At 59.9% G+C, this 57671-nt stretch carries 43 protein-coding genes (1 of these 43 running past the window's edge); 23 read left to right on the forward strand and 20 right to left on the reverse strand.

Features of this window, described 5'->3' with window-relative positions; translation table 11 throughout:
- Positions 1 to 57: 57 nt before the first annotated feature.
- A complete protein-coding gene (gene thrH, locus AABM55_RS09660) occupies positions 58 to 675 on the forward strand; it encodes a bifunctional phosphoserine phosphatase/homoserine phosphotransferase ThrH (RefSeq protein WP_347929418.1) in 618 nt (205 codons plus the stop codon).
- Positions 676 to 838: 163 nt separating this feature from the next.
- Here thrH and pabB read toward each other — a convergent pair whose 3' ends face one another.
- From pabB to AABM55_RS09680, 4 genes are all read right to left on the reverse strand, one after another.
- The gene (gene pabB / locus AABM55_RS09665) at positions 839 to 2182 is read right to left on the reverse strand and encodes an aminodeoxychorismate synthase component I (protein ID WP_347929419.1); all 1344 of its coding nucleotides are present in this window, start codon (positions 2180 to 2182) and stop codon (positions 839 to 841) included.
- A gap of 262 nt (positions 2183 to 2444) precedes the next feature.
- Positions 2445 to 3431 carry an alpha-L-glutamate ligase-like protein gene (locus AABM55_RS09670; RefSeq protein WP_347929420.1) on the reverse strand — a complete coding sequence of 329 codons (987 nt, stop codon included), beginning with the start codon at positions 3429 to 3431 and terminating at the stop codon, positions 2445 to 2447.
- The gene (locus AABM55_RS09675) at positions 3431 to 4963 is read right to left on the reverse strand and encodes an inactive transglutaminase family protein (protein ID WP_054593264.1); all 1533 of its coding nucleotides are present in this window, start codon (positions 4961 to 4963) and stop codon (positions 3431 to 3433) included. The genes AABM55_RS09670 and AABM55_RS09675 overlap by 1 nt, the downstream gene beginning before the upstream one ends.
- 5 nt (positions 4964 to 4968) lie before the next feature.
- A complete protein-coding gene (locus tag AABM55_RS09680; protein WP_054593263.1) occupies positions 4969 to 5508 on the reverse strand; it encodes an ATP-dependent zinc protease in 540 nt (179 codons plus the stop codon).
- Positions 5509 to 5781: 273 nt separating this feature from the next.
- Here AABM55_RS09680 and AABM55_RS09685 point away from each other — a divergent pair, with 273 nt between their 5' ends.
- The 6 genes from AABM55_RS09685 to prpD all read left to right on the forward strand — a co-directional run bounded on the left by AABM55_RS09685 (position 5782) and on the right by prpD (position 14215).
- Complete coding sequence (locus AABM55_RS09685; protein ID WP_173859961.1) at positions 5782 to 6501, forward strand: GntR family transcriptional regulator; 720 nt, start codon at positions 5782 to 5784, stop codon at positions 6499 to 6501.
- Entirely contained in the window at positions 6498 to 7391 is an 894-nt protein-coding gene (prpB, locus tag AABM55_RS09690) for a methylisocitrate lyase (RefSeq protein WP_054593262.1), read from the forward strand. The genes AABM55_RS09685 and prpB overlap by 4 nt, the downstream gene beginning before the upstream one ends.
- 67 nt (positions 7392 to 7458) lie before the next feature.
- Positions 7459 to 8586 (forward strand): 2-methylcitrate synthase, encoded by a 1128-nt coding sequence (gene prpC / locus AABM55_RS09695; protein WP_347929421.1) that lies wholly within the window; start codon positions 7459 to 7461, stop codon positions 8584 to 8586.
- Positions 8587 to 8786: 200 nt separating this feature from the next.
- Positions 8787 to 11381, forward strand: a complete 2595-nt coding sequence (acnD, locus tag AABM55_RS09700; RefSeq protein WP_145015362.1) for a Fe/S-dependent 2-methylisocitrate dehydratase AcnD — start codon at positions 8787 to 8789, stop codon at positions 11379 to 11381.
- A 54-nt stretch (positions 11382 to 11435) separates the two neighbouring features.
- Positions 11436 to 12626: a 2-methylaconitate cis-trans isomerase PrpF gene (gene prpF / locus AABM55_RS09705; RefSeq protein WP_347929422.1), complete on the forward strand. Its 1191-nt coding sequence runs from the start codon at positions 11436 to 11438 to the stop codon at positions 12624 to 12626.
- A 104-nt stretch (positions 12627 to 12730) separates the two neighbouring features.
- A complete protein-coding gene (gene prpD / locus AABM55_RS09710) occupies positions 12731 to 14215 on the forward strand; it encodes a 2-methylcitrate dehydratase (RefSeq protein ID WP_347929423.1) in 1485 nt (494 codons plus the stop codon).
- A gap of 20 nt (positions 14216 to 14235) precedes the next feature.
- Here the strand turns inward: prpD and AABM55_RS09715 are convergent, their stop codons facing one another.
- Entirely contained in the window at positions 14236 to 15054 is an 819-nt protein-coding gene (locus AABM55_RS09715) for a pyruvate, water dikinase regulatory protein (RefSeq protein WP_054593257.1), read from the reverse strand.
- Positions 15055 to 15230: 176 nt separating this feature from the next.
- On the opposite strand from AABM55_RS09715, the gene ppsA reads away from it, so the two are divergent.
- From ppsA to AABM55_RS09760, 9 genes are all read left to right on the forward strand, one after another.
- Positions 15231 to 17606 (forward strand): phosphoenolpyruvate synthase, encoded by a 2376-nt coding sequence (ppsA, locus tag AABM55_RS09720; protein ID WP_054593256.1) that lies wholly within the window; start codon positions 15231 to 15233, stop codon positions 17604 to 17606.
- A gap of 101 nt (positions 17607 to 17707) precedes the next feature.
- Entirely contained in the window at positions 17708 to 18697 is a 990-nt protein-coding gene (locus AABM55_RS09725; protein ID WP_347929424.1) for an alpha/beta fold hydrolase, read from the forward strand.
- Between the two features lie 100 nt (positions 18698 to 18797).
- Positions 18798 to 19097, forward strand: a complete 300-nt coding sequence (locus AABM55_RS09730; RefSeq protein WP_054593254.1) for a Rieske (2Fe-2S) protein — start codon at positions 18798 to 18800, stop codon at positions 19095 to 19097.
- 84 nt (positions 19098 to 19181) lie between these two features.
- Positions 19182 to 19673 (forward strand): ribonuclease E activity regulator RraA, encoded by a 492-nt coding sequence (gene rraA / locus AABM55_RS09735; RefSeq protein ID WP_054593253.1) that lies wholly within the window; start codon positions 19182 to 19184, stop codon positions 19671 to 19673.
- A gap of 26 nt (positions 19674 to 19699) precedes the next feature.
- A complete protein-coding gene (locus tag AABM55_RS09740) occupies positions 19700 to 20695 on the forward strand; it encodes a zinc transporter ZntB (protein ID WP_103315376.1) in 996 nt (331 codons plus the stop codon).
- A 63-nt stretch (positions 20696 to 20758) separates the two neighbouring features.
- The gene (locus AABM55_RS09745; RefSeq protein WP_054593251.1) at positions 20759 to 21004 is read left to right on the forward strand and encodes a hypothetical protein; all 246 of its coding nucleotides are present in this window, start codon (positions 20759 to 20761) and stop codon (positions 21002 to 21004) included.
- Between the two features lie 2 nt (positions 21005 to 21006).
- Entirely contained in the window at positions 21007 to 21831 is an 825-nt protein-coding gene (locus tag AABM55_RS09750) for a mechanosensitive ion channel domain-containing protein (protein ID WP_054593250.1), read from the forward strand.
- A 90-nt stretch (positions 21832 to 21921) separates the two neighbouring features.
- Complete coding sequence (sigX, locus tag AABM55_RS09755) at positions 21922 to 22512, forward strand: RNA polymerase sigma factor SigX (RefSeq protein ID WP_075949123.1); 591 nt, start codon at positions 21922 to 21924, stop codon at positions 22510 to 22512.
- A gap of 107 nt (positions 22513 to 22619) precedes the next feature.
- Positions 22620 to 23594 carry an OmpA family protein gene (locus AABM55_RS09760; protein WP_347929425.1) on the forward strand — a complete coding sequence of 325 codons (975 nt, stop codon included), beginning with the start codon at positions 22620 to 22622 and terminating at the stop codon, positions 23592 to 23594.
- A gap of 105 nt (positions 23595 to 23699) precedes the next feature.
- Here the strand turns inward: AABM55_RS09760 and cobA are convergent, their stop codons facing one another.
- The 8 genes from cobA to AABM55_RS09800 form a co-directional block, all read right to left on the reverse strand.
- The gene (gene cobA / locus AABM55_RS09765) at positions 23700 to 24473 is read right to left on the reverse strand and encodes a uroporphyrinogen-III C-methyltransferase (RefSeq protein ID WP_054593248.1); all 774 of its coding nucleotides are present in this window, start codon (positions 24471 to 24473) and stop codon (positions 23700 to 23702) included.
- Between the two features lie 10 nt (positions 24474 to 24483).
- Positions 24484 to 27201, reverse strand: coding sequence for a molybdopterin-dependent oxidoreductase (locus AABM55_RS09770; RefSeq protein ID WP_347929426.1), 2718 nt, complete (start codon positions 27199 to 27201; stop codon positions 24484 to 24486).
- Positions 27201 to 27518 (reverse strand): nitrite reductase small subunit NirD, encoded by a 318-nt coding sequence (nirD, locus tag AABM55_RS09775; RefSeq protein WP_054593246.1) that lies wholly within the window; start codon positions 27516 to 27518, stop codon positions 27201 to 27203. Before nirD ends, AABM55_RS09770 begins: the two co-directional genes overlap by 1 nt.
- Positions 27515 to 29968: a nitrite reductase large subunit NirB gene (nirB, locus tag AABM55_RS09780; RefSeq protein WP_054593245.1), complete on the reverse strand. Its 2454-nt coding sequence runs from the start codon at positions 29966 to 29968 to the stop codon at positions 27515 to 27517. Before nirB ends, nirD begins: the two co-directional genes overlap by 4 nt.
- A 477-nt stretch (positions 29969 to 30445) precedes the next feature.
- Positions 30446 to 32116 (reverse strand): bifunctional protein-serine/threonine kinase/phosphatase, encoded by a 1671-nt coding sequence (locus AABM55_RS09785; RefSeq protein WP_347929427.1) that lies wholly within the window; start codon positions 32114 to 32116, stop codon positions 30446 to 30448.
- A 7-nt stretch (positions 32117 to 32123) separates the two neighbouring features.
- A complete protein-coding gene (locus AABM55_RS09790; RefSeq protein WP_054593243.1) occupies positions 32124 to 33335 on the reverse strand; it encodes a NarK/NasA family nitrate transporter in 1212 nt (403 codons plus the stop codon).
- A 382-nt stretch (positions 33336 to 33717) separates the two neighbouring features.
- Positions 33718 to 34293, reverse strand: a complete 576-nt coding sequence (locus AABM55_RS09795; protein WP_145015334.1) for an ANTAR domain-containing response regulator — start codon at positions 34291 to 34293, stop codon at positions 33718 to 33720.
- Positions 34294 to 34308: 15 nt separating this feature from the next.
- Complete coding sequence (locus AABM55_RS09800) at positions 34309 to 35520, reverse strand: CmpA/NrtA family ABC transporter substrate-binding protein (RefSeq protein ID WP_347929428.1); 1212 nt, start codon at positions 35518 to 35520, stop codon at positions 34309 to 34311.
- A gap of 393 nt (positions 35521 to 35913) precedes the next feature.
- On the opposite strand from AABM55_RS09800, the gene AABM55_RS09805 reads away from it, so the two are divergent.
- Positions 35914 to 36933 carry a quinone-dependent dihydroorotate dehydrogenase gene (locus AABM55_RS09805; protein ID WP_054593241.1) on the forward strand — a complete coding sequence of 340 codons (1020 nt, stop codon included), beginning with the start codon at positions 35914 to 35916 and terminating at the stop codon, positions 36931 to 36933.
- Positions 36934 to 37240: 307 nt separating this feature from the next.
- Here the strand turns inward: AABM55_RS09805 and AABM55_RS09810 are convergent, their stop codons facing one another.
- Positions 37241 to 37456, reverse strand: a complete 216-nt coding sequence (locus tag AABM55_RS09810; RefSeq protein ID WP_003223300.1) for a ribosome modulation factor — start codon at positions 37454 to 37456, stop codon at positions 37241 to 37243.
- Between the two features lie 545 nt (positions 37457 to 38001).
- On the opposite strand from AABM55_RS09810, the gene rlmKL reads away from it, so the two are divergent.
- Together rlmKL and AABM55_RS09820 are read left to right on the forward strand one after the other, a co-directional pair.
- Complete coding sequence (rlmKL, locus tag AABM55_RS09815; RefSeq protein WP_054593240.1) at positions 38002 to 40272, forward strand: bifunctional 23S rRNA (guanine(2069)-N(7))-methyltransferase RlmK/23S rRNA (guanine(2445)-N(2))-methyltransferase RlmL; 2271 nt, start codon at positions 38002 to 38004, stop codon at positions 40270 to 40272.
- Between the two features lie 138 nt (positions 40273 to 40410).
- Entirely contained in the window at positions 40411 to 42810 is a 2400-nt protein-coding gene (locus AABM55_RS09820; RefSeq protein WP_347929429.1) for a diguanylate cyclase, read from the forward strand.
- 172 nt (positions 42811 to 42982) lie between these two features.
- Here the strand turns inward: AABM55_RS09820 and dacB are convergent, their stop codons facing one another.
- Positions 42983 to 44443, reverse strand: coding sequence for a D-alanyl-D-alanine carboxypeptidase/D-alanyl-D-alanine-endopeptidase (gene dacB, locus AABM55_RS09825; RefSeq protein WP_347929430.1), 1461 nt, complete (start codon positions 44441 to 44443; stop codon positions 42983 to 42985).
- A gap of 234 nt (positions 44444 to 44677) precedes the next feature.
- Here dacB and AABM55_RS09830 point away from each other — a divergent pair, with 234 nt between their 5' ends.
- Positions 44678 to 45022 carry a YggL family protein gene (locus AABM55_RS09830; RefSeq protein ID WP_054593237.1) on the forward strand — a complete coding sequence of 115 codons (345 nt, stop codon included), beginning with the start codon at positions 44678 to 44680 and terminating at the stop codon, positions 45020 to 45022.
- A 46-nt stretch (positions 45023 to 45068) separates the two neighbouring features.
- On the opposite strand, the gene AABM55_RS09835 is transcribed toward AABM55_RS09830, so the two are convergent.
- The gene (locus tag AABM55_RS09835; RefSeq protein ID WP_103315366.1) at positions 45069 to 46259 is read right to left on the reverse strand and encodes a benzoate/H(+) symporter BenE family transporter; all 1191 of its coding nucleotides are present in this window, start codon (positions 46257 to 46259) and stop codon (positions 45069 to 45071) included.
- Between the two features lie 376 nt (positions 46260 to 46635).
- Here AABM55_RS09835 and AABM55_RS09840 point away from each other — a divergent pair, with 376 nt between their 5' ends.
- Positions 46636 to 47400, forward strand: coding sequence for a GntR family transcriptional regulator (locus AABM55_RS09840; RefSeq protein WP_103315365.1), 765 nt, complete (start codon positions 46636 to 46638; stop codon positions 47398 to 47400).
- Positions 47401 to 47482: 82 nt separating this feature from the next.
- Here AABM55_RS09840 and guaD read toward each other — a convergent pair whose 3' ends face one another.
- The 4 genes from guaD to xdhA form a co-directional block, all read right to left on the reverse strand.
- The gene (guaD, locus tag AABM55_RS09845; RefSeq protein ID WP_347929431.1) at positions 47483 to 48787 is read right to left on the reverse strand and encodes a guanine deaminase; all 1305 of its coding nucleotides are present in this window, start codon (positions 48785 to 48787) and stop codon (positions 47483 to 47485) included.
- Between the two features lie 24 nt (positions 48788 to 48811).
- Positions 48812 to 49654 (reverse strand): xanthine dehydrogenase accessory protein XdhC, encoded by an 843-nt coding sequence (gene xdhC, locus AABM55_RS09850; protein ID WP_347929432.1) that lies wholly within the window; start codon positions 49652 to 49654, stop codon positions 48812 to 48814.
- Between the two features lie 141 nt (positions 49655 to 49795).
- Positions 49796 to 52195 carry a xanthine dehydrogenase molybdopterin binding subunit gene (gene xdhB / locus AABM55_RS09855; protein WP_347929433.1) on the reverse strand — a complete coding sequence of 800 codons (2400 nt, stop codon included), beginning with the start codon at positions 52193 to 52195 and terminating at the stop codon, positions 49796 to 49798.
- Positions 52188 to 53642 carry a xanthine dehydrogenase small subunit gene (gene xdhA, locus AABM55_RS09860; RefSeq protein WP_054593231.1) on the reverse strand — a complete coding sequence of 485 codons (1455 nt, stop codon included), beginning with the start codon at positions 53640 to 53642 and terminating at the stop codon, positions 52188 to 52190. Before xdhA ends, xdhB begins: the two co-directional genes overlap by 8 nt.
- A 265-nt stretch (positions 53643 to 53907) precedes the next feature.
- Here xdhA and AABM55_RS09865 point away from each other — a divergent pair, with 265 nt between their 5' ends.
- Positions 53908 to 54567, forward strand: a complete 660-nt coding sequence (locus AABM55_RS09865; protein ID WP_054593230.1) for a GntR family transcriptional regulator — start codon at positions 53908 to 53910, stop codon at positions 54565 to 54567.
- Between the two features lie 2 nt (positions 54568 to 54569).
- A protein-coding gene (gene smc / locus AABM55_RS09870) for a chromosome segregation protein SMC (protein WP_347929434.1) crosses the window boundary here: on the forward strand, positions 54570 to 57671 show its 5' portion. Its footprint extends 387 nt past the window's final position; 3102 of the gene's 3489 nt are visible here — the first part of the coding sequence; the start codon lies at positions 54570 to 54572; the stop codon falls past the right edge of the window.

Here is a 57671-nt window from a genome sequence, read left to right on the forward strand (position 1 = left end):
AGTTCGGCAGTCCTTTTGCTCGCTCAACTCAATAATCAGTACAAATGGGAGTGTCTTGTGGAAATTGCCTGTCTCGATCTGGAAGGTGTGTTGGTCCCGGAGATCTGGATCGCCTTTGCCGAAAAAACCGGGATTGAATCCCTCAAGGCAACCACCCGGGATATTCCCGATTACGACGTGCTGATGCAGCAGCGCCTGCGCATCCTCGACGAGCACGACCTGAAGCTGTCCGATATTCAGGAAGTGATCGCCACCCTGAAGCCACTCGACGGTGCCATCGAGTTCGTCAACTGGCTGCGCGAGCGCTTCCAGGTGGTGATTCTTTCTGACACGTTCTACGAGTTTTCCCAGCCGCTGATGCGTCAACTGGGCTTCCCGACCTTGCTCTGCCATCGTCTGATTACGGATGACACCGGTCGAGTGACGGGCTATCAACTGCGTCAGAAAGATCCCAAGCGTCAGTCGGTATTGTCCTTCAAGAGCCTCTATTATCGGGTGATCGCCGCCGGTGATTCGTACAACGACACCAGCATGCTGGGTGAGGCGGACGCCGGAATCCTGTTCCACGCACCAGACAACGTGATCCGCGAGTTCCCGCAGTTCCCGGCGGTGCATAGCTTCGCCGAGCTGAAGCAGGAGTTTCTCAAAGCTTCAAACCGTGATTTGAGTTTGTAAGTGAACTCTGTGGCGATGGAGCTTGCCCCCGCCGGCCGGTCCGCGCTCGGGCGTAGCAGTCGTAAACCAGTACACGCGAACTTTCTGAAGATTCGCGGCGTCAGGTTTTGGGGGCGCTCCGCTCCCCAGCGGGAGCAAGCTCCCTCGCCACAACAGCCATGCATCAGAGGCCTTGCAGGGTTTCGAGCAACACCTTCACCTTGGTGATGGACTCCTGATATTCGGCCTGCCAGTCTGAATCGGCGACGATCCCGCCGCCGCCCCAGCAGCAGACCTGGCCATCCTTGACCAGCAAGCTACGGATGGCGATCGAGCTGTCCATTTCCCCGCGTACGTCCAGATACAGTAACGAACCGCAGTACAAACCACGGCGGGTTGGTTCCAGCTCGTCGATGATTTGCATGGCGCGGATTTTCGGTGCGCCAGTGATCGAGCCACCGGGGAAGCTGCCGGCGATCAGGTCGAGGGCGTCTTTGTTGTCAGCCAATTCGCCAGTGACGCTGCTCACCAGGTGATGCACGTTGGGGTAACTTTCCAGGCTGAACAACTCGGGCACGCGCACCGAGCCAATGCGGCAAGTGCGGCCCAGATCGTTGCGCAACAGGTCGACGATCATCAGGTTTTCCGCGCGATCCTTGGGGCTGGCCAACAGTTCGGCAGCGTTGGCCGCATCTTCGGCGGCGTTCTGACCACGTGGGCGAGTGCCTTTGATCGGGCGGGTTTCCACGTGGCCTTCGCTGACTTTGACGAAACGCTCTGGCGACAGGCTCAGCACCGCGCCGCCGTCGGGCAGGCTCTGGAAGCCAGAGAACGGTGTTGGGCAAGCTGCCCGCAGCGCGCAATACGCGGTCCACGGATCGCCTTGGCATTGTGCGCGAAAGCGTTGTGCGAAGTTGACCTGATAGCAGTCGCCGGCCTGGATGTACTGCTGGATACGCACGAACGCCTGCTGATAGTCGCTGGCGCTGAGATCGGGGCTCATGGCGCCGCTCAGGGTGAACGGTTCGGTCGCTGCAGCGGCGGGCTGGCTGAACAGTTCGATCAGGCGCTGGCGCTCGGATTCGATCAGGTTGGGATGGAACACCAACTGACTGCTGCCGGTCAGGTGATCGCTGATCAACGCCCAGTCATACAGGCCGAAGCGCGCGTCGGGCAGTTGCAGGTCATCGTGAGCCTGGGAGGGCAGGGCCTCCAGGTGACGGCCGAAATCGTAACTGAGGTAGCCGATCAAGCCACCGGCGAAGGGTAATTCGTAGGGGGCCGGGATCGCTGCATTGCCGAGCCGGGCCAGCGTGTCGCGCAGGCGTTGCAGGAATGCGCCGCCACTTTCGTCAGGCGAAACCGCCAGTGTTGCCACTGGCCAGGCGCTGAGCACGTCATAGCGTCCGCGCTCGGCACTCGGTCGGCCACTGTCGAGCAGTACGCTGCCCGGGGCATGGCGAATCGCCGCGAAATACTCGGCGGGGTTGGCGCGATAGGGAAGCGGGTATACGGAGCAGGTCAACATGAGCGGGGCAGATCAGCCATCGAGGCGGGGGTGGCGATTGTAGTCCTCTGCGGGATTTGCTCCTAGAGGGGATGTCGGGAAGAGATACATCATGTGCGACTGCACAAACCCTGTGGCGAGGGAGCTTGCTCCCGCTGGGGCGGTCCGCGCTCGGGCGAAGCAGTCGTAAAACCGGCACATGTGTTCTGCTTGTAAGGTTGTGTTGTCGGGTTTTAGGGCCGCTTCGCGCCCCAGCGGGAGCAAGCTCCCTCGCCACAAAGGCTTAGTCTTCGGCCGAGGGAATATTCCCGAACATGTGCTGAACAAACTCCACGCGCTCTTGCGGTGTTTCGGTAATCCCTCTGGCTTTCAGCTCTTCCAGGCGTGCCTCGACTGCATGAGTGCGCGTGGTCAACCCGCAATCATTGGCGATCTGAATGTTCAGCCCGGGCCGTGCGTTGAGTTCGAGAATCAGCGGACCTTTTTCCTGGTCCAGCACCATGTCGACACCGATGTAGCCCAGGCCACACAGCTCATAACAGCTGGCGGCGAGTTTCATGAAACCGTCCCAGTAGGGCAGTTGCACGCCATCTACCGCGTTGGTGGTGTCCGGGTGTTTGAGAATGAATTTGTTCAGCCAGGTGCCGCGCAAGGTCATGCCGGTGGCCAGGTCGACACCGACGCCGATAGCGCCCTGGTGCAGGTTGGCCTTGCCGCTGGATTGCCGGGTGGGCAAGCGCAGCATGGCCATCACCGGGTAACCCATCAGCACGATGATGCGGATGTCCGGCACGCCTTCATAACTGATGCTTTTGAAGATCTGGTCGGGAATCACCCGGTATTCGATCAGTGCGCGGTCGCGGTGACCGCCCAGGGAATACAGGCCGGTCAGAATGCTGGAGATCTGGTGCTCGATTTCTTCATGGCTGATGATCCTTCCGGAAACCGTGCGGTACTGGCCTTCGAAGCGGTCGGCGATCACCAGGATGCCGTCACCGCCGGCACCCTGTGCCGGTTTGATCACGAAGTCGCTATGGTTGCCGATGATCTCGCCGAGCTTTTCGATTTCTTTCTCGGTGGAGATCACGCCGTACATTTCCGGCACGTGAATGCCGGCCTTGATTGCGCGTTCCTTGGTGATGATCTTGTCATCGACAATCGGGTACAGGCTGCGCTTGTTGTACTTGAGTACGTAGTCAGCGTTGCGCCGATTGATGCCCATGATGCCTTGGGCGTGCAGGGCCTTCCAGGTCTTCCAGAAACCGAACATTACGAATCGGCCTTGACGAAGGCTTTGAAGCGCATCAGCTCGGTCAGGCGGTAGCCGCGATAGCGACCCATGGCCAGCATGAAGCCCACCAGGATCAACAGGATCGCCGGGAAGGTGAACACAAAATAAACCAGTTCCGGAATGCTCATGATCAGGTGTCCCAGAGAGGCGGCGAACAGCGTACCAATCGCGACTTTCAGCGCATGCCCGGCGCCACGTTCTTCCCAGGTGATCGACAGGCGTTCGATGGTCATGGTCAGGATCACCATCGGGAACAGCGCTACCGACAGCCCGCGCTCCAGCCCCAGTTTATGGCTGAACAGGCTGATGGCGGCAATCAGCACCACAACGAAGGTCAGCACCACCGACAGCCTCGGGAGCATTTGCAGCTTCAGGTGCTCAAGGTAGGAGCGCAACGAAAGCCCCAGTGCCGTGATCACTGTAAACAGCGTAATGCCGAAACCCAACCCGGTTTCGCGAAAGGCCAGGGCAACCAGCACCGGGGTAAAGGTGCCGAGGGTCTGCAAGCCGATCAGGTTGCGCAGGATCAGGATAACCAGCACGCCGATCGGGATCATCACCATGATCATGAAGGTTTGCTGGGTTTGCAGCGGCAAGCCGTACAGCGAGTAATCGAGGAAGCTGGCGTCGGTATTTTCGTCGGTCAGCTTGGCCAGGCGAATGGCGTTCATTTCGCTGTTGTTCAGGCTGAAGGTGACGTTGGCCTTCTTGCCGCCCTCGACGGTGATCAGGTTGTCATCGCCGGTCCACCACAGCAGGCGATCGGTGGGCAGGCCTTGCTCGCCGGTTTCCGGGTTGAAGTACAGCCAGTCGGTGCCGTTGAAGCTACGCAGCCAGAGCTCCGGGGTTTGCGGCTGATCGGCGACCAGGCGGATGGTGTGGACCTTTTCCAACGGTACGTGGGCGATGGACAGCAGCAGTTCGACGATTTTCGCTTTGTGCGCTGGTGACGGATCGCCGGCCAGCAGCAGTTTTGCATTGTCGTCATTGGAATTGTTGACGCGTTTGATCGCTTCGCCGATGAAGGTCTCGACGTCTGCCGAGTGCTGGCGAATCGGCGCGAGCAGGGCGTCGGCGGCGACTTTCTCCGGGCCTTCGACGGCGATGCTGTCGCGGAAGGTCGGGCCTTTGACTTTGGATTTTTCACCGGTGTAGCGCTTGGTCAGCACCAGGCGGTAGTAAAGCGTCTGGTTGCCCTTGGCCCGGCGTGCCGACCAGGTGACCTTGCGGTTGCCGTCGACGCGGTTCACTGCAACGCCATAGTTGTTGGAGATAAAGCTTTCATTGAGGCTGACGTAGTCGCGACTCAGCGGTGGCACGAACATCTGGATCTTGACCGGGTCCTTGGCACTGGCGACGAACTCGACCTTGGCGTCGATGTTCCACAAGTCGTCGGTGGCGTCTTCGGTCACCGGAATGCCCAGCACGAAAATCTGATAGGCCGTGACCGAAAGGCCCAGCACCACCAATAGGGTGATCAGGATTTTCAGGTGGAGGGTAAGGGAGCGCATGGGCATTACTCTGCGGTATGAGCGTCGATGGCGCAGGCGGGTTTGCCAGCAGCGTATTTAAGACTCGGGTCGACCAGCGCATCAAAGCGTTTCAAGGCTTCGGAACCGATCAAGAGCGGGAATTGGAATGCACTTCGGTCGGTCAGGTTCACTTCTATGCTGCGCAACGCCGTGCCCATGCAGATATCCAGCTCGATCACCGGGCGAGCGGTGTACTGCTTGCCTTCCTCGGGATCGAAGTCGCCAGCGCGGCGTTTGATTTTGCTGACGCGTGCCAATGGGCGCTCGATCGGGTGCGAGTGGGCGGTGTCGATGGCCAGATAAAAGCGCACCCACGATTCGCCATTGCGTTTGAAGCGCTTGATATCACGGGCACTGAGGGAGGCGGTTTTGGCCCCAGTGTCGAGTTTGGCCGCGACTTCCAGGTCGATTCCTGCCAACTGCGCGTATTCGTTGAGACCGTACACAGTCTTTTCACCCGCGATAGCGAGACCTGGCAGGCAGAGGAGTAGACAGATCAACAGGGTGAAGGGCTTGAGTCTCATAGATCCTGGCGCGGTGCCGTCCGTTCTTCAGTTCAAGGCGACTGGCATTGCTGCACAAGCTCCTTCTAGTGCCTGCCATAAAAAGATGACAGACAAATGCGGGCGGCATTCTAGCACGGTGGTTTTATGGCGCCAGCCGCGGGTCAGTCCTTTACTTAGGTTTTACTTAAGGCGTTTATTAGACGATTGTCGACAATAGTTCTTTTTCCTTTGACTGGTTGCGCGATATTGGTTAGTTTTTGGCGCATTGGCTTATGAGGTGTCGACAATATGCTGGATCAACTTGATCCCCCAGTGATGGCGTCAGACGATTCGGAAACCCTTTCCGAAAACGTCTTCCGACGCATTCAGGCGGCCATCGTCAAAGGCGAGATCGCCCCGGGCAGCAAGATTTCCGAGCCTGAACTGGCGCGCACTTACGGCATCAGCCGTGGGCCGTTGCGTGAGGCGATCCATCGTCTCGAAGGTCAGCGCCTGCTGGTCCGCGTCCCGCACGTAGGGGCGAGGGTGGTGTCACTGAGTCACGCCGAACTGCTTGAGCTCTACGAAATTCGCGAGTCCCTGGAAGGCATGGCCTGTCGTCTGGCCGCCGAGCGCATGACCACCGAAGAAATCGACGAGTTGCGTCAGGTGCTGGAAACCCATGAGCGCGATGCGGCGTTTCAGGCAGGCGTCGGCTATTACCAGCAGGAAGGCGATTTCGACTTTCACTACCGAATCATTCAAGGCAGCGGCAACCGCACGCTGACGCAAATGCTCTGCGGCGAGCTGTATCAGCTGGTGCGCATGTACCGCATCCAGTTTTCCGCCACGCCCAATCGGCCGCGCCAGGCGTTTGCCGAGCACCACCGGATTCTCGATGCCATCGCCGACCGTGACGGTGAATTGGCCGAGTTGTTGATGCGTCGTCACATCGGCGCTTCAAAACGCAATATCGCCCGTCACTATCAGGACGGAGCCCATCAGACAGCCACTCCACGAGGTGAGTCATGAGTTCGAACAAGAGCACACCAGGCCAGCGTTTCCGCGATGCGGTTGCCAGCGAGCATCCTTTGCAAGTGGTCGGCACGATCAACGCCAACCATGCGCTGCTGGCCAAGCGCGCCGGTTTCAAGGCTATTTATCTGTCCGGTGGCGGGGTCGCTGCCGGTTCTCTCGGTGTGCCGGACCTGGGGATTACCGGGCTCGATGACGTGTTGACCGACGTACGCCGGATCACCGATGTCTGCGACCTGCCGCTGTTGGTGGACGTGGACACCGGTTTTGGTTCCTCGGCATTCAACGTCGCGCGCACCGTGAAGTCGATGATCAAGTTCGGTGCGGCAGCGATTCACATCGAAGACCAGGTCGGCGCCAAGCGCTGCGGTCACCGCCCGAATAAAGAGATCGTTTCCCAGCAGGAAATGGTCGACCGGATCAAGGCGGCAGTCGATGCGCGCACCGATGACAGCTTCGTGATCATGGCCCGCACCGACGCCCTGGCGGTGGAAGGTCTGGAGTCGGCACTGGATCGCGCCGCGGCGTGCATCGAAGCCGGCGCCGACATGGTGTTCCCGGAAGCTATCACCGAACTGGACATGTACAAGCTGTTCGCCAGCCGCGTCAAAGCGCCAATCCTGGCCAACATCACCGAGTTCGGCGCCACGCCGCTGTACACCACCGAACAGCTGAAAGCCGCCGATGTGTCGCTGGTGCTGTACCCGCTGTCGGCCTTTCGCGCGATGAACAAAGCAGCGGAAAACGTCTACACCGCGATCCGTCGCGACGGTACGCAACAGAACGTCATCGACACCATGCAGACCCGCATGGAGCTTTACGATCGCATCGATTACCACACCTTCGAGCAGAAGCTCGATGCGTTGTTTGCCCAGAAAAAGGGTTGATCGGCAATACTCGATTCATCGTTTAGATGTTGCAGATTCCCTAACAAATTCAAGATTGGAGACAGCAATGGCCGAAGCAAAAGTATTGAGTGGCGCCGGTCTGCGTGGCCAGGTGGCCGGGCAAACCGCATTGTCCACCGTAGGGCAAGAGGGCGCAGGCCTGACCTATCGCGGCTATGACGTTCGCGAACTGGCGGCCCAGGCGCATTTTGAAGAAGTGGCGTACATGCTGTTGTACGGCGAACTGCCGAACAAGGCGCAACTGGCCGCCTACATCAACAAACTGAGCAAGCTGCGTGACCTGCCGCAAACCCTGAAGGAAGTGCTCGAACGCATCCCGGCCGACGCCCACCCGATGGACGTGATGCGCACCGGTTGCTCGTTCCTCGGCAACCTTGAGCCGGAGCATGACTTCTCCGAGCAACATGACAAAACCGACCGGCTGCTGGCCGCGTTCCCGGCGATCATGTGCTACTGGTATCGCTTCAGCCATGACGGCAAACGCATCAACTGCGTGACCGATGAAGAGTCGATTGGCGGGCACTTCCTGCACCTGTTGCACGACAAGAAGCCGAGCGAGCTGCACGTCAAGGTGATGAACGTTTCGCTGATCCTTTATGCGGAACACGAGTTCAACGCATCGACCTTCACCGCCCGCGTGTGCGCATCGACCTTGTCCGACCTGTTCTCCTGCGTTACCGCGGCCATCGGTTCCCTGCGCGGCCCGCTGCATGGCGGCGCCAACGAAGCGGCGATGGAAATGATCGAGCGCTTCGCGTCGCCGCAAGAGGCGATCAAAGGCACCCTCGACATGCTTGCGCGCAAAGACAAGATCATGGGTTTTGGTCATGCGATCTACAAAGACAACGATCCGCGTAATGAAGTGATCAAGGGCTGGTCGAAAAAGCTCTCTGACGAAGTCGGCGACACCGTGTTGTTCCCGGTTTCCGAAGCCATCGACAAGACCATGTGGGAGCAGAAGAAACTGTTTCCCAACGCGGACTTCTACCATGCCTCGGCGTACCACTTCATGGGCATTCCGACCAAGCTGTTCACGCCGATTTTCGTCTGCTCGCGCCTGACCGGCTGGGCGGCGCATGTGTTCGAACAGCGTGCCAATAACCGCATCATCCGCCCGAGCGCCGAATACGTCGGCGTCGAACAGCGCAAGTTCGTGCCAATCGAACAACGCTGACCGGTAGGTGCCGGCGCTGCTTGCTGAATGAACCTAAAACCCTTGTAGGAGCCGAGCTTGCTCGCGATGACGGACTGACACTCAACATTGATGTCAACCGTTACACCGCTATCGCGAGCAAGCTCGGCTCCTACAAAGGTCGGGTTTCAAATCCGGCGCCAGGCCCCACCTTTTGTAATCACCGTGACCGAGTCCTGACGATGAACACAGATTTCCGCAAATCGCTGCCCGGCAGCCATCTGGATTACTTCGATACCCGCGCGGCAGTCGAGGCCATCCAGCCCGGCGCCTATGACACCCTGCCGTACACCTCTCGCGTACTGGCGGAAAACCTGGTGCGCCGCTGCGACCCGGCCACGCTCACCGAATCCCTGAAACAGTTCATCGAGCGCAAACGCGACCTCGATTTCCCATGGTTCCCGGCCCGCGTGGTGTGCCACGACATTCTTGGGCAGACCGCCCTGGTCGACCTCGCTGGCCTGCGTGATGCCATTGCCCTGCAAGGTGGTGATCCCGCGCAAGTGAACCCGGTGGTACCGACGCAATTGATCGTCGACCACTCCCTGGCCGTCGAGCGCGGTGGCTTCGATCCGGAAGCGTTCGAAAAGAACCGCGCCATCGAAGACCGTCGTAATGAAGACCGTTTTCACTTTATCAACTGGACCAAGAAGGCTTTCAAGAACGTCGACGTGATCCCGCCAGGCAACGGCATCATGCACCAGATCAACCTGGAGAAAATGTCGCCGGTGATCCAGGTACGTGACGGCGTGGCCTTTCCGGATACCTGCGTCGGCACCGACAGCCACACCCCGCACGTCGATGCCCTGGGCGTGATCGCCATCGGTGTTGGCGGTCTGGAAGCGGAAAGTGTGATGCTCGGCCGTGCCTCCTGGATGCGTCTGCCGGAAAGCGTTGGCGTTGAACTCACCGGCAAGCTGCAACCAGGCATCACTGCCACCGACATGGTGCTGGCGCTGACTGAGTTCCTGCGCAAGCAAAAAGTCGTTGGAGCCTGGCTGGAGTTCTTCGGTGAAGGCGCCTCCGCGCTGACCCTCGGCGACCGTGCAACCATTTCCAACATGGCTCCGGAATACGGCGCCACCGCGGCGATGTTCTACATCGACCAGCAGACCATCGACTACCTGAAACTAACCGGCCGCGAAGACGAGCAGGTGCAGTTGGTCGAAAATTACGCCAAGACCACAGGCCTGTGGGCCGATAGCCTGAAGGGCGCGCAATACGAGCGCGGCTTGACCTTCGACCTGTCTTCGGTGGTGCGCAACATGGCGGGGCCGAGCAATCCTCACGCCCGTGTCGCTACGTCTGATCTCGCGGCCCAGGGCATCTCCGGCCAGTGGGACGATGTGCCCGGCCAAATGCCGGACGGCGCGGTGATCATTGCCGCCATCACCAGTTGCACCAACACCAGCAACCCGCGCAACGTCATCGCTGCAGGCCTGTTGGCACGCAATGCCAATAAGCTCGGGTTGACCCGCAAGCCGTGGGTCAAATCGTCCCTCGCGCCGGGTTCGAAAACCGTGGCGTTGTACCTCGATGAAGCCGGCCTGACTTCTGAACTGGAGCAGCTTGGTTTCGGCGTGGTGGCATTCGCCTGCACCACCTGCAACGGCATGTCCGGTGCGCTGGACCCGGTGATCCAGCAAGAGATCATCGACCGCGACCTGTACGCCACTGCTGTGTTGTCGGGTAACCGCAACTTCGATGGCCGGATTCACCCGTACGCCAAACAGGCGTTCCTTGCGTCGCCGCCGCTCGTAGTGGCGTACGCGATTGCCGGGACCATCCGTTTCGACATCGAAAAAGACGTGTTGGGCCTGACGGCTGACGGCAAGGAAATCCGCCTGAAGGACATCTGGCCGAGCGACGAAGAGATCGACGCAGTGGTCAAGGCATCGGTCAAGCCGGAGCAGTTCCGTCAGGTCTACATCCCGATGTTCGCCATCCACGAAGACACCGGCCCGAAAGTCAAACCGTTGTACGACTGGCGCGAGATGAGCACCTACATCCGTCGTCCACCGTACTGGGAAGGCGCACTGGCCGGGGCGCGTCCGCTCAAGGGCATGCGCCCGCTGGCGGTGCTGCCGGACAACATCACCACCGATCACCTGTCGCCGTCCAACGCCATCATGCTCGACAGCGCCGCTGGCGAATACCTGGCGAAAATGGGCTTGCCGGAAGAGGACTTCAACTCCTACGCGACACACCGCGGTGACCACTTGACTGCGCAACGCGCGACGTTCGCCAACCCGAAACTGTTCAACGAAATGGTTCAGGAAAATGGCAAGGTCAAGCAGGGTTCGCTGGCGCGTGTCGAGCCGGAAGGCCAGGTCATGCGCATGTGGGAAGCCATCGAAACCTACATGGAGCGCAAGCAGCCGCTGATCATCATCGCCGGCGCCGACTACGGTCAGGGTTCGTCCCGCGACTGGGCGGCCAAGGGTGTGCGTCTGGCCGGTGTCGAAGCCATCGCTGCCGAAGGTTTCGAGCGCATCCACCGCACCAACCTGGTGGGCATGGGCGTGTTGCCGCTGGAGTTCAAGCCGGGCACCGACCGCAAGACGCTGGGCATCGACGGCACTGAAACTTTCGATGTGATCGGCGAGCGCACGCCGCGTGCCACGCTGACCCTGGTTATTACCCGCAAGAACGGTGAGCAGGTGTCGGTGCCGGTGACCTGCCGTCTCGACACGGCTGAAGAAGTCTCGATCTATGAAGCCGGCGGCGTGTTGCAGCGTTTCGCCCAGGACTTCCTTGAATCGGCTGTTGCTGTCTAACGCGACTTGCCGGGGCAGGGCGGTGACGTCCTGCTCCGGCGCATAAGGAACATTATGGTCCACGTATCCCAGATCAAGATTCCCGCCACCTACATGCGCGGTGGCACCAGCAAAGGCGTGTTCTTCAGCCTGCAAGACCTGCCTGAATCGGCACAGGTTCCGGGCCCGTCCCGCGATGCGCTGTTGTTGCGAGTGATCGGCAGCCCTGACCCGTATGAAAAGCAAATCGACGGTATGGGCGGGGCGACCTCCAGCACCAGCAAAACGGTGATCGTGTCCAAGAGCATCAAGGCCGATCACGATGTCGATTACCTGTTCGGTCAGGTCTCCATCGACAAGCCTTTTGTCGACTGGAGCGGTAACTGCGGCAACCTCTCGGCGGCGGTCGGTTCGTTCGCCATCAGCAGCGGTCTGGTCGAGGCCAGTCGCGTTCCACGTAACGGTATCGCGGTGGTGCGCATCTGGCAGGCGAATATCGGCAAGACCATCATCGCCCACGTGCCGATCACTGACGGCGCGGTGCAGGAAACCGGTGATTTCGAACTCGATGGCGTGACCTTTCCGGCCGCTGAGGTGCAGCTCGAATTCATGAACCCTGCGGCCGAGGAAGAGGGCGCAGGCGGCTCGATGTTCCCGACCGGCAACCTGGTCGATGACCTGGAAGTGCCTGGTGTCGGCACGCTCAAAGTGACCATGATCAACGCCGGCATTCCGACCATCTTCGTTAACGCCGAAGCCATCGGCTACACCGGCACCGAGTTGCAGGGCGATATCAACGGCGACCCGAAAGCGCTGGCGATGTTCGAGACCATTCGTGCGTATGGCGCGCTGCGCATGGGGCTGATCCAGAATCTTGAAGACGCCGCCAAGCGTCAGCACACCCCCAAGGTGGCGTTCGTCGCACGGCCTGCCGATTACCTCGCTTCCAGCGGTAAGCCGGTGGCGGCAGGCGATGTCGACCTGTTAGTTCGGGCACTGTCCATGGGCAAGTTGCACCACGCGATGATGGGCACGGCTGCCGTAGCGATTGGCACCGCGGCAGCGATTGACGGCACGCTGGTCAACCTCGCCGCGGGCGGTATTCCTCGCAACGCGGTGCGCTTCGGGCATCCGTCCGGCACCTTGCGCGTGGGCGCCGAAGCCCAACAGGTCGATGGCGAATGGACCGTGACCAAAGCCATCATGAGCCGCAGTGCGCGAGTATTGATGGAAGGCTGGGTGCGCGTGCCGGGCGATTCTTTCTGAGGGGGAGCTGAAACAGCAGGGTGAACGCAGTCTCCGTAGCAGCAGGCTTCGCCAGCTGCTACGGAGCGCGTCGCAGGTCCGTCCATTTGCGGAGGAAACCAAACATGAGCGCCAACGTCGACCTGAACATTCGTCCCGACTACGACAAGGTCCTGCAGGACATTGCCGATTACGTTCTCAATTTCAAGATCGAGTCCAAAGAGGCGCTGGACACCGCCCGCAATTGCCTGATGGACACCCTCGGTTGCGGCCTGCTGGCCCTGCGCTTTCCCGAATGCACCAAACACCTGGGCCCTATCGTTGAAGGCACGGTCGTGCCCTTTGGCGCACGTGTTCCCGGCACCCATTTTCGTCTCGACCCGGTAAAAGCGGCGTGGGACATCGGCTGTATCGTCCGCTGGCTCGATTACAACGACACCTGGCTGGCTGCCGAGTGGGGCCATCCGTCCGATAACCTCGGCGGGATCCTCGCGGTTGCCGACCACCTGTCGCAAAAACGCGTGGCCAATGGCGATGCGCCGCTGACCATGCGAGCGGTGCTGGACGCGATGATCATGGCCCACGAGGTTCAGGGTGTGATTGCCCTGGAGAACTCCTTCAACCGGGTTGGCCTGGACCATGTGCTGCTGGTCAAAGTCGCCTCGACGGCGGTGACCGCGAAACTGATGGGTGCCAATCGCGAGCAACTGTTGGCGGCGCTGTCCCACGCGTTTGTCGATGGTCAGGCACTGCGCACTTACCGTCACGCGCCGAACGCTGGTTCGCGCAAGTCCTGGGCGGCGGGCGACGCCTCCAGTCGTGGCGTGCGATTGGCGGACATCGCCATGCGTGGCGAGATGGGCATTCCGGGTGTATTGACCGCGCCGCAATGGGGTTTCTACGACGTGCTGTTCAGCCACACCAACAAGGACCTGGCGCTCAAGCCCGCCGATAAACGTACGTTCAGCCTCTCGCAGAAGTACGGCACTTACGTGATGGAAAACGTGCTGTTCAAGATCAGTTTCCCGGCCGAGTTTCACGCGCAAACCGCTTGCGAAGCGGCGGTGATCCTGCACCCACAGGTGAGCAATCGTCTGGATGAAATCGACAAGATCGTTATCACCACTCACGAGTCGGCGATTCGTATCATTTCCAAGGTCGGCCAACTGGCCAATGCTGCGGATCGTGACCACTGCATCCAGTACATGACCGCCGTGCCGCTGGCCTTCGGCACTCTAGTGGCTGAACAGTACGAAGACCAGTTTCACGCGGCGCACCCGATCATCGACGAGTTGCGCGAGAAGATGGTCATTGTCGAAGAGCCGCGCTACACCCGCGAGTACCTGGAGGCTGACAAGCGCTCTATCGCCAACGCCTTGCAAGTGTTCTTCAAGGACGGCTCAAGCACCGGACAAGTGGTGGTCGAATACCCGATTGGTCATCGTCGTCGCCGCGCCGAGGGCATTCCCTTGCTGGAGGACAAGTTCAAGGCCAATCTGGCGACGCGCTTCACTGCGCAACGGTCGGCGCAGATCTTTGCCTTGTGCCAGGATCAGGCAAAACTCGAGGCTACGCCGGTTAACCGTTTCATGGATCTCTTCGTGATCTGAAGCCGAACCCGCGGCAGCTCCTACTTGAAGCGCCGCTCGACGCCTTTTTCCACCAGGATCTTCGCCGAAATCTCTTCCACGGAAAAATGCGTGGAGTTGATGTGTGCGATGTTCTCGCGGCGGAACAGGTTTTCGACTTCACGCACTTCGAACTCGCACTGGGCGTAGCTCGAGTAGCGGCTATTGGGCTTGCGTTCGTTGCGGATCGCGGTGAGACGGTCCGGATCGATGGTCAGGCCAAACAGCTTGTGCTTGTGGGCGCGCAACGCCGATGGCAGTTGCAGGCGCTCCATGTCGTCTTCGGTCAGCGGGTAGTTGGCCGCGCGAATGCCGAATTGCATGGCCATGTACAGGCAGGTCGGGGTTTTGCCGCAGCGTGACACACCGACCAGGATCAGGTCGGCCTTGTCGTAATAGTGGGTGCGGGCGCCGTCGTCGTTGTCGAGGGCGAAGTTCACTGCCTCGATACGCTCCATGTAATTGGAGTTGTGGCCAATGGAGTGGGACTTGCCGACCGAATACGACGAGTGCTCGCTCAACTCCTGCTCGAGCGGTGCGAGGAAGGTCGAGAAAATGTCGATCATGAAACCATTGGAGGTCGCGAGGATCTCACGAATATCCTGGTTGACGATCGTGTCGAAGATGATCGGACGAAATCCGTCCTTTTCGGCGGCCATATTGATTTGTTGTACCATGGCCCGCGCTTTGTCCACGTTGTCGATGTACGGTCGTATGACTTTGCTGAAGGTAATGTTTTCGAACTGCGCCAACAGGCTTTGACCCAGGGTTTCGGCTGTAATGCCCGTGCCATCGGAGATAAAGAAAGCAGATCGTTTCATTTGCGCCTTGGGCCTTAAGCTGGTGACGATTCTTGGATATGATAGGCGCGGTTTGTCGGCCTGGATTGGCCCGCATTCTCACTTATTTTCCAGGTCCAGGCCATATTGCTGGCAAATGCTCCTGATGAGCTGCCAGCGCCCTGAGCTTTTCCAACACAGTTAGTGGAGAGATCACCTTGGTAGAGTACGTAGTTTCCCTCGATAAGCTCGGCGTCCAGGATGTAGAGCATGTGGGGGGCAAGAACGCATCCCTGGGCGAGATGATCAGTAATCTTGCAGGTGCCGGTGTATCGGTCCCGGGTGGCTTCGCCACGACGGCTCAGGCTTATCGTGATTTTCTCGAATTAAGTGGTTTGAACGACCAGATCCACGCAGCCCTCGACGCGCTGGACGTCGACGACGTGAACGCCCTGGCGAAAACCGGTGCGCAAATCCGTCAATGGATCATGGAAGCCGAGTTCCCGGAGAAGCTCAACGCCGAAATCCGCACCGCGTTCGCCACGCTGTCGGCCGGTAACCCGGACATGGCCGTGGCCGTGCGCTCTTCGGCAACGGCCGAAGACTTGCCGGACGCTTCCTTCGCCGGTCAGCAGGAAACCTTCCTGAACATCCGCGGCGTCGAAAACGTCATTCGCGCTGCCAAGGAAGTATTTGCTTCCCTGTTCAACGACCGTGCCATTTCCTACCGCGTACACCAGGGCTTCGACCATAAGCTGGTTGCCCTGTCGGCCGGCGTACAGCGCATGGTCCGTTCGGAAACCGGTACTGCCGGCGTAATGTTCACCCTCGATACCGAATCCGGCTTCCGTGACGTAGTGTTTATCACCGGCGCCTACGGCCTGGGCGAAACCGTCGTACAAGGCGCGGTGAACCCGGATGAGTTCTACGTCCACAAAGGCACGCTGGCAGCCGGGCGTCCAGCGATCCTGCGCCGTAACCTGGGCAGCAAAGCCATCAAGATGATCTACGGCGACGAAGCCAAGGCTGGTCGTTCGGTCAAGACGGTCGATGTCGACAAGGCCGAGCGCGCACGTTTCTGCCTGACCGATGCTGAAGTCAGTGAACTGGCCAAGCAGGCGATGATCATCGAGAAGCACTACAAGTGCCCGATGGACATCGAATGGGCCAAAGACGGTGACGACGGCAAGCTGTACATCGTTCAGGCTCGCCCTGAAACCGTGAAAAGCCGTACCCACGCCAACGTCATGGAACGTTACCTGCTGAAAGAAACCGGCACCGTGCTGGTGGAAGGTCGCGCCATCGGCCAGCGCATCGGCGCCGGTAAAGTGCGCATCATCAAAGACGTTTCCGAGATGGACAAAGTCCAGCCGGGCGACGTTCTGGTTTCCGACATGACCGACCCGGATTGGGAACCGGTCATGAAGCGCGCCAGCGCCATCGTCACCAATCGTGGCGGCCGTACCTGCCACGCGGCGATTATTGCGCGTGAGCTGGGGATCCCGGCCGTCGTGGGTTGCGGTAACGCCACCGAACTGTTGAAAGACGGCCAGGGCGTGACCGTTTCCTGCGCTGAAGGCGACACCGGCTTCATCTTCGAAGGCGAGCTGGGCTTCGACATCAAGAAAAACTCCGTCGACGCCATGCCGGAACTGCCGTTCAAAATCATGATGAACGTCGGTAACCCGGATCGCGCCTTCGATTTCGCGCAGTTGCCGAACGCCGGTGTGGGCCTGGCCCGTCTGGAGTTCATCATCAACCGCATGATCGGCGTGCACCCTAAAGCACTGCTGAACTACGACGGCCTGCCGTTGGAAATCAAGGAAAGCGTCGACAAGCGCATTGCCGGATACAACGATCCGGTCGGCTTCTACGTCGAGAAACTGGTCGAGGGCATCAGCACTCTGGCTGCCGCGTTCTGGCCGAAAAAGGTCATCGTGCGTCTGTCGGACTTCAAGTCCAACGAATACGCCAACCTGATCGGCGGCAAGCTCTACGAGCCGGAAGAAGAAAACCCGATGCTGGGCTTCCGTGGCGCTTCGCGTTACATCAGCGAGTCGTTCCGTGACTGCTTCGAACTCGAATGCCGTGCGCTGAAGCGCGTGCGCAACGAGATGGGCCTGACCAACGTCGAAATCATGGTGCCGTTCGTCCGTACCCTGGGCGAAGCCAGCCAGGTTGTGGAGCTGTTGGCCGAAAACGGCCTGGCCCGTGGCGAAAACGGTCTGCGCGTCATCATGATGTGCGAACTGCCGTCCAACGCGATCCTTGCTGAAGAGTTCCTCGAGTTCTTCGACGGTTTCTCCATCGGCTCCAACGACCTGACCCAGCTGACCCTGGGCCTGGACCGCGACTCCGGGATCATCGCGCATCTGTTCGACGAGCGTAATCCAGCGGTCAAGAAGCTGCTGTCCAACGCGATTCAGGCCTGTAACAAGGCCGGCAAATACATCGGTATTTGCGGCCAGGGCCCTTCCGACCACCCAGACCTGGCCAAGTGGCTGATGGAACAGGGTATCGAAAGCGTTTCGTTGAACCCCGATTCCGTACTGGAAACCTGGTTCTTCCTGGCTGAAGGTCAGGCTGAGGTCTGATCCGTGAATGAAGCCCGGGTCGGCTACACTGCTGACACGGGCTTTAAGATTCAAGTAGGGCGGGCTCCGGTGGACGCCGCCCTTTTTTGTGCAAGAGCATTATGCAAAGCAGCAGCAACCTGTTTCCTGTCGCCTTGATCAGCGCCGAGCGTCGCGGCGATCTGAGCGAGGACGTCTATCGTTTGAAACCCGGCAACAGCCCGGACGGCACCGTAGAACTGGCGGTTACCCGCCTGGGTATGGCCGATGAGCCCGCCGTGCGTGGCGTTCCGGTGATTTTGCTGCATGGCAGCTTTTCCAATCGGCGTTTCTGGTTTTCCCCCAAAGGCCTTGGTCTGGGCGCCTATCTGGCGCGTGCCGGCTTTGATGTGTGGATACCGGAAATGCGCGGTCACGGCTTGTCCCAGCGCAACCAGAACTATCGAAAGAACCGCGTTGCCGACTATGCCCGTTACGATCTGCCGGCGATTGCTGCGTTCGTTCGTGAGCAAAGCGCTCAGGTTCCGCACTGGATTGGTCATTCACTGGGCGGCATCACTCTGGCGGCAGCGCTGGGTGGTCAGTACCTGGGTGAGCCTGCCGTGGCCTCTGCGGCATTTTTTGGTACGCAGGTCAGTCGCACCTATTGGCCGTTGAAAATTCCCCCGGTGGAGTGGAGCGGGCGGTTCATCCTGAAGCGTTTCGCGCAAATTTCGGGCTCTCGCCTCAAGCGTGGTCCGGAGGACGAGCCGATAGGCCTGGCCCTGGAGGGCATGCGCTGGTATGGCCTGTTCGGACGCTTTGGCGATGCCGAGAAAGACTGGTGGGCCGGGCTGGCGGAGGTTCAGGTGCCGGTCCTGGGCGTCAGCGCGACCAGCGATCATCAGGACCCGGATTGGGCGTGCCGCAAGCTGTTCGATCAGATCGGTTCCGAGCACAAGCAGTTCGTCTGCCTGGGGCGCGAGCAGGGTTTTTCGGATAATTTCGGGCATGTTGAAATGCTTGTCAGCAAAGCTGCTCAGGCCGAAGTCTGGCCGTTGGTGCAGCGCTGGCTGACAGATCCGCAGGCGCCGTTGTTGGCTGACAAGCCGAGTTTGGCGACAGCAGTCTGAGTACGAATGCTCTGACAAGAGCGTTTCACTCCGATCAGCGAACGGCTAAGATATGACGCATTGAGCTGTTCTGGTCACAAACGGTTGTTGAGTCGACCTTATGTTCGTACCACTTGAGCGTCTGATCAATCTGAATGAAGGTTATCGGCGGACGTTCCAGGTTGAAGGGCGTAGCCTGCTGCTGTTGGTGCTGGATAATCAGCCGTTGTTGCTGATAGACAGCTGCCCGCACCAAGGCTCGCCGCTCGGCAGCGCGACATTGTCGGGAAATATCCTGCGTTGTCAGCGCCACGGTATCGAGTTTCAGTTGCCCAGCGGCGTGCCGGTACAGGCACAGTGCCCTGGCTTGAGTATGCTGAAGGTGGCTTACAAGGGTGATCGCGTCGGGATCGATGTTTAACCGTGGCGAATACACGTTCAATACCGTAACCCCTGCGATTTTCGACAGCCCACGATCTGTTCTTTCTCTTACAGGAGTTTCTCGATGAACCATTACCTTACTCCCGACCTGTGTGATGCCTACCCGGAACTGGTGCAGGTGCTTGAGCCGATGTTCAGCAATTTTGGTGGCCGTGACTCCTTTGGCGGCGAAATCGTTACCATCAAGTGCTTCGAAGACAACTCGCTGGTCAAGGAGCAGGTCGAGCACAAAGGGAATGGCAAGGTGCTGGTGGTTGATGGCGGTGGTTCGCTGCGCCGCGCATTGCTGGGCGACATGATCGCCGAGAAAGCCGTGAAAAACGGCTGGGAAGGGCTGGTTATCTACGGCTGCATCCGTGATGTCGACGTTATCGCGCAAACCGACCTGGGCGTGCAGGCGCTGGCCAGTCACCCGATGAAAACCGACAGGCGTGGCGTTGGTGAACTGAACATTGCGGTAACCTTCGCCGGCGTGACTTTCCGTCCGGGTGAATACATTTACGCGGACAATAACGGCGTGATCGTCTCGCCCAGTCCGCTGAAGATGCCAGAATAAACAGCCGATTCAAGCCAGGGGTGAGGATGTTCGAGGAAGAAAACGCGCAGTGGGGGCTGGTGCATGCCCTGGTGCTGGATGGTAAAGGTGGTGCGCGTTGGCTTGCCCGGACTGAACTGGATGACCTGCAACTGCAACCTCATGAAAGCCTTTGGCTGCATTGGGACCGTAGTCACCCGCAAACTCAGACCTGGTTGCGTAAATCCAGCGGTCTGAGTGAGTTCAGCTGTGACCTGCTCCTCGAAGAGAACACCCGGCCGCGCCTGTTGGCGCTGCCGGACTCCGAGTTGTTGCTGTTTCTGCGCGGAATCAACCTCAACCCGGGTGCCGAGCCTGAAGACATGGTGTCGGTGCGGATCTTCGCCTCTGCTCAGCGGGTCATTTCCCTGCGTTTACGCCCGTTGCGCGCCACCGATGAGTTGCTGGTGCAACTGACTGAGGGCAAGGGGCCGAAAACCACCTCCGAACTGGTCCTTTATATGGCTCAGTACCTCACCCATAAAGTGCAGGATCTGGTCAGCGATCTCTCCGAAATCGTCGATGACGAAGAAGAAAAGCTGGATGCCGACGAACGGTATACTCCGGAGCATGGCGCCATTGTGCAGATCCGTCGGCGAGCGGCCGGACTGAAGCGCTTCCTTGCTCCGCAGCGGGATATCTTCGGCCAACTGACGCGGATAAAACTGCCATGGTTTGTCGACGATGACGGCGACTACTGGAACGAATTGAACAACAGCCTGACGCGTTACCTGGAAGAGCTGGAATTGACCCGGGAGCGCGTGGGGCTGGTGCTTGAGACTGAAGACCGGCGTTTGAACGTGCACATGAATCGCATCATGTACCGCTTCGGGATCATCACCGGGATCTTTTTACCGATGAGTTTTCTGACCGGTTTGCTCGGGATAAACGTCGGCGGAATTCCTTTTTCCGGGAACCCTTATGGCTTCGTGATTGCCTGCCTGATGATGGTGACAGTAGGGGTGGGGCAGTGGTGGTTGTTCCGGCGTTTGCGCTGGGTATGAGGGAGAACCATGTGACCCGAAGAATTTTGATCGCGTCTTTCACAGATATCACGAGAGGTGCGTATGCACGATCCGTTTGAACAGTCCTTGCGCGACATGCTCAAGGCATCACCGTCCACCCGTGACGACGATGCCTGTCTGGGGCGTGTGCTGAAAACCGCCAACCGCCAGGTTGGTGCCGGTGATCTGTTCAGTCTGCTGGGCCGCTGGCTGCCCGCGCTGATGATCGCCCTGAATAACGGATCGGCCCATGTCATGCCGGTTTCCCGTCATAAACCTGCTGCCCGCACTGCTGATAAGGCTGATTGAATATGGAACTTGATCTCTGGACTCAGAGCCTCGTCACGGCAATGACCGCGTTGTGGACCAAGGTAGCGAACTTCATTCCGAACCTGTTCGGCGCACTGGTAGTGCTTCTGCTGGGGTTTGTCGTGGCCAAGCTGCTCGACACCCTGCTCTCGAAATTGCTTGCAAAACTGGGCCTGGATCGCTTGATGGGCGGTACCGGCTTGACCAAGCTGCTGTCCCGCGCAGGGCTGCGGGTGCCGATTTCTACGCTGATCGGCAAGATCGTTTATTGGTTCGTTTTGCTGATTTTTCTGGTTTCTGCTGCAGAATCCCTTGGCTTGGAGCGAGTTTCGGCTACGCTCGACATGCTGGCACTGTATTTACCGAAAGTATTTGGTGCCGCGCTGGTGTTGCTGGTGGGCGTATTGCTCGCTCAATTGGCCAACGGGCTGGTGCGTGGCGCCGCAGAAGGCGTAGGGCTGGATTACGCATCGGGCCTTGGACGTATCGCTCAGGGCCTGGTGATCATCATCAGTATTTCGGTTGCGATCAGTCAGCTTGAGGTCAAAACAGACCTGCTGAACCATGTGATCGTGATTGTCTTGATTACCGTTGGTCTGGCAGTTGCCTTGGCCATGGGGTTGGGAAGCCGGGATATCGCCGGTCAGATTCTTGCTGGAATCTATGTGCGTGAGTTGTATCAGGTTGGGCAACAAGTGCGTGTTGGTGAGGTCGAAGGTCAGATCGAAGAGATCGGCACGGTTAAAACTACATTGCTGACCGATGAGGGTGAGCTAGTCTCACTTTCCAATCGGATCCTCCTGGAACAGCATGTTAGTAGCCGCTAACCCGGCAAACCCTGCTAATGTATGCCGCCGCAAAATGCCCGATACGATGGGCTGCGGCGGACATTGACCTGACTGTCGGCCCGACTTGTTTTGAATAAAGCCCAATCGCTATCCATGCGCTACGACCCCCGCGAGCTCTCTGATGAGGAGTTGGTCGCGCGCTCGCACACGGAGCTGTTTCACGTGACGCGCGCCTACGAAGAGCTGATGCGGCGTTATCAGAGAACATTATTTAACGTTTGTGCACGGTATCTTGGGAACGATCGTGATGCAGATGATGTCTGTCAGGAAGTGATGTTGAAGGTGTTGTACGGTCTGAAGAACTTCGAGGGTAAATCGAAGTTCAAAACGTGGCTCTACAGCATCACGTACAACGAATGCATCACTCAGTATCGGAAGGAACGGCGTAAGCGTCGCTTGATGGATGCTTTGAGTCTGGACCCCCTTGAGGAAGCGTCTGAAGAGAAGGCGCCGAAACCTGAGGAAAAGGGTGGACTTGATCGCTGGTTAGTGTATGTGAACCCGATTGACCGAGAAATTCTAGTGCTACGATTTGTCGCAGAGTTGGAGTTTCAGGAGATCGCGGACATCATGCACATGGGTTTGAGTGCAACGAAAATGCGGTACAAACGCGCTCTTGACAAATTGCGTGAGAAATTTGCGGGCATCGCTGAAACTTAGTTCAGCGCAAATATTTCTTACGTGTAGGCAAGTTCTGATAGACTTGCCGCCGAGTTGTCCCCCGGTTTGCGGGACTGCTTTACAATCACCAGATGGGGATTTAACGGATGAAACTGAAAAACACCTTGGGCTTGGCCATTGGTTCTCTTATTGCCGCTACTTCGTTCGGCGCTCTGGCACAAGGCCAAGGCGCGGTCGAAGGGGAAGCATTCTGGGGCAAAACCTGGAACCACAGCGTCGATTCCTACGAGAACGGCCGCACTCCTGGCGTCTCGATCGGCTACTTCCTGACCGATGACGTGTCTGTGAACGCGACCTATCGCAAAGACGAATACACCCGTTCGGACACCGATACTGGCAACCAGCGGATCAAAGGCGATCACTTCGGTCTGAAATCCCAGTACCACTTCGGTACCGTAGGCGACGCTATCCGTCCTTACGTTGAAGGCGGTGTATCCCACGGCAGCATGACCAACGTCGCTGCTGACGGTCACACTGGTCGTGACAAGTCCACCTACCTGACCACTGGCGCTGGCGCCAAGTGGTACATGACCGACAACCTGTACGCTCGTGCTGGCGTTGAAGCCGACTACAAGCTGGACAACGGTCGTTGGGACTACCAGGCTCTGATCGGCCTGGGTGTTAACTTCGGCGGCACTGGCGGCAAAGTTGCTCCAGCTCCAGTAGCTCCGGCACCGGCTCCAGAGCCAGTTGCAGAAGCTCCAGTTGCTGAAGTTGTTCGCGTTCAACTGGACGTGAAATTCGACTTCAACAAGGCTGTTGTTAAGCCAAACAGCTACGGCGACGTGAAGAACCTGGCTGACTTCATGAAGCAGTACCCGAACACCACCACCGTAGTTGAAGGTCACACCGACAACGTCGGTCCTGACGCTTACAACCAGAAGCTGTCCCAGCGTCGTGCTGACGCTGTTAAGCAAGTTCTGGTCAAAGACGGCGTTGAAGCTAACCGCGTTCACTCGGTTGGTTATGGCAAGTCCCGCCCAATTGCTGACAACAGCACTGAAGCTGGCCGCGCTGCAAACCGTCGCGTAGAAGCGCAGGTTGAAGCTACCGCTAAGTAATTAGCCTGGTAGTTCGGAAAAGCCCGGCTTAGGCCGGGCTTTTCTTTGTCTGCGATTTAGCTTTTTGAAAGATCGTTCGAGCGCGGTCCGAGCCTTTGAGGGCACTTACGCCAGGTTAGCGTTCCAGAACTCTTCTCTAGAAGCTGTTGCAGGCTGCGATCTCTTGGCATTGTCACTGGCAGCCACCGCACCGATCACCAGGATCGCCGGGCTTTTCAGTTGGAAGCTGTGGGCGGCTTCCTGCATTGCCGTCAGGTTGCTCCGACATTCGCGCTGGTGAGGCAATGAAGCGTTTTCAATCATCGCCACGGGCGTATCAGCCGCCATCCCACCGGCGAGCAATTGCTCGCCAATTGAGCTCAGTTTCGCTACGCCCATGTAAATCACCAGTGTCGTACCGCTTTGGGCCAAGGCTCGCCAGTTAAGCTCGCTGTCGTCCTGAGTGTGCGCGGTGACCAGGGTTACGCCGCGGGCAACGCCGCGCAGGGTCAGGGAAATATCGCATTGCGTTGCGCCGGCCAGGCCTGCGGTGATGCCATTGACCAACTCCACTTCAATCTCGCGCTCGCGCAGCCACTGCGCTTCTTCACCGCCACGCCCGAAAATGCACGGATCGCCGCCCTTGAGCCGCACCACACACTTGCCTTGGCGGGCATAACGCAGCATCAAGCGATGAATGAATGCCTGCGGAGTAGAGCGACAGCCACCACGTTTGCCGACCGCAATGATCCGTGCCTGCGGGCAATGCACCAGCACTGCGTCGTTGACCAGGTCATCGATCAGCACTACATCGGCTTCGTTCAGCGCCCGTACAGCTTTGAGGGTCAGCAATTCAGGGTCACCCGGACCTGCGCCTACCAACCAGACTTTTGCGCTCATGTTCTATTCCTCACAAGGTGATTGCGATGGGCTGCACATTGGCCGCCAACAGACGCTTGATTTCCGGGACACAGGAACCGCATTGCGTGCCGCAACCGAGTTGTTGTTTCAGGCCCTGCAAATCCAGGCCACTGCGAATGCCGGCGCACACCGCGCTTTCGCTGACGTTCTTGCAGTTGCACAGAGTTTTCGTGGTGCTGACGGATGAGCCCGCACTGCCGGGTGGTGTGCTCAACGGTGCCAAGAGCCAGCGCCGCAGTTGTTCGTCGGCGCGGCCTTCCAGCCAGAGGTTTTGCAGCCAGTGTTGGGCAAGGGTTTCACCGGCCAGGCGAATGGCGGTAATCCGGCCCTGTTCGATGCGCACGCGTTTGCCAATGGCGCGCCGTGGATCGTCGTAAGCCAGGACCGGGCCATCGTTGAGTCCCAGTTGCTGATCGATGGCATGCAGCCGCTGCGGGTCGGGTGCCTGGGCGCTGGCAGCGCGTATCAGCAGCGCCGGGCGTTCACGGCCGGCCAAGCTGAGGCTGACGTAGGAAAAGTCCTCACAGAGAGGTCGTAAGGTCTCGAAATGCTGCTGAACATCGCCCTCAACCAGTGCGAACAAATGCCATGGCAGCTTTACCGGCTCGATACGCACGCCGCTGTGCTTGAGTTCGGGTTGCTTCGACAGGGGGTCGAATGCCGGCTGCGTGAGCGTATTGACGCCACCCTTGAGGAAACGGTCTCCCCAGTGCATCGGCAGAAACGCCTGGCCCGGGCGCACACTGTCATCACTGCCGACCGCAACGATCACGCTGCCTCGACGGCTTTTGAGGTTGACCAGATCGCCGGTCTGCAGTCGATAGCGACGCAGTTCATCAGGGTGCAGGCTCAGCAGGGCTTCGCTGACGTGGCCGAACAATTGTGCAGCCGTGCCAGTGCGGCTCATGCCGTGCCATTGATCGCGCAGGCGCCCGGTGATCAGGGTCAGCGGAAAGCGTGCGTCACGCTGCTCTTTGGCCGCGCGATATGGATCGGCGACAAACTGTGCACGGCCGCTCTCGGTAGGGAAAATCCCGTCCGCGTAAAGCCGTGGCGTTCCGCTCGAGGCGCCGTCCGGGAACGGCCATTGCTGCGGGCCGAGGCGATCGAGCAGCGCATGGCTGATCCCGCAGAGGTCCAGATCGCGTCCGCGTGTCAGTTGTTTGTATTCATCGAAGACCTGCGCCGGTTGTTCGAAAGTAAACAGGCTGGGCTGTCCTGGACGCAGGCGCCGCTCCAGGCGTTGTGCGAAATCCACAGTGATCGCCCAGTCCGGGCGCGCTTCACCCGGTGCGTTGATGGCGCGGCGAACATGGGAAATCCGCCGTTCGGAGTTGGTCACCGTGCCTTCTTTCTCACCCCAACTGGCGGCCGGCAGCAGCAGGTCGGCAAACGGCGCGGTTTCGGTGGTGCGAAAGGCTTCTTGCAGCACCACGAATGGGCAAGCCTGCAATGCAGCGCGCACGGTTTGCTGATCCGGCAGCGACTGCGCAGGGTTGGTGCAGGCGATCCACAATGCTTTGATCTTGCCGCTCTGGACCTGTTCGAACAGTTCAATGGCGGTTAGCCCTGTGGTGTCAGGTAGTTTTTCGACACCCCAGTAAGCCGCCACTTCGGCGCGATGTTGCGCATTGGCTGCTTCGCGATGGCCAGGCAGCAAGTTCGACAAACTGCCGGTTTCGCGCCCGCCCATGGCATTTGGCTGACCGGTAAGCGAGAAGGGGCCGGCGCCCGGCCGACCGATTTGCCCGGTGGCCAGGTGCAGGTTGATCAGTGCACTGTTTTTTGCGCTGCCGGCAGTGGACTGGTTCAGCCCCATGCACCATAGCGAGAGAAAACTGCTTGAGGTGCCGACCCACTCGGCGCATTGCTGCAGCTGTTCAACGCTGATCCCGCAAAGTTGCGCGACCATTTGCGGGGTGTAATCGCGTACCAGGCTTTTCAGCTCGGCCAAGCCTTCGGTGTGCGCCTTGATGAACTCACGGTCGACCCAGTCTTCCCACAACAGCAGGTGCAAAATTCCGTGGAACAGCGCGACATCGGTGCCCGGCAGAATGGCCAGGTGCAGGTCGGCGAGGTCACAGGTGTCAGTACGTCGAGGATCAATGACGATGACTTTCATCTGTGGTCGGCGGGATTTGGCTTCTTCCAGTCGGCGAAACAGCACCGGATGGGCGTAGGCCATGTTGCTGCCGACAATCATCACGCAATCGCTCAGCTCAAGGTCTTCATAGCTGCATGGCGGGGCGTCGGCGCCCAGGCTGCGCTTGTAGCCGACCACTGCCGACGACATGCAGAGTCGCGAATTACTGTCGATGTTGTTGGTGCCAACCAGCGCCCGGGCCAACTTGTTGAAGGCGTAATAGTCTTCCGTCAGCAATTGCCCGGAGATATAGAACGCCACACTGTCCGGGCCGTGCTCGGCGATGGTGTCGGCGAAAACGCTGGTGGCGTGATCGAGGGCGGTGTCCCAATCGGTACGGCTGCGGGCCATACCTTTGCCGAGGCGCAGTTCCGGGTACAGCGCCCGTGCCGCGAGGTCGCCGGTGAGGTGCAGGGTCGAGCCTTTGCTGCACAGCTTGCCGAAGTTGGCCGGGTGCGTCGGGTCGCCGCTGACGCCGAGGATCTGCTCGCCGTCATGCTCGATCAGTACGCCGCAGCCCACCCCGCAATAACAGCAGGTCGAGGCGGTCGTCTGGCGGCTCATCAGCCTGCTTCCCGCAGAGCCAGCATGACCCGACCGTTCTCCACCCGCGCCGGATGGTGATGGGCGCAACCGACATCAGGCGCCAGGGCCTGACCGGACTCCAGGTCGATCTGCCAGTTGTGCAACGGGCAGGCGACGCGTTTACCGTAGATCAGTCCTTGGGACAGCGGTCCACCCTTGTGTGGGCAGCGGTCGTCGAGAGCGAAAACCTCGTCGTCACTGGTGCGAAAAATCGCGATGTCACCTTTGGGGCCGCTGACGATGCGCGAGCCCAAGGCGTTGATTTCTTCGAGTGCGCAGATATCCAGCCAGTTCATGCCGGCACCTCCAGGTTTTTCACGGGGATCACATCGAACTCCTTCTTCAGCAATGGCTGCTCAAGGCGTTCTTTCCATGGGTCCTGCTCGAACGACAGGGAGAATTGCAGCCGGTCGTTGAGCGCTTTGCGGCGCTCCGGGTCTTCCAGCACGGCTTTCTTGATGTGCTCCATGCCGACCCGTTGCAGGTAGTGCACGGTGCGCTCGAGGTAGAAGGCTTCTTCGCGATACAGCTGCAGGAACGCGCCGTTGTACTCGCGCACCTCTTCGGCGGTTTTCAGTTTGACGAAGAATTCCGCGACCTCGGTTTTGATCCCGCCGTTGCCGCCGATGTACATCTCCCAGCCAGAGTCGACGCCGATGATGCCGACGTCCTTGATCCCGGCTTCCGAGCAGTTGCGTGGGCAACCAGAGACCGCCAGCTTGACCTTGTGCGGCGACCACATGTTGAACAGGTCATGCTCCAGTTCGATGCCCAGTTGCGTGGAGTTTTGCGTGCCGAAGCGGCAGAACTCGCTGCCGACGCAGGTTTTCACCGTGCGGATCGATTTGCCGTAGGCATGGCCGGACGGCATGTCGAGGTCCTTCCAGACGCCAGGCAGATCCTGCTTCTTGATCCCCAGCAAGTCGATGCGCTGGCCGCCCGTGACCTTGACCATGGGCACGTTGTACTTGTCGGCCACATCGGCAATACGCCGCAGCTCCGAAGGATTGGTCACACCGCCCCACATCCGTGGGACTACAGAGTACGTGCCGTCTTTCTGGATGTTGGCGTGGGCCCGTTCGTTGATCAGCCGTGATTGCGGATCGTCCTTGGCCTCGCCTGGCCATGTGGAAATCAGGTAGTAATTGAGCGCCGGGCGGCAGGTGGCGCAGCCATTCGGGGTGCGCCAGTTCAGGTAGCTCATGGTCCCGGCGATGGTCAGCAGATGCTCTTCGCGGATCGCCTGGCGGATCTGTCCGTGGTTGAGGTCGCTGCAACCGCAGATGGCTTTTTCACTTTTCGGTTTGACGTCCGCCGCGCCGCCGACGGTGTTGATCAGGATCTGTTCCACCAATCCGGCGCAGGAGCCGCAGGAGCTGGCCGCTTTGGTGTGTTTCTTGACCTCATCGACGCTGAACAGCCCGTGTTCCTGAATCGCCTTGACGATGGTGCCCTTGCAGACGCCATTGCAACCGCAGACTTCGGCGTTATCAGCCATGCTCATGGCTTTGTCCTGGCCTTGATGGCCTACATCCCCCAGAGCGTTTTCGCCGAACATCAGGTGATCGCGGATCTCGCCGATGGCGTGGTTCTCGCGAATCTGCCGGAAATACCAGCCGCCATCCGCGGTGTCGCCGTACAGACAGGCACCGACCAGCACGTCATCCTTGATCACCAGTTTTTTATAGACCCCGCCGATCGGGTCGGAGAGGGTGATGGTTTCGGTGCCTTCGCCGCCCATGAAGTCGCCAGCGGAGAACAGATCGATGCCGGTGACTTTCAATTTGGTCGAGGTCACCGAGCCCGAATAGCGGGCAAACCCCAGTTGCGCCAAGTGGTTGGCGCAGACCTTGGCCTGCTCGAACAGTGGCGCTACCAGGCCGTAGGCGATGCCGCGGTGACTGGCGCATTCGCCGATCGCATAGATGCGCGGGTCATAGGTTTGCAGGGTGTCGTTGACCAGAATCCCGCGGTTGCACGGGATGCCGGATTTTTCCGCGAGTTCGGTATTGGGGCGAATGCCGGCAGCCATCACCACCAGGTCAGCGGGAATGATGTCGCCGTTCTTGAACTGCACCGAGCCGACCCGGCCATTGCCGGCGTCGTGCAGGGCCTGGGTCTGTTCGCACAGGCGAAAGTGCAAGCCGCGTCCTTCCAGGGCGGTTTGCAGCAACTGGCCGCTGGTTTTGTCCAGTTGCCGCTCCAGCAACCACTCGCCGAGGTGCACCACGGTCACGTGCATGCCGCGCAGCATCAGCCCATTGGCCGCTTCAAGGCCGAGCAGGCCGCCGCCGATGACTACCGCGTGCTTGTGGGTCTTGGCGGTGTCGATCATGACCTGGGTGTCGGCGATGTCGCGGTAACCGATGACGCCTTCCAGGGTATTGCCCGGAATCGGCAGGATAAACGGCGTCGAGCCGGTAGCGATCAGCAGCCGGTCGTATTCGGCTTCGCTGCCGTCTTCGGCGATGACCCGGCGTTTGACCCGGTCGATTTCCACTACCTTGCGGTTGAGCAGCAGTTTGATGTTGTTTTCCAGGTACCAATCAAGATCGTTGAGCACGATCTCTTCAAAGGTCTGCTCACCTGCCAGCACCGGCGAGAGAAGAATGCGGTTGTAGTTGGTATGAGGCTCGGCGCCGAAGACCGTGATGTCATACAGCTCGCTGCTCAGCTTGAGCAATTCTTCCAGGGTGCGAACCCCGGCCATGCCATTGCCGATCATCACCAGTTTTAGTTTTTTCATCAGGTTCTCCGGGGAGCTCAGGCTTGCCTCATCAGGGCGGTCAGGCTGGCTCGACAAATTTTGCGCAAACAAAAAAAGGCGTCCCGCTAGTTACCTAGCGAGGACGCCTTTGTCCTGGTCCCGTTCTCTCGGGAAGCACACCCTTCGTCGTTGAAGGCCGGGCTTTATGTCTGTTGGAAAAGGTAATGCAGTGGTCGTGCCAAATCGGGGGAGGGCGCGGTTTTGTTGGGGCGCGGGCGCTGTCAGTCAGTATGTGTCTTACGTTTCTGCACCAATTCAAGGCGCGTCGCACAGTCATGGCGCGGTGAGGGCCTGTGGCGAGGGGGCTTGCCCCCGTTGGGTTGCGAAGCGACCCTCAAACCTTCAATCGCGGTGTTTCAGGCAGGCCACGGTCTCAGGTTTTACGAGTGCTGCGCACTCGAACGGGGCGGTGCGGCGTTCCGACAAGCCCCCTCGCCACAGGGAGTCGTGTTTGACTCAGGAATGGAGCAGCAGATACAGCAACACCAGATTGATCAACAACGACACCAGCGCCAACGTCCGCCACACCTTCAACGGTTCACGTTCCAGCAACGGCCTGGGCCGTACACTCAAACTGCGCCGTTCGCCTTGTTCCAGCAGCAGCAACCATTCCTCCGCCGTTTCATAGCGTTGCGCCGGGTCGGCGCACACCGCACGCTCCAGGCTTTGTCCCAGCCAGTCGGGTAAATCCGGCCGATAACGATTGGCGTTGATTGGCAGGCCAAAGCGCGGACGTTGAAAGGCTTCGATTTCGCCGTAGGGATAATGCCCGGTGGCCAGGTAATAAAGCGTCACGCCGACGGCATACAGATCCTGTTGCGGTGTCGGTGGACTCCCGTTGAACGCTTCCGGGGCGATATAACTCGGGGTGCCCGGCAGCGCGTTCGATTGGTCTTCGGATAAACCGGTGCAGTATGCCAGGCCGAAATCCAGCAGCCGTAACTCACCGTCCTCAGACAGCAGCAGGTTTTCCGGTTTGATGTCGCGATGGAAGATCTGCCGCCGATGCAGCATGCCCACCGCCCGCAGCAAACGTTCGGCCAGTTGTTGCCATTGGGGCAGCGGCAACGGGCCGTTTTGCGCGAACAGCTCGGCCAGGGTCACCCCCGGATACTCGCGCATCACGTAATACAGGTGCTGACGTTGCGCCGCCGGGTGAACTTCCGGAAAGCTTCGACCGGCAACGCGCTTGAGAAACCACTCTTCAGAGAGCAGCGCCTGGGCGGCCGTGGTGTCGTTGTTCAACGATGAGGGAAGCGTCTTCAGTAGCCAGGGCTGTTGCTGCCCATCACGAACACGGTAAATCAGTGACTGCTGACTTTGCCCGAGCAGCCTCTCGACGTGCCAGCCCTCGAAGGCCTGACCGGGTTTGAGCGGCGGTGGCAATGGCCATTGCTGCAGCTGGATCAGCGTATCGCCGATGCTCGTTTCGCCAAGGGCGTCGACTCGTACCAGCAGCGCGCTGGCGTTGTCCTGACTGCCGGCCAGGTGAGCGGCGTTGACCAGAGTTTGCGCCGCGCTGTCTAGGTCGGGTTGATCGCGCAGAATGGCCGCGATGGCGGTGTCGCCCAGCGTCGCCCAAACGCCGTCGCTCAGCAGGACGAAGCTCTCACCGGCGCGCAATTCACCATCGAGAAAGTCCAGCACCAGATGCTGATCCAGTCCCAATGCGCGCTTGAGCACATGCTGCATGCCCGGTTGTTCCCAGACGTGGTCCTCAGTGATGCGCTGCAACTGGTCGGCGTGCCAGCGATACACCCGACAATCGCCAACATGCGCCAACGTGAAGCGACGACCGCGCAGCACCAGCGCGCTGACGGTGGTGAGCAATGGCTGGCCGCCGCCATTGGCCTGCAACCAGCGATTCTGCGCCAGCAGCAGACGGTCCAGCGCTTGCGCCACAGCCCAGGTTTGCGGCGTGGCGTAGTAATCGAGGGCCAAGGCCTGCAAGGTTGCCCTGGCTGCGAGCCCGCCATCGGCGCATTGACTGACGCCGTCGGCGATGGCGAACAGAAACCCCTTGCTCGCCGCCAGTTCAGCGGCGGGCGTGACCAGGCGCAGGGCGTCCTGGTTTTCGTCCCGTGGGCCGATGGCGCTGGCCTCGGCGAAGCTCAATTGCAGGCTCATTGGCGCATCATACCCGCGCGGCGGTCACAGCAGCCGAACCCCAGGTGGTTCTCCAGCGGCGCTTGACCCCGTGCAGGCCAAACCAGGCCAGGACACCGAGGCTGGCGAACAACCACAAAGCCAGTTGATAGCTGCCGGTGCTCTGCTTGATCGCACCCATGCCTGCCGCGAGGGCGAAACCACCGATGCCGCCTGCCATGCCGATCAACCCGGTCATCACGCCGATTTCGCGGCGAAAGCGTTGTGGCACCAGCTGGAACACCGCACCGTTACCCGCGCCAAGGCCGAGCATGGTGCAGACGAACAGTGCCAGCGCAGCGTAAGAGCTGGGCAGGTTGAAACCCACGGCAGCAATGCAGGTCGCGGCCAGCGTGTACATCACCAGCAAGGTGCGAATGCCACCGAAACGATCCGCCAGTGCACCACCGAGTGGCCGCATCAAACTGCCGCCGAACACGCAGGCTGCGGTGTAGTAGCCAGCGGTGACCGGGCTCAGGCCGTATTGGTCGTTGAAGTAGCCGGGCAGGGCGCTGGCCAGGCCGATGAAGCCGCCGAAGGTCACGCTGTAGAAAAACATGAACCACCAGCTGTCGCGGTCACCGAGGGCCTTGAAGTAGTCAGTCATGGATTTGGCTTTCGGCCGTTCAGGTGCGTTTTTCGCCAGCCAGGCGAAGATAATCAGCGTCAGGATCAGCGGGATCAGTGCAAAGCCAAAGACGTTGCTCCAGCCAAACGAGGCCGCCAGCATCGGGGCGATCAGCGCAGCGAATACCGTGCCCGAGTTGCCCGCACCGGCGATGCCCATCGCCTTGCCTTGATGCTGTGGCGGATACCACTGCGAGGCCAGGGGCAGGGCGACCGCGAACGAGGCGCCGGCCATGCCGAGGAACAGGCCCAGCAGCAGCGCTTGTTCGTAGCTGTGGATGCCCAGCTTCCAGGCGCCAAACAGGGCGCAAATCACGATCACTTGACCGATCAGCCCGGCGGTTTTCGGTGACAGACGATCTGCCAGCAGTCCCATCACGAAGCGCAGGAACGCCCCGGCCAGAATCGGCGTGGCCACCACGAGCCCGCGTTGCTGGGTGGTCAGGTGCAAGTCGGCGGCGATTTGCACTGCCAGTGGACCCAGCAGGTACCAGACCATGAAGCTCAGGTCGAAATACAGAAAGGCCGAGAAGAGTGTCGGGGTATGGCCGGATTTCCAGAAGCTTGAATTCATCGCGCACCTCAGCTGTGAAGAGTCTCGAAGGGAGTCATGAGCTTTGCGGTGGCGCGCCGCGACGGCCGCACCACCGGCCCCGGGCTGTGGGGCCAAAACGAAAAAACGCCGCAACCCGCTGCACTTGCGCGAAAGGGGTATGCGACGTCTTTGTCGTAGGTGGGGCAACCGCCGTTGGTTACCTGTGTGGTTTACCTAGCGAGATCTGTGCCAATAACTAGCTATTGTGGCGAGGGAGCTTGCTCCCGTCGGCCGGTCCGCGCTCGGGCGGATCAGTCGTGATCTGGCTGACGGGCTTTAACTGACACTATGCGCTGGCGGGTTTTTGGGGGGGGCGCTTCGCACCCCAGCGGGAGCAAGCTCCCTCGCCACAAAGGTCGGCTCAGCCCAGCAATTCGCTCATGGCAATGATCTGTTCGGCCACCTGGATCAGCTTCTGCTGACGGCTCATGGCCTGGCGGCGCATCAGGGTGTAGGCCTGTTCTTCATTGCAGTCCTTCATTTTCATCAGCAAGCCCTTGGCCAGTTCAATGCGCTTGCGCTCGGCCAGTTGCTGGTCGCGGGCCTGGAGTTGGGCACGCAAGGCCTGATCGCTTTCAAAGCGTGCCATGGCCACGTCGAGGATCGGTTGCAGGCGCGCGGCATGAATGCCTTCGACGATGTAGGCGCTGACGCCGGACTTGATTGCCTGGCGCATCACGTCCGGGTCGTGCTCGTCGGTGAACATCACGATGGGCCGTGGCTGGTCGCGGCTGACCAGCACCACTTGCTCCAGCACATCACGGCTCGGTGACTCGGTATCGATCAGGATCACGTCCGGACGCACCGTTTCGACGCGCGCAGGCAGGTCGATGGTCAGGCCTGATTCATCGATCACCTCAAACCCGGCTTCGGTCAGCGCGGCCTTGAGCCGCCCGACCTTTTTCGCGGTGTCGTTGATCAGCAGGATACGCAACATATTTGCAGCCTCCTGTCAGCGGCGGGCGAGAAGAGCGGGGGTGTCGGCCATGGCGTGCAGCTTGAAGCTGCGGGCATACGCCGCCGGGTCCGAGCCATTCCATATTTTACCGTCGATCAACTGGCTGCTGCGCATTTCCTGATCCCGGGCCGCGATGCCCAGCGCACTGGCGGCATCGCGATAGACACCAAGTTGCTGGACCTGACGCGCCACCTGCAGATAGTCCGGGTCTTCGCGCAGCAGGCCCCAGCGCCGGAATTGAGTCATGAACCACATGCCGTCGGAAAGGTACGGCAGGTTGACGTCGCCACCGCCATGGAAGCGCAACGCGTGAGGGTCCTGCCAGCGATTGCCCAGGCCGTCGGCATAATCGCCCAGCAAGCGCGGTTCGATGCAGTCGAGCGGTGCATCCAGGTATTCGGCAGCACTCAATAGTTGCGCGGTGCTGCGGCGGTTTTCGGTACTTTGCTCGATGAAGCGACTGGCCTCCAGGATCGCCATGACCAGTGCCCGTGCGGTGTTCGGGTATTGCTCGACGAAGGCGCGGGTGCAGCCGAGGACTTTTTCCGGGTGGTCGGGCCAGATGGTCTGGCTTGTCGCCAGGGTGAAGCCGAGGTTCTGCTTCACCGCACTGGCGCTCCAGGGTTCGCCGACGCAGAAACCGTCGATCCGTCCGGCCTGCAAGTGCGCGACCATTTGTGGCGGTGGCACCACGACGCTGTCGACATCCTGCAACGGATGGATGCCCTGGCTCGCCAGCCAGTAATACAACCACATGGCGTGGGTGCCAGTGGGGAAGGTCTGGGCGAAGGTGAGTTTTGGGCGACTTTGGTGCACGTGACGTTCCAGCGCTTCAGGACCGGTCACGCCCAGCGCTTGCAGGCCATGAGAAAGGTTGATGCTCTGGCCGTTCTGGTTCAGCCCCATCAGCACGGCCATGTCCGTCGCGGCGACGCCGCCGATGCCCAGATGCACCGCATAGATCAAACCATAGAGGCTGTGGGCGGCATCCAGTTCACCGCTGACCAGTTTGTCCCGCAGGTTGGCCCACGACGACTGGCGCTTGAGGTTCAGGGTCAACCCGTAGGGTTGGGCGAAGCCCTGAGTCGCCGCAACCACCACGGATGCGCAGTCGCTCAGGGCCATGAAACCGAGGTTGATCGCGGTCTTTTCCGGGGCATCGCTGCCATTGACCCAGGCCAGCGGTCCTGCTTCAGGTTCAGTCATCACATAAGCACCTTGCATGAAAAAAGCGCCGTACCCAGGCCCCAAGTGCAAACCAGGCCAGGTGACGACGCCGTTGTCCTTTTTAATCGTTACCTGGCACGCATCCCGCCATTGGCATGGGTGCCGATGTGAGTACCAGTGCAAGGCATATGCCATGCAGGCCGTGTGAAAACTACTGCACTCGACAATCCTGCGTTAAAAACAGGCTCGGAATGCTCATTTACAACCCGTAAACTCCGCTTCCTCGCCTGTTTTTGCCTTGTCTTGCCTTCGCTCGCTACGTTTTCACACGGCCTGCACTGATGGCTGATTTCATCACGCACCTCGCTTGCGACCCCGATGCACGGCTATAATCGCCGCCTTATTTCGCCGCCAACCGAGTCAAATCCGCCCATGTATACCCTGGCCCGCCAACTGTTGTTCAAACTCTCCCCGGAAACCTCCCACGATCTGTCCCTGGACCTGATCGGCGCAGGTGGGCGTTTGGGTCTCAATGGCTTGCTGTGCAAGGCGCCAGCGCAGTTGCCAGTGAATGTCATGGGCCTGGACTTCCCGAATCCGGTGGGGCTGGCGGCCGGTCTGGACAAGAACGGCGCAGCGATCGATGGGTTTGCGCAATTGGGTTTTGGCTTCGTTGAAATCGGCACCATCACCCCGCGTCCGCAACCGGGCAATCCAAAGCCACGGATTTTCCGCTTGCCGCAAGCCGAGGCGATCATCAACCGCATGGGGTTCAACAACCTCGGCGTCGATCATCTGCTGGCGCGTGTGGCAGCGGCCAAATACAAGGGCGTGCTGGGGATCAACATCGGCAAGAACTTCGATACGCCGGTTGAGCGTGCGGTCGACGACTACCTGATCTGCCTGGACAAGGTTTACGCCCACGCCAGTTACGTGACGGTCAACGTCAGCTCGCCGAACACCCCGGGCCTGCGCAGCCTGCAATTTGGTGATTCGCTCAAGCAACTGCTCGAAGCCTTGCGTCAGCGTCAGGAAGATCTGGCTCAACGCCACGGCAAGCGTGTACCGCTGGCGATCAAGATTGCACCGGACATGACTGACGAAGAAACCGTTCAGGTGGCACAAGCGCTGATCGACACCGGGATGGACGCGGTGATTGCGACCAACACCACCCTGAGCCGCGTAGGCGTCGAAGGCATGGAATACGGTGACGAGGCGGGCGGCTTGTCCGGCGCTCCGGTGCGCGACAAGAGCACTCACACGGTCAAGGTGTTGGCAGCCGAGTTGGCCGGGCGTTTGCCGATCATCGCGGTGGGCGGTATTACCGAAGGCAAGCACGCGGCTGAGAAAATCGCTGCGGGCGCCAGTCTGGTGCAGCTCTACTCTGGCTTCATTTACAAAGGCCCTGCGTTGATTCGCGAATCGGTGGATGCCATCGCCGCCCTGAGATAACCCCAACCCACGTGGCGAGAGGCCTTTGTGGCGAGGGAGCTTGCTCCCGCTGGGGCGCGAAGCGGCCCTAAAATCAGCAAATGCGGTGCATCAGGAATAACGCGGTGTCTGGATAGGGGCCGCTTCGCTGCCCAGCGGGAGCAAGCTCCCTCGCCACACAGTATTTCATCGTTGGTTTTGAGTTGATTGCAGGAATAAAAAAGGGCTCCTCGAAGGAGCCCCTGGGCCGAAGCCCGCCGTCCGGAGAGGACGTGCGTGGTTAAGTCGTTACATATTCAGATTTTCGTGTCGGAGTGTGTGCCCTGTTTTAGCCGACGGCGTGAAGTTCGTTGAGTCTATGGATTCCCGCAGTGCCGGTCATACCGTCCCAGTTGTCGCCGCGTCCTTCTCGCCAGCCGTTGATCCAGGCTTGGCGTACCGACGGTAGAGTAAAGGGGCAAAGCTCACGGGATTTTCCACCAACGCCATATTGATATCCGCGCAAAAATGCTCTTTCCAACGGATCACGCTTAAGTCTTCTCATAGGGTGTTTCCCTCACTTGTTGACTGTATTTGTCGCGTCGACCTCGATTGAGGTCAGGCAGAAAAATTTCTGCCGTTGGTGGCTCGCTGCCGGCGTCACGAGCCAAGGTGTTGACGTCGTTGCGGCGTCAACCTGTGTTGAGTTCTAACCAATGCGTCACATCGAGGGAATGATCGTTTTGTCATAAGGACGTAACGATAATGATGCTAAGGCCATAAGTAACACGATGTAATTCCCGTGTTCATTGACCAAAGCTCGCTATGATCAGCCTTTCACTGGATGATGAGGCTAATGATTGAGTAAAAATGTCCACCCGTTGCACTCGGGTACTATTCGACGAAGGGTCGAGTTATGACATTTTGTTGCACAGAATTTTTTATCTGCCCTGGCATCTAAGCTCATTCAACCGGTTGGTTGGGTGAGCGGCCAGGGTGGGGCGGCACACTTTCGTGCCACGCGAGCGCTCTTCAAGAAAAGCGCTTGATTGAAAACCGAGCGGTCAATGCGTTGCCCGTTCACTTATTGCTAAAGGCCCTGGAACTCCCATGTCGGATCGTTACGAACTCTTCCTCACTTGCCCCAAGGGCCTCGAAGGCCTGCTGATCGAGGAAGCCGTCGGGCTTGGCCTTGAGGAAGCGCGCGAGCACACGTCGGCTGTGCGCGGCATGGCCGACATGGAAACGGCTTATCGCTTGTGCCTGTGGTCGCGTCTGGCTAACCGGGTGCTGCTGGTGCTCAAGCGTTTTCCGATGAAGGATGCCGAAGACCTGTACCACGGCGTGCTGGATATCGAGTGGCAAGACCACATGCTCAATGACGGCACCCTGGCCGTCGAATTCAGCGGTCACGGCTCGGGCATCGACAACACGCACTTTGGCGCCCTGAAAGTGAAGGACGCCATCGTCGACAAGCTGCGCACTCCATCGGGTGAGCGTCCGTCCATCGACAAGCTCAATCCGGACCTGCGCATTCACCTGCGCCTGGACCGTGGCGAAGCGATTCTGTCCCTCGATCTCTCCGGCCACAGCCTGCACCAGCGTGGTTACCGCCTGCAGCAAGGGGCGGCACCGCTGAAGGAAAACCTCGCGGCAGCGATTCTGATCCGCTCCGGCTGGCCGCGCATTGCGGCTGAAGGCGGCGCCCTGGCTGACCCGATGTGCGGTGTCGGTACATTCCTCGTCGAAGCCGCGATGATCGCCGCCGACATGGCGCCGAACCTGCGTCGCGAGCAGTGGGGCTTCACCGCCTGGCTCGGTCATGTGCCGGCGCTGTGGAAGAAACTTCACGAAGAAGCCGTCGCCCGCGCCGCTGCCGGCCTGGCCAAGCCGCCGCTGTGGATTCGCGGTTACGAAGCCGACCCACGGCTGATTCAACCGGGCCGCAATAACGTCGAGCGCGCAGGCCTGAGTGAGTGGATCAAGATCTACCAGGGTGAAGTCGCAACCTTCGAGCCGCGCCCGGACCAGAACCAGAAAGGCCTGGTGATCTGCAACCCTCCGTACGGCGAGCGTCTGGGCGACGAGGCAAGCTTGCTCTATCTCTACCAGAACCTCGGCGAGCGTCTGCGTCAGGCCTGCCTGAACTGGGAAGCGGCGGTGTTCACCGGCGCACCGGACCTGGGCAAGCGCATGGGGATTCGCAGCCACAAACAGTATTCGTTCTGGAACGGCGCCTTGCCGTGCAAATTGCTGTTGATCAAAGTACTGCCGGACCAGTTCGTCACAGGGGAGCGTCGTACCCCGGAGCAGCGTCAGGCCGAACGTGAGCAGGCGGCCTACGATCAGTCGCCGGCCGAGCCGCAAGAGCGCCAGTACAACAAGAACGGCAACCCGATCAAACCTGCACCGGCGCCGGCTCCCGTTATTGAACAGCCACGTCTGAGCGAAGGCGGGCAGATGTTTGCCAACCGCCTGCAAAAAAACCTCAAGGCGCTGGGCAAGTGGGTCAAGCGTGAAGGTATCGACTGCTACCGTGTCTACGATGCCGACATGCCGGAATACTCCATGGCCATCGACCTGTATCACGACTGGGTCCATGTTCAGGAATATGCGGCGCCGAAATCGATTGATCCGGAAAAAGCCTCGGCACGGATGTTCGATGCGCTGGCAGCCATTCCGCAGGCCTTGAACATCGACAAAAACCGCGTGGTCGTCAAACGTCGCGAGCGTCAGAGCGGCACCAAGCAGTACGAGCGCCAGAGCGCGCAGGGCAAGTTCACCGAGGTGAACGAAGGCGGCGTGAAGTTGCTGGTCAACCTGACCGACTACCTCGACACCGGCCTGTTCCTGGATCACCGTCCAATGCGTCTGCGGATTCAGAAAGAGGCGGCCGGCAAGCGCTTCCTCAACCTGTATTGCTACACCGCAACCGCCAGCGTTCACGCGGCCAAGGGCGGTGCACGCAGCACCACCAGTGTCGACCTGTCGAAAACCTATCTGGATTGGGCGCGTCGCAACCTGTCGCTGAACGGTTTCTCCGACAAGAACCGTCTGGAGCAGGGCGACGTGATGGCCTGGCTGGAAGCCAACCGTGACGAGTTCGACATGATCTTTATCGATCCGCCGACCTTTTCCAACTCCAAGCGCATGGAAGGGATCTTCGACGTGCAACGCGACCACGTGCAGTTGCTGGACCTGGCCATGGCCCGCCTCGCGCCGGGTGGTGTGTTGTATTTCTCCAACAACTTCCGCAAGTTCCAGCTCGAAGAAAACCTCACGGCGCGCTATGCCGTCGAGGAGATCACCGCACAAACCATCGACCCGGACTTTGCCCGCAACGGCAAGATCCATCGCGCCTGGAAAATCATGGCGCGCTGAGGCCTGATTGGATCCACAGAGCCTTGATTTTTCGAGGTTCTGTGGTGTTTTTGCGCTGGCTAATCTAATGGCTAATAGCTATAACTTCACTCAAAGCCAAGGTGACGCCTAAGCACGCCGGCGTTTTGAGTTTCGCTTATGCCGTTGCACGCCGTACGACCCAAGATCCTGGGCTTGATCAGTGAAGATGTTTCGGCCTGGCTCATTGCGCTGCTGGTGTTGCTGGCCGGCGGCGTACTGACGGGGCTGCTCGCCTGGGCCAGCTTCAATGCGCAGCATCAGCAGATGGCGCAGCGTTTCCAAATGCTGGTCAACGAACGCAAGAGCCGGATTACCGAGCGTTTCGACGATCAGGAGCAGCGCCTTGATAGCCTGCGGCGATTCTTCGTCAACTCCGAGTCGGTTTCCCGTGAAGAGTTCGACGGCTTTACCAAAGCACTGTTGCACAGGACTCAGGCCTACGCCTGGGCGCCGCTGGTTGCCCGCAGTGAACGTTCCGCGTTCGAGCAACGGGTGCGCGAACAAGGTAAAGCAGGATTTTCCATTCGCGATCTGACACCTTCCGCAGAGCTGCAACCTGCCGCCTTGCGCGATGAATACGCGCCGGTGTTGTACAGCCAGGCGCTAGGCTCAAAAGCCGCGCCGCTGGGTTTTGATTTGCTCTCGGAACCGACACGTCGGGCAACGCTGGAAAGGGCCCGCACCCTCAACGCGATGGCGGTGTCCGAGCCCACGCTGCTGATTGGCGTCGATCCTGAATATGCCCATGGCGTGCTGCTGGTCGAGCCGGTTTTGCGCGATACCGCAGCGTCAGCTCATGACGCTACGCCCCTTGGTTATGTGCTGGCAGTGATCAGCATGCGTCAGTTGGTAGTCGATGGTTTTCCGTTGCCCGGGCAGGACAACCTTGTGGTGCAGATTCGTGATCGGGCACAGGGCGCTCAGGCGCAAGCGCTCTACGAATCTACCAACCCGGTGGCGAATCAGCCGCTGCATTACAGCTCGATGTTGCGACTGGGCGAACATGTCTACGATCTCGATATTCGTACCAGCCGCGTGTTTGAACATGCCACTCATTCGGCGGTTGCCAGCCTGATCGTGATGGGAACGCTGTTGAGCGTGCTGCTCAGTGCCTTGCTCTACATTCTGGTCAGTCAACGGCAACGAGCGCTGGCGCTGGTCGAGCAGCGTACCCGCGAGTTGCGCCTGCGAGAACAGGAGTTGAGCGGCGCTCATGGTCAATTGCGCGGGGTGCTGGCCGCGGCGACCCAAGTGGCGGTGATTGCCACCAACCTGCGCGGTGTGATCACAACGTTCAATGCCGGTGCCGAGCATATGCTCGGCTATCGCAGTGTCGATGTGTTGGGACAGGCGACCCTGGAAAGTCTGCATCTGCCCGCTGAGCTGGAAGCGCGAGCCGTGGAACTCAGTCAGCGTTACTGCAAGCCGGTGCCGGGCTGTCAGGCGATGCTGGTGGAAGGTGGCAAAGCGGGTGGGCATGAAGCGCGTGAATGGACCTTGGTGCGCCAGGACGGCAGCCATCTGACGGTGAACATGCTCGCCACCGCAGTGCTTGATGAGCAGGGGCTGTGGGTCGGGAATCTGGCGATCTGCATCGACATTACCGAGAGTAAACGCGTGCATGAAGCGTTGGCCGCGCGCGATTTACTGCTCAAGAAACTCAGCGCTCATGTGCCGGGCGGCATTTATCAATTCAAGATGGCGGCAGACGGGCGCTTCAGTGTGATCTATGCCAGTGATGGCATTCGCGATATTTACGAAATCGACCCGGACGTGCTGCAACAGAACGCCGAGGCCATTTTCGAGCGGATCCATCCGCAGGACGTCGCTCGGGTGCGTGCCTCGATCCGGGTCTCTTCGTTAAAGCTCAGCCCGTGGCGCGAAGAGTACCGCGTTCAGTTGCCGGTCCGTGGTCTGCGTTGGGTACGCGGTGAGGCAACGCCGGAAGAATTGCCCGGCGGCGGAGTGTTGTGGCATGGCTACATTTCGGATATTTCCGACCTCAAGCGGGTCGAGGAAGAGCTTCGCGCCTTGTCGGTGACCGACTCGCTGACCGGCATTCACAATCGACGCTATTTCCAGGAGCGGCTGACCATGGAAATGGCCCGGGTCGAGCGAGGTATCGGGGGCTTGGCGGTGATCATGCTGGATATCGATCACTTCAAGCGCATCAATGATGTGTACGGCCATGCGGCAGGCGATCGGGTGTTGCAGGCGATCTGTCAGCGCATTCGCCAACGCTTGCGGCGCACCGATGTGTTCTGTCGCCTGGGAGGCGAGGAATTCATGGTGTTGTGTCCGGACACCGACGGGCAGCATGCCCATACGTTGGCCGTCGAGCTATGGCAGAGCTTGCGCAATACGCCGATCGACGACATGGGCACGGTAACTGCCAGCTTTGGTATCGCCAGTTGGCGTTCCGGGGAGGGGGCTGATGCCTTGCTGCTGCGCGCTGACTCGGGGGTTTATGCGGCGAAGCAGGCCGGGCGGGATCGGGTTGAGATGGAACTGGTGTAGGCCGGTTCAGGTTTGTGTGGCGAGGGAGCTTGCTCCCGTTGGGGCGCGAAGCGGCCCTGAAGGCGATGATCGAGTTGGGTCAGATGTATCTGATTTGTTGATTTTGCGGCTGCTGCGCAACCGAGCCGGGAGCAAGCTCCCTCGCCACAGTTGCGCAGTGTTTAAGTGGGGCTTAAAGCGCCGACTCGGCCGTTGCCAGTTTCGGCTGGCGGTACAGGTCCAGCAGCACCTGATCGAGCACCGTATGCGCACCAAAAGGTGCCGGATCGTTGAGGATCGCAACCACTGCCCAGGTGTTGCCATTGTTGTCGCGGCTGAAACCGGCGATAGCGCGCACGGTGTTCAGGGTGCCGGTCTTGACGTGTGCTTCACCCCGCATTGCGGTGGTCTTGAGGCGTTTGCGCATGGTGCCGTCCATGCCGCTGATCGGCAGCGAGCTGACGAACTCGGCCGAGTACGGGCTTCTCCAGGCAGCCTGCAGCATGGTCGCCATTTCACGGGCGCTGACCCGTTCGGCACGCGACAGGCCCGAGCCGTTCTCCATCACCAGGTGCGGCGCGGTGATGCCTTTCTTCGCCAGCCATTGACGCACTACGCGTTGTGCGGCTTTTGCATCGTCAGCATCGGCGTCGGTGCGGTATTTCGCGCCCAGGCTGAGGAACAGCTGCTGAGCCATGGTGTTGTTACTGTATTTGTTGATATCGCGGATGATTTCCGCCAGGTCCGGCGAGAACGCCCGGGCCAGTACCTTGGCATCCTTTGGTACGGCGGCCAGACGATCCTTGCCCTGGATGCTGCCACCCAGTTCCTGCCAGATTGCCCGTACGGCGCCGGCGGTGTAGGTCGCATGATCGAGCAGCGAAAGGTACGTCTGCGAGCTGCAGCCGTCGGCCAACTGGCCTGCAACGGTCACGCTCACGCTGCCGTCGGCCTGGGTTACCGGGTTGTAGCGCACGCCCCCGGAACACTGTTTGCCGCTAAGCGCTTTGACCTGGTTGTCGATGCGAATACTGGCGATCGGTGGTTCGACCGACACCAGTACCTTGCCCGAGTCGTTGCGAGCTACGAAGCGCAAGGCCTTGAGGTTGACCATCAGCGCGTCGGGCTTGACCAGGAACGGCTTGTTCTCGTCTTTACCATCGTCATTGAATTCGGGAAGTTGCGGCTGGACGAAGAAGCTGCGATCCAGCACCAGGTCACCGGTAACTTGCTGCACGCCATTGGCTCGCAGGTCACGCATCAGCAGCCAGAGTTTTTCCATGTTCAGCTTTGGATCGCCGCCACCCTTGAGGTACAGGTTGCCGTGCAGAATGCCGCCATTGAGGGTGCCGTCGGTGTAGAACTCGGTTTTCCACTGGTGGTTCGGGCCAAGCATTTCCAGCGCGGCGTAGGTAGTGACCAGTTTCATGGTCGAGGCCGGATTGACTGAAACGTCAGCGTTGAAAACGGTCGGTGTGCCTGGGCCGTTGAGTGGAATCATCACCAGCGACAGGGCGTTGTCCTGCAGCTTGCTGGCTTTGAGTGCTTTTTCAACGCTGGGTGGCAGGGTGGTGTTGACCGGGGCAGCGGAAACAGGGAAGGCCAGCGGTACAAGCAGGCTGGCGAGAAGCAATGGACGCAAAGATTTGATCATCTGAAATAAAACCCTACTGCCGAGGGGGAAAAAGATGAGGGCATGAGAATAAATTCCCTCGGTGGTCGCGAAAGTGTCGGCATTATGCCCCAAGGAGTAGCGGCTTGTGCCGTATCCAAAGGGCCGAATCCGCTATTTTTTTACCGGCGGTAGGCGCAAGCCGCCAGAGAATCGGGCAAACCACGGCTTAAACTGCTAAAGTGCCGCCCGTTATTACTTTTGAGGATTGTTCCAATGGCGACTAACCGTTCCCAGCGTCTGCGCAAAAAACTCTGCGTCGATGAATTTCAAGAGCTGGGTTTCGAACTGAACCTGGATTTCAAAGAAGATCTGGCTGATGAGGCTGTTGACGCTTTCCTCGACGCGTTTCTGAAAGAAGCCATGGAAGCTAACGGCCTCGGCTACGTTGGCGGCGACGACTACGGTCTGGTTTGCCTGCAAAAACGTGGCTCGGTCAGCGCTGAACAACGCGCCGCCGTTGAAGCCTGGCTGAAAGCCCGCACCGAGCTGACCAGCGTAGAAGTCAGCCCGTTGCTGGACGTTTGGTACCCGGAAAAGCCGATCAATCCGGTAGCCTGATGTTCAAAAAAACGGCGACCTGAAGGTCGCCGTTTTTTTTTGCATTTCAGGCATTGCGCCAATTCAGAATCATTAACGTAATCACCCCCGCCACAATTCCCCAAAATGCCGAGCCAATGGAAAACAGCGTCAGCCCCGACGCAGTGACCATAAAGGTGATCAATGCCGCTTCACGTTCCTTCACTTGCGCCATAGCGATGCTTAAGCCGTTGATGATTGAGCCGAATAGCGCCAGCGCGGCAATCGACAGCACCAGCTCTTTTGGCAAGGCGGCGAACAGCGCTGCGAGCGTTGCGCCAAAGACCCCGGCAATCCCGTAGAAAATCCCGCACCAGACGGCCGCGGTGTAACGCTTGTTGCGATCTTCATGGGCATGTGGCCCGGTGCAGATGGCGGCACTGATCGCTGCCAGGTTGATCCCGTGGGAGCCAAATGGCGCCAGCAACAGTGAGGCGATGCCGGTGGTGGTGATCAGCGGCGAGGCCGGCACGTTGTAGCCATCTGCGCGTAACACGGCGATGCCGGGCATGTTCTGCGAGGTCATGGCCACCACGAACAATGGAATGCCGATGCTGATGGTCGCCGCGAGGGAGAAGTGCGGGGTGGTCCAGACCGGGGTGGCCACTTCCAGATGAAAACCGCTGAAATCCAGCAGGCCCATGACGCCGGACAATGCAGTGCCGATCAGCAACGCCGCCAGCACCGCATAACGCGGCGACAGGCGCTTGACCACCAGATAGGTGAAAAACATCCCCAATACCAGGCCCGTGCGGTGCTGGGCAGCGACGAAAATTTCACTGCCGATCTTGAACAGAATCCCCGCCAGCAACGCCGCCGCCAGTGACGCGGGAATGCGTTTGACCAAGCGTTCGAAGCTGCCGGTCATGCCGCAAAGAGTGACGAGCACGGCGCAAGTGATGTAGGCGCCAATCGCCTCGCCGTAGGTCACGCCCGATAGGCTGGTGATCAGCAGCGCCGCGCCGGGCGTCGACCAGGCGATGGTGATCGGTGTGCGATAGCGCAAGGACAAACCGATCGAGCACACGGCCATTCCAATCGAAATCGCCCAGATCCACGATGAAATTTGCCCGCTGGTCAGGCCCGCCGCCTGGCCGGCCTGGAACATCAGCACCAGTGAGCTGGTGTAGCCGGTCATCATGGCAATAAAACCGGCGACGATGGCCGAAGGTGAAGTGTCGGCCAATGGGCGAAGTTGCGCGTGAGTGGCGTCGGTCATGGCGCGGTGTTCCTTGTTCTTGATATACGAATAAAGTCCGCTGCCACCCGTGTGGCGAGGGAGCTTGCTCCCGCTCGGCCGCTTTGCGGTCGTAATGTGTGAGCGAGGTCATCTGAATAAACGAGTCGGCAGGTTTCAGGACTGCTGCGCAGTCCAACGGGAGCAAGCTCCCTCGCCACGGGCCAGGTGTTCAAGCCTAAACTTAAACGTGGCAGCTCGTTGCAATACAGCCGGGGGCGTATATGGCCGTACAGTCGTGTTGCCACCAGCGGTTGTGTACAATGTGCTGTGTTTTTTACGCAATACTTGCCAGCGACCCTCTGTGCCGTATTACAGTCACAGTCAATTCGCCGCAGTTCTCCCGACTCGAGTGCCCATGAACGAACAGTTGCAGCCCCTCAAGAAACAACCGCGAGCAGGCAAAGCCGGCCGCAGCGGAACCCAGGACGATATCGTCTATGCGCATATCTTCGAGGCCATCCTCGAACAGCGCCTGGCGCCCGGTACAAAGTTGAGCGAAGAGGCGCTGGGAGAAATTTTCGGGGTCAGTCGCACCATCATTCGCCGCGCGTTGTCGCGTCTGGCCCACGAAGGCGTGGTGCTGTTGCGTCCCAACCGGGGTGCCGTGGTTGCCAGCCCGAGCGTCGAAGAGGCCCGTCAGGTATTCATGGCGCGGCGTCTGGTCGAGAAGGCGATCACTGAACTGGCAGTCGTACACGCGACGGCCGAACAGATTGCCGAGCTGCGGCAAATGGTCAACGACGAGCGCGATAGCTTCTCCCGTGGCGACCGCGGTGCCGGTATCCGGCTGTCTGGCGAGTTCCACCTGAAGCTGGCCGAGGCGGCGAAGAACGCCCCGCTGATCAGCTTCCAGCGCAGCCTGGTGTCGCAGACTTCGTTGATCATCGCCCAGTATGAAAGCGGTAACCGCTCGCACTGTTCCTACGATGAACACACTCAGCTGATCGACGCCATCGAGGCTCGCGATGCTGACCTGGCGGTGAACCTGATGATGCATCACATGGACCACATCGACAGCAAGCTCAACCTCGACGAAGAAAGCGCCTCGGACGATTTGCATGCGGTGTTCTCGCACCTGTTGCAGACCAAGAAGCCAGGGCGGCCGACCGCCAAACTCTGATAGATCGCGATGGCGGTCTGACAGACGTAAAAAAATCCCCCGCAACCTGATGGCTGCGGGGGATTTTTCGTTTCAGAAGGGCTTAACGCTGGTGAACTAGATTCCCTGCCGCGTAAGTTTGCAGAACAGTTCGGTCATCCCCCAATGTCATCAGCACAAACAGCGTCTCGGCGATGCTCTTGGCCTGTTTCAGGCGATAGCCGAGCAGCGGCGTGGCGTTGTAGTCCAGCACCAGGAAGTCGGCGTCGGTGCCCGGTTGCAGGGTGCCGATCTTGTCTTCCAGGCGCAGTGCGCGGGCACCGCCGAGGGTTGCCAGGTACAGCGATTTGAACGGGCTCAGGCGTGCGCCTTGCAGTTGCATGACTTTGTAGGCTTCGTTCAGGGTTTGCAGCAGTGAGAAACTGGTGCCGCCACCGATGTCAGTGCCCAGGCCGACGTTCAGGTTGTGCTTCTCGGCCATCGGCAGGTTGAACAGACCACTGCCGAGGAAGAAGTTCGAGGTCGGGCAGAAGGCGATCGCCGAACCGGTTTCGGCCAGGCGTGCGCATTCGTCATCGCACAGGTGCACGCCGTGCGCGAATACCGAGCGTTCACCGAGCAATTTGTAGTGGTCGTAGACGTCCAGGTAGCCCTTGCGCTCCGGGAACAGTTCCTTGACCCATTCGATTTCCTGCAGGTTTTCACTGATGTGGGTCTGCATGTACAGGTCGGGGTATTCGCTGAGCAACTGGCCGGCCAGGGTCAGTTGTTCCGGGGTGCTGGTCGGTGCGAAACGTGGCGTCACTGCGTAGTGCAGGCGACCCTTGCCGTGCCAGCGTTCGATCAGCGCCTTGCTGTCGACGTAGCTGGATTCGGCGGTGTCGGTCAGGTAGTCCGGCGCATTGCGGTCCATCATCACCTTGCCGGCGATCATCCGCAGGTCGAGCTTTTCGGCCGCTTCAAAGAACGAGTCCACCGATTGCGGGTGCACGCTGCCGAACACCAGCGCGGTGGTGGTGCCGTTGCGCAGCAGTTCCTTGATGAAGATACCGGCGACTTCTTCGGCGTGGGCCTTGTCAGAGAATTGGCTTTCGCACGGGAAGGTGTAGGTGTTCAGCCAGTCCAGCAGCTGTTCGCCGTAAGCACCGACCATGCCGGTTTGCGGCAGGTGAATGTGCGTATCGATGAAGCCCGGCGTGATCAGCGCATCCTGGTAATGGCTGACTTGAATGTCGGCGGGCAGGCTGGCGAGCAGTTCGCAGGCAGGGCCGATGGCGCTGATCTGGCCGTTTTCAGTCACCAGCAAGCCGTCTTCGAAATACTCGTAGGAGGCTTCGATACCCACCACGGCGGGGTCGGCGATGCTGTGCAGAATGGCGGCACGGTAGGCTTTGCGAGTCAAAGGCATTGTCGTTCTCGGTTCGTGGCTTTTTTAGTTCGAGGCGTGGCTGCGGCGCGAGGCGGGCAGCAGTTTGGCAATAGGTTCGGCTTTCGCGCCGTGCTGGCCGAAATTCGCGTTATAGGTGGCGATGATTTCGCCGGCGATGGAGATGGCGATTTCCACCGGCAACTTGCCTTTGACCTCGCCGAGGCCCATCGGGCAGCGCATGCGTTGCAGCACGGCGTTGTCGAAACCGCGCTCGCGCAGGCGGTGTTCGAATTTCACCCGTTTGGTCTTCGAGCCGATCAGGCCGAAGTAGGCAAAGTCGTTGCGCTTGAGGATTGCCGCGGTGAGCTCCAGGTCGAGCTGGTGATTGTGGGTCATGACGATGCAGTAACTGCCAACGGGCAGGTCGTCAATTTCGTCCACCGGTTCTTCGGCGACGATTTTACGCACGCCGTGGGGGATCTGTTCGGGGAACTCGGCTTCCCGCGAATCGATCCAGCGCACGCGGCAGGGCAGGCTGGCCAGCAACGGCACCAGCGCCCGACCGACGTGGCCGGCACCGAATACAGCGATCTGTGCCTGTACCTGGCCCATGGGCTCGAACAGCAGCACCGTGACGCCGCCGCAGCATTGACCGAGGCTGGCGCCGAGGGTGAAACGCTCCAGATGGGTGTCCTGTTTGCCGCTAGCAAGCATCTCCCGGGCGACCTGCATCGCCTTGTATTCCAGGTGCCCGCCACCGATGGTGTCGAACGCCTGCGTGGCGCTGACGACCATTTTCGAACCGGCATTGCGCGGCGTCGAGCCGAGCTCTTCGATGATGGTCACCAACACGCAGGGTTCACCCTGGGTTTGCAGGTCGGCGAGGGCGTCGATCCAGTTGTACATGTTCACCTCAACATTTCTGTTGTCTGTTCGGGCCTCATCGCGAGCAAGCTTTGCTCCTACGGAATGGCGGCGGTTCACGATGATGCGATCGACGCAAAACTTGTAGGAGCAAGGCTTGCCCGCGAAGGCCGCGCCTCGGTTTTAGAGCGAAGCCAGCTCGGTCTCGGCTTCCGCGGCTTTCACCGACTTCAACTGGCGCATCTGCTCACAGCCCCACAACACCCGCTCCGGTGTGGCCGGTGCGTCGATTTTCGGTTGATGTCGGTAATCGCCCAGGCTCGCCACTGCATCCTTGATTGCGCACCAGACGGAAATCCCCAGCATGAACGGCGGTTCGCCCACGGCTTTGGAATGGAACACCGTGTCTTCCGGGTTCTTGCGGTTTTCCACCAGCTTGACCCGCAAATCCAGCGGCATGTCGGCGACCGCCGGGATCTTGTAGCTGGCCGGGCCGTTGGTCATCAGTTTGCCTTTGGCATTCCAGACCAGCTCTTCCATGGTCAGCCAGCCCATGCCCTGGATGAAACCACCCTCGACCTGGCCCATGTCGATAGCCGGGTTCAACGAGGCGCCGACGTCATGCAGGATGTCGGTGCGGAGCATTTTGTATTCGCCGGTCAGGGTGTCGACGATCACCTCGGCGCAGGCTGCGCCAAACGCGTAGTAGTAGAACGGCCGGCCGCGAGCCTGGCTACGGTCATAGTAGATTTTCGGGGTCTTGTAGAAACCGGTGCTGGACAGCGACACCTGGGCGAAATACGCCTGCTGGATCAGTTCTTCGAAGGTCAGGATCTGATCGCGAACCCGCACATGGCCGTTGTGAAACTCTACGTCTTCTTCGCTGACCGCATACTTGCGCGCGGCAAATTCCACCAGGCGTTGCTTGATGATTTCAGCGGCGTTTTGCGCAGCCTTGCCGTTCAGGTCGGCACCGCTGGACGCGGCGGTCGGCGAGGTGTTCGGCACCTTGTCGGTGTTGGTCGCGGTGATCTGTACACGGTCGATTTCAACCTGGAACACCTCGGCCACGACTTGCGCGACTTTGACGTTCAAGCCCTGGCCCATTTCGGTGCCGCCGTGGTTCAGATGAATGCTGCCGTCGGTGTAGACGTGAATCAGTGCACCGGCCTGGTTGAGGAAGCTGGCAGTGAAGGAAATACCGAATTTCACCGGGGTCAGCGCCAGGCCTTTTTTCAGGATCGGGCTGTTGGCGTTGTAGCGGCGGATCGCTTCGCGGCGTTCTGCGTACTGGCTGCTTTCTTCCAGCTCGGCGGTGATTTCCTCGAGCATGTTGTGCTCGACGGTCTGGTAGTAATGGGTGACGTTGCGCTCGGTCTTGCCGTAGTAGTTGGCCTTGCGCACCGCCAGCGGGTCGAGGCCCAGATGACGGGCGATGGCGTCCATCACTTCTTCGATGGCGACCATTCCTTGCGGGCCGCCAAAGCCGCGATAGGCGGTGTTCGACGCGGTGTTGGTCTTGCAGCGGTGACCGTTGATGGTTGCGTCGCCCAGGTAGTACGAGTTGTCCGAGTGGAACATCGCCCGGTCGACGATCGACGCCGACAGGTCCGGTGAACAACCGCAGTTGCCGGCCAGTTCCAGTTGGATGCCGTGCAGGCGTCCGCTGTCGTCGAAGCCGACATCGTATTCAATGTAGAACGGGTGACGTTTGCCGGTCATCAGCATGTCTTCGACCCGTGGCAGGCGCATTTTGGTCGGCTGCCCGGTCAGGTGCGCGATTACCGCGCAGAGACAGGCGGGGCTGGCGGCCTGAGTTTCCTTGCCGCCAAAGCCGCCGCCCATGCGACGCATGTCGACGACGATTTTGTTCATCGAGACGTCGAGCACTTCCGCCACCAGTTTCTGCACTTCGGTGGGGTTCTGGGTCGAGCAGTAGACGATCATGCCGCCGTCTTCGGTCGGCATCACCGAAGAGATCTGGGTTTCCAGATAGAAGTGTTCCTGGCCGCCGATATGCAGCGTGCCTTGGATGCGGTGCTCGGCGGTCGCCAGCGCAGTGGCTGAGTCGCCGCGTTTGTGAGTGTGGCTATCCAATACGAAGTGGCGTTTGCGCAAGGCTTCGACCACGTCGAGTACCGGCTCCAGATCTTCGTATTCGATGATCGCGGCCATGGCCGCCTTGCGTGCGGTTTCCAGGTCTTTCGCGGCCACCGCGAGCACCGGCTGACCGACGAATTGTACGTCGTCGATGGCCAGCAATGGGTCGCCCGGCAACAATGGACCGATGTCTTTCAGGCCCGGCACGTCCTCGTGGGTAATGGCGATGCGCACGCCTTCAAAGGCGTAGCAGGGCTTAGTGTCGATGCTGATGATTTTCGCGTGGGCACGATCCGAGAGTCGCGCGTAAACGTGCAACTGATTCGGAAATTCCAGCCGGTCGTCGATGTACTGCGCTTCACCGGACACGTGTTTGTCGGCGCTGTCGTGCTTGACGCTGCGGCCGACACCGGTGGTCAGGTCCTTGGCAAACAGTTCGGCCAGTTCGGCTTGGGTTTTCTCGACTTTGTGATGGTTAGACATAAGCGGTCACCCGAGTCTCGATGTGCGGTGTTTGCAGTTCGATGAAGTATTTACGCAGCAGGTTCTGCGCGCTGAGCAGGCGGTATTCCTTGCTCGCACGGAAGTCCGTGAGCGGTGTGAAGTCTTGCGCAAGGGCGGCGCAGGCACGTTCCACCGTTGTGTTGTTCCATGGCGCGCCGAGCAGCGCGGCTTCGCAGCTTTTCGCGCGTTTCGGTGTCGCGGCCATGCCGCCGAACGCAACGCGGGCGTCGGCAACCACGCCGTTTTCGATGCGCAGGTTGAACGCCGCGCAGACCGCGGAAATGTCATCGTCCAGACGCTTGGAGACCTTGTAGGCGCGGAACAGTTGTTCCGCGCTGGCACGCGGCACGATGATTTTTTCGATGAACTCGCTTTCCTGGCGCGCAGTGACCCGGTAATCGATGAAATAGTCTTCCAGCGCCAGCGTGCGACGGGTTTCGCCTTTGCACAGCACGATCTGTGCGCCCAGAGCGATCAGCAGCGGAGGTGAGTCACCAATCGGCGAGGCGTTGCCGATGTTGCCGCCGAGGGTGCCCTGATTGCGGATTTGCAAGGAGGCGAAGCGTTGCAGCAATTCGCCGAAGTCCGGGTACTCGGCCTCGAGGGCGTCGTAGCAGTCGGAGAGGGCGGTGGCGGCGCCGATTTCCAGACGATCGTCAAAGCGCTCGATGCGCTTCATTTCTGCGACGTTGCCGACGTAGATCATCACCGGCAGCGTGCGGTGGAACTGGGTCACTTCCAGCGCCAGGTCGGTACCGCCGGCCAACAGTTTGGCTTGTGGATAAGCGTCATAGAGGTCGGCCAGATCGGCGACGGTCAGTGGCACCAGGCAGCGTTTATCGCCGCTGTTCAGTTCACCGGTGTCGGTCGGAGCAATGGCTTTCAGGCGAGCGATGGTTTCGGCTTCGCGAGCATCGAACTGGTCGGGCTGTTTGGCGCTGCACACTTGTTCGGCGGCGGCGAGGATCGGCCGGTAGCCGGTGCAGCGGCAGAGGTTGCCGGCGAGGGCTTCGTGAGCTTTGTGGGAATCGGCGTGATCGCTGTTTTTCTGCAGCGCGAACAATGACATGACAAAGCCCGGTGTGCAGAAGCCGCACTGTGAGCCATGGCACTCGACCATGGCTTTTTGCACGCTGTGCAGCTTGCCTTGGTGTTTGAGGTCTTCGACGCTGATCAGCTGTTTGCCGTGCAGCGACGAAACAAACGTCAGGCACGAGTTGAGGCTGCGATAGCGAATGTGTTCGCGGCCGTTGTCATCGGTCTGCAATTCACCGACCACCACCGTACACGCGCCACAGTCACCGCTGGCGCAACCTTCTTTGGTACCGGGTTTGCCCAAATGTTCGCGCAGATAGTTGAGCACGGTCAGGTTTGGGTCCAGGGCGTGCTCGCTACGGAGTTCCTGGTTAAGTAAAAACTGGATCACGGAAGGCCTCGCAGACTCATTATTGTTGTTAACCGACGAACCTGAATTTATCAGGTCTGACTTTTCGGTCAATGATTTTCTGACTTGAGGGTCAGGAAATACGCTTTTGCCGATCAACAGTGGCTTATTTCATTATTGACCCTCTCGGGATACCTCGCTTTTTGCTTGAATCGTGCCAAATTCCGCTGGCTTGGCCCTGCGCCATCACCCCGCAAGTGCGCTACACTGCGCCGCTTGTACAGATCGAAGAGTTTGAAGGAAAACCATGACGTTCAAGGCGCCGGACAGCCTCGCCGAGCAAATTGCTCACCACCTCGCCGAACGCATCATTCGCGGCGACCTCAAGCCCGGAGAGCGCATCCAGGAACAGAAGGTCACGTTGGCCCTCAATGTCAGCCGCGGCTCGGTTCGCGAAGCCTTGCTGATTCTCGAGCGCCGGCACCTGATCGCCATCTTGCCGCGTCGTGGTGCTCATGTGACCGAACTCACCGCACACAAGGTGCAGAGCCTGTGCACGCTGATGAGCGAGCTGTACATCCTGCTCGGTAATTCGGTGGCCAGTGGCTGGCAGGTTCAGGCCGACATGGCGCCGTTCCTGCACATCCAGCAGCGCCTGAGCGCCAGTTACGAGCGTCAGGACATCCGCGCCTTTGTCGAAGACAGTTTCAGCGTGATGCGCGCGGCGTACCCATTCGCCAATAACCCGTACTTGCAGGAAACCGTCGAGAACCTGCAACCGGCCATGAGCCGTGCGTATTTTCTCGCCCTGGAACAGCGCAAGGCCGAGATGAGTGAGTTCCTCGAACTGTTCGAACGCTTGCTCGCGGCCGTGCTGGCGCGTGATCTGCCAGAGATTCGCGTCGTGCTCTCGGCTTATGCCCGGCGCAGTTGCGATCTGGTGCTGTCTGCCTTGCCGGTTGCCTGAGCGTGCGGCTCAAGTGCATCAAACTGGCGGGGTTCAAATCCTTCGTCGACCCGACCACGGTGAACTTCCCCAGTAACATGGCGGCGGTGGTCGGGCCCAACGGTTGCGGCAAGTCGAACATCATCGACGCCGTACGCTGGGTGATGGGCGAGAGCTCGGCCAAGAACTTGCGCGGCGAGTCGATGACCGACGTCATCTTCAACGGCTCTACCAGTCGCAAACCGGTGAGCCAGGCAAGCATCGAACTGGTGTTCGACAACTCCGACGGCACGTTGCTCGGCGAGTACGCGGCCTACGCGGAGATTTCCATTCGTCGCAAAGTCACCCGCGACAGCCAGACCACGTATTACCTCAACGGCACCAAATGCCGTCGCCGCGATATCACCGACATTTTTCTCGGTACCGGCCTGGGCCCGCGCAGCTACTCGATCATCGAACAGGGGATGATCTCCAAGCTGATCGAATCCAAGCCCGAAGACCTGCGCAACTTCATCGAAGAAGCGGCGGGGATCTCCAAGTACAAGGAGCGCCGGCGCGAGACCGAAAACCGCATCCGTCGCACCCACGAAAACCTCGCGCGCCTGACCGACCTGCGTGATGAGCTGGAACGTCAGCTCGAACGCTTGCATCGTCAGGCCCAGGCGGCCGAGAAGTATCAGGAATACAAAGCCGAAGAGCGTCAGCTCAAGGCACAACTGTCGGCGCTACGCTGGCAGGAATTGAACGAACAGGTTGGCCAGCGCGAAGCGATCATTGGCAACCAGGAAATCAGTTTCGAAGCCCTGGTCGCTGAACAGCGCAATGCCGATGCGAGCATCGAGCGGCTGCGCGACGGTCATCACGACCTGTCTGAGCGCTTCAATCTGGTGCAGGGACGTTTCTATTCGGTCGGCGGCGACATCGCCCGGGTCGAGCAAAGCATCCAGCACGGCCAGCAGCGTTTGCGTCAGTTGCAGGATGACCTCAAGGAAGCCGAGCGTTCGCGCCTGGAAACCGAGTCGCACCTGGGTCATGACCGCACCTTGTTGGCGACTCTCGGCGAAGAGCTGGATATGCTCACGCCTGAGCAGGAAGTCACCAGCGCCGCCGCTGAAGAGGCCGCCGCCGCGCTGGAAGAATCCGAAACCACCATGCACGGCTGGCAGGAGCAGTGGGACAGTTTTAACCTGCGCTCGGCCGAGCCACGGCGTCAGGCTGAAGTCCAGCAGTCGCGCATCCAGCAGCTGGAAACCAGCATGGAACGCCTGGCCGAGCGCCAACGTCGCTTGGCCGAAGAGCGCGACCTGTTGTCGGCAGCCCCGGAAGACGCGGCGATTCTCGATCTGAGTGAACAGCTCGCCGCCAGTGAAGCGACCCTCGAAGATTTGCAGGCCAGCGAAGAAGCGCAGGTCGAGCGGCTTGAGCAGTTGCGTCAGGAACTGCAACTGGCCCTGCAAAACCAGCAGCAGGCGCAGGGTGACTTGCAACGGCTCAACGGGCGCCTGGCCTCGCTGGAGGCGTTGCAGCAAGCGGCGCTCGATCCGGGCACCGGCGCCGCCGAGTGGTTGCGTGAACAGCATCTGGCCGAACGTCCGCGTCTGGCCGAAGGCTTGAAGGTTGAGGCGGGTTGGGAGCTGGCGGTGGAAACCGTGCTCGGTGCCGACCTGCAAGCCGTGCTGGTCGATGACTTCGCGGGATTCGATCTGTCCGGCTTTGCCCAAGGCGATCTGCGTTTGCTCAGCCCGGCCAGCGATGGAGTGCGGATCCCCGGCAGCCTGCTCGACAAAGTTGAGGCGCAGATCGATCTGTCGCCGTGGCTGGGGCAGGTCAAACCGGTGGACAGTCTTGAACAAGCGCTGTCGCTGCGTGGGCAATTGTCGGTTGGCGAAAGCCTGATCAGCCGTGATGGCTACTGGGTTGGGCGGCACTTTTTGCGGGTGCGCCGCGCCAGTGAGGCCGAGAGCGGCATGTTGGCGCGCGGGCAGGAAATCCAGCGTCTGGGGCTTGAGCGCGAAGAGCGCGAAGCGACCGTCGAGACGCTGGAAACCACCTTGCAAAACCTGCGCGCCCAGCAGCGTCAGCAAGAGAATGGCCGCGAACACCTGCGTCGTTTGCTGCAGGACGAAGCGCGCCAGCAAGGCGAATTGAAAGCTCAACTGTCGGCCGGTAAAGCCAAGGCCGAGCAGCTGACATTACGCCGTACGCGGCTCGACGAAGAGCTCGGTGAATTGGCTGAGCAGCGTGCGCTGGAACATGAACAGATTGGCGAGTCGCGCCTGCAATTGCAGGAAGCCCTCGACAGCATGGCGATCGACACCGAGCAGCGCGAGTTGCTGCTGGCTCAGCGCGACAGCTTGCGCGAGCGCCTGGATCGGGTGCGGCAGGAGGCCCGTCAGCATAAAGACCATGCGCACCAATTGGCGGTGCGTCTGGGCTCGCTCAAGGCGCAACACGATTCAACCCGTCAGGCACTGGAACGGCTGGAATTGCAGTCCGAGCGCCTAACTGAAAAGCGCGAGCAGCTCAGTCTTAATCTGGAGGAGGGCGAAGCGCCGCTGGAAGAGTTGCGGCTCAAGCTTGAAGAGTTGCTCGACAAGCGCATGAGCGTCGACGAAGAATTGAGAACCGCGCAGATCGCCCTGGAAGATGCCGATCGTGAATTGCGGGATGCCGAGAAACGCCGCAGCCAGGCCGAGCAGCAATCGCAGCTGCTCCGTGGTCAACTTGAACAGCAGCGCATGGAATGGCAGGCCCTGACCGTGCGCCGCAAAACCTTGCAGGATCAATTGCTCGAAGACGGCTATGACCTGCACGGGGTGCTCGCCACCCTGGTGGCTGAAGCGAACGAAAAAGACGCCGAAGAAGAGCTCGAGCGCATTGCTGCGCGAATTCAGCGACTGGGCGCGATCAACCTCGCGGCCATCGACGAGTACCAGCAGCAGTCCGAGCGCAAGCGTTATCTGGATGCTCAGGACGCTGACCTGGTGGAAGCGCTCGACACCCTGGAAAACGTCATTCGCAAGATCGACAAGGAAACCCGCAATCGCTTCAAAGATACCTTTGATCAGATTAACGGTGGATTGCAGGCTCTTTTTCCAAAAGTTTTCGGTGGAGGCAGCGCTTAT

Source organism: Pseudomonas helvetica (assembly GCF_039908645.1).
Lineage (GTDB): Bacteria > Pseudomonadota > Gammaproteobacteria > Pseudomonadales > Pseudomonadaceae > Aquipseudomonas > Aquipseudomonas helvetica.

Bases quoted from the DNA above. Each gene is read 5' to 3' on its own strand.
- pabB (WP_347929419.1), bottom strand. From the start codon at position 2,182: ATGTTGACCTGCTCCGTATACCCGCTTCCCTATCGCGCCAACCCCGCC.
- AABM55_RS09670 (WP_347929420.1), bottom strand. From the start codon at position 3,431: ATGTTCGGTTTCTGGAAGACCTGGAAGGCCCTGCACGCCCAAGGCATC.
- AABM55_RS09675 (WP_054593264.1), bottom strand. From the start codon at position 4,963: ATGCGCTCCCTTACCCTCCACCTGAAAATCCTGATCACCCTATTGGTG.
- AABM55_RS09680 (WP_054593263.1), bottom strand. From the start codon at position 5,508: ATGAGACTCAAGCCCTTCACCCTGTTGATCTGTCTACTCCTCTGCCTG.
- prpB (WP_054593262.1), top strand. From the start codon at position 6,498: ATGAGTTCGAACAAGAGCACACCAGGCCAGCGTTTCCGCGATGCGGTT.
- prpC (WP_347929421.1), top strand. From the start codon at position 7,459: ATGGCCGAAGCAAAAGTATTGAGTGGCGCCGGTCTGCGTGGCCAGGTG.
- acnD (WP_145015362.1), top strand. From the start codon at position 8,787: ATGAACACAGATTTCCGCAAATCGCTGCCCGGCAGCCATCTGGATTAC.
- prpF (WP_347929422.1), top strand. From the start codon at position 11,436: ATGGTCCACGTATCCCAGATCAAGATTCCCGCCACCTACATGCGCGGT.
- prpD (WP_347929423.1), top strand. From the start codon at position 12,731: ATGAGCGCCAACGTCGACCTGAACATTCGTCCCGACTACGACAAGGTC.
- AABM55_RS09715 (WP_054593257.1), bottom strand. From the start codon at position 15,054: ATGAAACGATCTGCTTTCTTTATCTCCGATGGCACGGGCATTACAGCC.
- AABM55_RS09725 (WP_347929424.1), top strand. From the start codon at position 17,708: ATGCAAAGCAGCAGCAACCTGTTTCCTGTCGCCTTGATCAGCGCCGAG.
- AABM55_RS09730 (WP_054593254.1), top strand. From the start codon at position 18,798: ATGTTCGTACCACTTGAGCGTCTGATCAATCTGAATGAAGGTTATCGG.
- rraA (WP_054593253.1), top strand. From the start codon at position 19,182: ATGAACCATTACCTTACTCCCGACCTGTGTGATGCCTACCCGGAACTG.
- AABM55_RS09740 (WP_103315376.1), top strand. From the start codon at position 19,700: ATGTTCGAGGAAGAAAACGCGCAGTGGGGGCTGGTGCATGCCCTGGTG.
- AABM55_RS09745 (WP_054593251.1), top strand. From the start codon at position 20,759: ATGCACGATCCGTTTGAACAGTCCTTGCGCGACATGCTCAAGGCATCA.
- AABM55_RS09750 (WP_054593250.1), top strand. From the start codon at position 21,007: ATGGAACTTGATCTCTGGACTCAGAGCCTCGTCACGGCAATGACCGCG.
- AABM55_RS09760 (WP_347929425.1), top strand. From the start codon at position 22,620: ATGAAACTGAAAAACACCTTGGGCTTGGCCATTGGTTCTCTTATTGCC.
- cobA (WP_054593248.1), bottom strand. From the start codon at position 24,473: ATGAGCGCAAAAGTCTGGTTGGTAGGCGCAGGTCCGGGTGACCCTGAA.
- AABM55_RS09770 (WP_347929426.1), bottom strand. From the start codon at position 27,201: ATGAGCCGCCAGACGACCGCCTCGACCTGCTGTTATTGCGGGGTGGGC.
- nirD (WP_054593246.1), bottom strand. From the start codon at position 27,518: ATGAACTGGCTGGATATCTGCGCACTCGAAGAAATCAACGCCTTGGGC.
- nirB (WP_054593245.1), bottom strand. From the start codon at position 29,968: ATGAAAAAACTAAAACTGGTGATGATCGGCAATGGCATGGCCGGGGTT.
- AABM55_RS09785 (WP_347929427.1), bottom strand. From the start codon at position 32,116: ATGAGCCTGCAATTGAGCTTCGCCGAGGCCAGCGCCATCGGCCCACGG.
- AABM55_RS09790 (WP_054593243.1), bottom strand. From the start codon at position 33,335: ATGAATTCAAGCTTCTGGAAATCCGGCCATACCCCGACACTCTTCTCG.
- AABM55_RS09795 (WP_145015334.1), bottom strand. From the start codon at position 34,293: ATGTTGCGTATCCTGCTGATCAACGACACCGCGAAAAAGGTCGGGCGG.
- AABM55_RS09800 (WP_347929428.1), bottom strand. From the start codon at position 35,520: ATGACTGAACCTGAAGCAGGACCGCTGGCCTGGGTCAATGGCAGCGAT.
- AABM55_RS09805 (WP_054593241.1), top strand. From the start codon at position 35,914: ATGTATACCCTGGCCCGCCAACTGTTGTTCAAACTCTCCCCGGAAACC.
- AABM55_RS09810 (WP_003223300.1), bottom strand. From the start codon at position 37,456: ATGAGAAGACTTAAGCGTGATCCGTTGGAAAGAGCATTTTTGCGCGGA.
- rlmKL (WP_054593240.1), top strand. From the start codon at position 38,002: ATGTCGGATCGTTACGAACTCTTCCTCACTTGCCCCAAGGGCCTCGAA.
- AABM55_RS09820 (WP_347929429.1), top strand. From the start codon at position 40,411: ATGCCGTTGCACGCCGTACGACCCAAGATCCTGGGCTTGATCAGTGAA.
- dacB (WP_347929430.1), bottom strand. From the start codon at position 44,443: ATGATCAAATCTTTGCGTCCATTGCTTCTCGCCAGCCTGCTTGTACCG.
- AABM55_RS09830 (WP_054593237.1), top strand. From the start codon at position 44,678: ATGGCGACTAACCGTTCCCAGCGTCTGCGCAAAAAACTCTGCGTCGAT.
- AABM55_RS09835 (WP_103315366.1), bottom strand. From the start codon at position 46,259: ATGACCGACGCCACTCACGCGCAACTTCGCCCATTGGCCGACACTTCA.
- AABM55_RS09840 (WP_103315365.1), top strand. From the start codon at position 46,636: ATGAACGAACAGTTGCAGCCCCTCAAGAAACAACCGCGAGCAGGCAAA.
- guaD (WP_347929431.1), bottom strand. From the start codon at position 48,787: ATGCCTTTGACTCGCAAAGCCTACCGTGCCGCCATTCTGCACAGCATC.
- xdhC (WP_347929432.1), bottom strand. From the start codon at position 49,654: ATGTACAACTGGATCGACGCCCTCGCCGACCTGCAAACCCAGGGTGAA.
- xdhB (WP_347929433.1), bottom strand. From the start codon at position 52,195: ATGTCTAACCATCACAAAGTCGAGAAAACCCAAGCCGAACTGGCCGAA.
- AABM55_RS09865 (WP_054593230.1), top strand. From the start codon at position 53,908: ATGACGTTCAAGGCGCCGGACAGCCTCGCCGAGCAAATTGCTCACCAC.